This window comes from Anaerostipes sp. 992a, from assembly GCF_001940245.1.
Lineage (GTDB): Bacteria > Bacillota > Clostridia > Lachnospirales > Lachnospiraceae > Fimousia.
In genome coordinates, this window is record NZ_MJIG01000007.1 from 15001 (window position 1) to 72458 (window position 57458).

Here is a 57458-nt window from a genome sequence, read left to right on the forward strand (position 1 = left end):
TGCCGGATTTACATAAATCTTTGATCATCAACTGGATATAAGAAAGAGTTCTTATATGCCGCTGCTGATCAAACAGCAGGAAATAAGACATGTACCTTGAAAACTGCATATAGATATATATTAACGAAGAGATAATATAGGTCAATTGATCATATATTAACAACAAGACATCTAATCAAACAAACCAGGGATCATGTGATCCCAGGATCTTAGAAAAGATCCGCGCAGCCCATTGTTGTGACGCTACACAACGATGAAGGTTAAGATAATAAGAGCGCAGGGTGGATGCCTTGGCACTAAGAGCCGATGAAAGACGTGATAAGCTGCGAAAAGCTGCGGGGAGGAGCAAATATCCCATGATCCGCAGATATCTGAATGGGGAGACCCGGCCAGGAAGACCCTGGTCACTGCATGGTGAATCCATAGCCATGCAGGGGGAACCCGGTGAACTGAAACATCTAAGTAGCCGGAGGAAGAGAAAGAAACATCGATTTCGTAAGTAGCGGCGAGCGAACGCGAAAGAGCCCAAACCGGAATGCGTGCATTCCGGGGTTCGGACTGCATACGGTATTGGCAGAAGATAGGAGAAAGGTTTTGGAAAAGCCTGCCGGAGAGGGTGAGAGCCCCGTATCCGAAATCAGGAGCCAGCCAGCAGGATCCAGAGTACCACGAGACACGTGAAACCTTGTGGGAATGAGCGGGGACCACCCCGTAAGGCTAAATACTACTTAGTGACCGATAGCGCATAGTACTGTGAAGGAAAGGTGAAAAGGACCCCGGGAGGGGAGTGAAAGAGAACCTGAAACCCTGTGTTTACAAGCTGTGGAACTATTTTAAAGTAGGACCGCGTACTTTTTGTAGAACGGTCCGGCGAGTTGCCACTGCTGGCAAGGTTAAGTGCCAGAGGCACGGAGCCGAAGGGAAACCAAGTCTTAATAGGGCGAAAGTCAGCAGGGGCAGACCCGAAACCGGGTGACCTATCCATGTCCAGGTTGAAGCTGCCGTAAGAGGCAGTGGAGGACCGAACCCACATCCGTTGAAAAGGGTGGGGATGAGGTGTGGATAGCGGAGAAATTCCAATCGAACCCGGAGATAGCTGGTTCTCCTCGAAATAGCTTTAGGGCTAGCCTCATGATAGTCTGCTGGAGGTAGAGCACTGAATTGCCTAGGGGGCGTCAAAGCTTACCAAAGCATATCAAACTCCGAATGCCAGACAGATGTTTCATGGGAGTCAGACCATACGAGATAAGTTGGATGGTCAAAAGGGAAAGAGCCCAGACCACCGGCTAAGGTCCCAAAGTGCGTGTTAAGTGGAAAAGGATGTGGGATTTCGAAGACAACTAGGATGTTGGCTCAGAAGCAGCCATTCATTCAAAGAGTGCGTAATAGCTCACTAGTCGAGAGGTCCTGCGCCGAAAATGTCCGGGGCTGAAACACGACACCGAAGCCGTGGAATCACGTAGTGATTGGTAGAGGAGCATTCTTAAACGGTGGAAGCTGTACCGGAAGGAGCAGTGGACGGTTAAGAAGAGAGAATGCCGGAATGAGTAGCGAGAAAGAAGTGAGAATCTTCTTGGCCGAATATCTAAGGTTTCCAGAGTAAAGCTGATCTGCTCTGGGTAAGTCGGGGCCTAAGGCGAGGTCGAAAGACGTAGTCGATGGATAACAGGTTGAGATTCCTGTACCGCATGAAATCAGAACTGTGGGGACACAGACAGGAAGAGGGAGCCGGGAATGGAAAGTCCGGTCCAAGCGAGGTAGGAGTACCGCCGGCAAATCCGCGGTGCGATCCGAAGACGTGACGGGGAGCGAACATAAGTAGCGAAGCCCTTGCCCCTGGCTGTCAAGAAAAGCCGCTATCGTATTTCATGTGCCCGTACCGTAAACCGACACAGGTGGATGAGGAGAGAATCCTAAGGCCGACGGGAGAAGTGTTGTTAAGGAACTCGGCAAAATGGCCCCGTAACTTCGGGAGAAGGGGTGCCTGCGAGAGCAGGCCGCAGAGAATTGGCCCAAGCAACTGTTTAGCAAAAACACAGGTCTATGCAAAACCGCAAGGTGAAGTATATGGGCTGACGCCTGCCCGGTGCTGGAAGGTTAAGGGGAGGGCTTAGAGCAATCGAAGGTCTGAACTTAAGCCCCAGTAAACGGCGGCCGTAACTATAACGGTCCTAAGGTAGCGAAATTCCTTGTCGGGTAAGTTCCGACCCGCACGAAAGGCGTAATGATTTGGGCACTGTCTCAACAACACACCCGGTGAAATTGAAATACCAGTGAAGATGCTGGTTACCCGCGCCAGGACGGAAAGACCCCATGGAGCTTTACTCTAGCTTGATACTGGGATTCGGTACTGCATGTACAGGATAGGTGGGAGACGTGGAATCATGGACGCCAGTCCATGAGGAGTCGCTGTTGGGATACCACCCTTGCAGTATTGGATTTCTAACCAGCAGCCGTGATCCGGCTGGGGGACAATGTCAGGTGGGGAGTTTGACTGGGGCGGTCGCCTCCGAAAGGGTATCGGAGGCGCTCAAAGGTTCCCTCAGAATGGTCGGAAACCATTCGCAGAGTGCAAAGGCAGAAGGGAGCTTGACTGTGACACCGACGGGTGGAGCAGGTACGAAAGTAGGACTTAGTGATCCGGTGGTATAAAGTGGGATTGCCATCGCTCAACGGATAAAAGCTACCCTGGGGATAACAGGCTTATCACTCCCAAGAGTTCACATCGACGGAGTGGTTTGGCACCTCGATGTCGGCTCATCGCATCCTGGAGCTGTAGCAGGTTCCAAGGGTTGGGCTGTTCGCCCATTAAAGCGGTACGCGAGCTGGGTTCAGAACGTCGTGAGACAGTTCGGTCCCTATCCGGCGTGGGCGCAGGAGATTTGAGAGGAGCTGTCCTTAGTACGAGAGGACCGGGATGGACGGACCGCTGGTGTATCTGTTGTCGTGCCAACGGCATAGCAGAGTAGCCAAGTCTGGAAGGGATAAACGCTGAAGGCATCTAAGCGTGAAGCCCCCCTCAAGATGAGATTTCCCATTCTTCGGAAGTAAGACCCCTTGAAGACGACGAGGTAGATAGGGCAGGGGTGGAAGTGCAGCAATGCATGGAGCTGACTGTCACTAATCGGTCGAGGTCTTAACCAGAGAATGGCTGTAGAGATGTTTGAACGTATAAGGAAGAGATGGAAGGTTAAGAAGATATCTGTATGTAGTTTTTAGGGTACATCCTAAAGATAAGGCCAAAAGCAAGATGCTTTTAGTCTTATTCTGTTATATAGAAATATATGGCTCCTTGGTCAAGCGGTTAAGACATCGCCCTTTCACGGCGGTAACACGGGTTCGATTCCCGTAGGAGTCATCATGGCGCCGTAGCCAAGTGGTAAGGCAGAGGTCTGCAACACCTTCATCACCAGTTCAAATCTGGTCGGCGCCTTTTTTGCTTTTTATTTTAAATAACGCGGGATGGAGCAGTCTGGTAGCTCGTCGGGCTCATAACCCGAAGGTCGTTGGTTCAAATCCGGCTCCCGCAACTCGTAGAAGCGTTAGGAATTACAGGTATGTGGTTCTTAGCGTTTTTTTTATTATATTTTCATTGGTAGACTTGATTTGTTGGTTCTGATATAATACTTGATATAAAAAGAAAGGAGCAAAGAGGAATATATGAAAAAGTTTTTAAGTGAATTTAGAGAATTTGCAGTTCGTGGTAATATGCTAGACTTGGCTGTTGGTATGATTATAGGGGGTGCATTTACAACGATTGTAGGTTCCCTTGTTAATGATATCATTAATCCGATTCTTGGATTAGTCATTGGTAAGATTGATTTCTCATCTTTATTTATTACTTTAGATGGAGGGTCTTACAAGACTTTGGCTGCAGCGGAAGCAGCTGGAGCAGCCGTTTTAAAATACGGTGCATTTATTTCCAATATCATTAACTTTGTTATCATGGCCTTTGTAGTATTTTTACTTGTAAAAGCCATTAATAAGCTTCGTTTGCCTAAGGAAGAGGCACCAGCAGAACCTACCACAAAAGTATGTCCATATTGTAAATCTGAAATTGCGATCGAAGCAGTCAGATGTCCTCATTGTACATCAGAATTAGATAAATAATATATGACAGAACATATTTATGGCCAGATGGATCAGTGATTATCATCTGGTCATATTTTTACTGTCAAAGTTTGATTTACGAATGTTTGGTGGAGGATTGTTATAGGCACTTGAAAATAGTTGTAAAAAAGGCTGGAATAGTACGAAAAAAATACTTGTAATTTTTTAAAATCAGTAGTATAATAGAAATTCGTAAGGCCCCTTGGTCAAGTGGTTAAGACATCGCCCTCTCACGGCGGTATCACGGGTTCGAATCCCGTAGGGGTCAGAGAAAAGGAAGGATTTCAGTAATATGAGATTCTTCCTTTTTGCTTTATAAAATACAATATTTATAATAAAAACTTTTCAATGGCCTCTGCACATCCGTCATGGTTATTATCTGCAACGATTACATCACAGATTTCCTTAATATGTGCTTTGCCATTCTCCATAGCAACGGACAACCCAGCTGCCTTTAGAATTTCCAGATCGTTGTCAGAATCACCTACGGCGATGGTTTGCTCAATGGAAAGTCCTAAGTGTTCACAGAGTTTTTGAAGGCCAGTGGCTTTTGATACATTCTGGGGAGAAATCTCCAGAGAAGTTTCTTCCGCATATACCATTGGCAGCGGAAATTTCTTTAGACGTTGGTACAGTCTTTCGCGAATTTTTTCGGATGCAGAGAACAGATTTAATTTTTCCACCCCACATGGATGTGCATTGTAGTGATCAATGATATGATCAACAGTAACGATGCAGCGTTTTAGCATATCTTGATACTGTCCCATATGATAGTGATCCATATGATTGATCTTCTCCTGTTCCGAGATGCTTCTTCCATTGTTATCATAATAGATCATGACATCTTCTTCTTTTACAATATCCATAATCTGTTTTACATATGTTTCAGGGATTTGCTCTACATGTAAGATCTTATCCTCTTTGCAGTCATAGATCAGGGCTCCGCTTTCACATATATAATAGCGAATAGACATAAGATCGGTTTCATTATCCTTTAATTCATCTAGAGAACGTCCAGTGGAAAGGACCACATGCTTTCCTTGTTCGACTGCTTTGTCTATCCACCGTTTCGTCTTTTCAGATATATTTTTTTGATCGGTCAAAAGAGTGCCATCCATATCAAGGGCAATTAATTCATAAGTATTCATTATCAATAATCCTCCATAAATTTATGATTTCTTTCGACATTTGCCGGAACTGTTTCGAATGATTAGCTCTGGTTCATATTCCAGACGCATGATGTAATTATATTTGGAACCACCGGTTTTCTTTTTGGTCATATTTTTTCGATAAATGATGTCTACGGCTTCACGACCTTTTAATTCAGAAGCGTGTTCAATGGTAGTTAAGGAAATCTGAGGCATTGAGGATAAATTGATATTATCGAAGCCACAGACAGAATAGTCCTGCGGGATACGATATCCTCTGTCGGACAGAGCACTCATAATGCCAAATGCGGTCATATCATTATTCCCAATAAAAGCAGTGGATTTGGTGTGATTATCCAAAACCTTTACGGTTAGATCATAGCCATTGCTGAATTCGGATGTATTGGCCGGATAGCCGGAATAAGTAGCAAAATCAGGAGATACTACTTCTACATGTTCTATTGGATATCCGTGTTTGCGAAATGCCTTCTGAATTCCTTCCAAGCGATACATCCGGCCGATTTCTTTTTCGTTGATTGGTGTAGACACATAGGTCACATGGGTGTGGCCAAGGGAAATCAGATGTTCTCCAATCAGATATCCTGGTTTTTTGCTGTCTAATTCTACAGAATCGAAGCTGGAATCGGGAGCCTTATCACCAATGGATACAATCGGGACGATGGAAGAAAGCTTATTGGCCTCCTGAACCATAGCTGGTGGGTATAAGTAGATCACGCCGCAGATGTTTAGATGAGAAAACATCTTCAGATAATGTTCTTCAATAGAAGCATCACGCATGGTAGGTGCTACAAAGGTAGCATATCCATATTCCTGTGCCCGTTCGGCAATGGAATGAATCATCATGGTGTAATAACAGTTGGATAAAATGGGACAAATGACCATAAGAGTATCATTTAGTAATTGATCCTTTAAGATTGGTGCTTTGTGTTTTTTTTCATAGCCAAGTTCTTCCGCTGCTTTTAATACTTTATCACGGGTTTCCTGTGAAAAAGAAACATGAGGTTTATTACTTAGGATCATGGATACAGTCGATTGAGACATACCTATATATTCTGCAATCATTTTTGTAGTTACTCGACGTTTTGCTGCCATTTTTTTATCCTCCTAAATAATAGTTAGCATTTTTTTGAAAAAAATTTTTGATTAATTTTCAAATATTATTTATTAATTTTTCAAAAAATAATTAATAATATTATACAGATTATTAATTCAAAATTCAACTGGTAAAGAGTAAAAATGAGTTAAAATGGAGAAAAAACAATTGATTGGAAAAATAAATTAATAGTTGACAAAAAAGTGGTAGTAACCACTGGTATTAATAATTAAAAATTAATTAATGAAAAGTATTAAAAATGGCTTATTTATGCGGTTTTTGAGGTGTTGACAAATGAAAAAATTTATGGTTATATAGAGTTACCAGAGGATATCAGACAAGAAATTCAGACATAAAAAATAGAACAAAAAGGAGGAGATTTATTACCAGAAGGAACATTTTTGTAATGAAATTCAGAAGTCACTTCCAGCGGCAGTCAGCCTTCGTTTATGGGAAAAACGGGACTGGCAGGTAGTAGAAAGGATGAAATTAGGAAGATGACCGATGGATTGGTTACAATATATTTAGCGATTAGGAGTTTCGTAAATTTGTAGTAAGAAGAAGAGGAGTTTGTTATGACAGATTTAAAGGTAACAGCAAACGAAATTAGAAAAAGCATTATCAGAGCAGTACACAGTGCAAAATCCGGTCATCCAGGTGGATCTTTATCAGCAGCAGATATCTTTACTTATCTTTATTTTGAAGAGATGAATGTAGATCCTGCAGATCCTAAGAATCCAGAAAGAGACCGTTTTGTATTGTCTAAAGGACATGTAGCACCTGCTTATTATTCTACACTGGCAGAAAGAGGATTTTTCCCAAAAGAAGATCTGATCACATTACGTAAGATCGATTCTTACCTTCAGGGACATCCAGATATGAAGAAGATCCCAGGTGTGGATATGTCCAGCGGATCTTTGGGACAGGGCATCTCTACTGCAGTAGGAATGGCACTTGCCGCTAAGCTTCAGGGCAAAGATTACCGTGTATACACATTATTGGGAGATGGCGAGATCCAGGAAGGACAGGTATGGGAAGCAGCTATGATGGCTGGACATAAGAATCTGGATAACCTGGTAGTCATCGTTGACAACAACGGATTACAGATCGATGGAAATATTGCAGATGTATGTTCTCCATATCCAATCCCTGAGAAGTTTGCAGCATTTAACTTTCATGTGATCGAGATTGACGGACATGATTTTGACCAGATCGCAGATGCATTCGCAAAAGCAAAGGAATGTAAAGGAAAACCAACTGCAATCATCGCTAAGACTGTAAAAGGAAAAGGCGTAAGCTTCATGGAAAACCAGGCATCCTGGCATGGAAGCGCTCCGAACGACGAACAGTTTGAAGTTGCAATGAAAGACTTAGAACAGTAGGAGGATCAGAGATGGCAGACGTAAAGAAAATCGCAACCAGAGAAAGTTATGGTAATGCATTAGTAGAATTAGGAAAAGAACATGAGAATCTGGTAGTGCTGGATGCAGACCTTGCAGCAGCAACAAAGACAGGAACCTTTAAGAAGGCATTTCCAGACCGCCACATCGACTGTGGTATCGCAGAAGCCAATATGGTAGGGATCGGTGCAGGACTTGCAGCAGCAGGCATGGTGCCATTCGTAAGCTCCTTTGCCATGTTCGCAGCAGGAAGAGCCTTTGAGCAGGTAAGAAACTCCGTAGGATATCCTCATCTGAACGTAAAGATCGGAGCAACCCATGCAGGTATCTCTGTAGGAGAAGATGGTGCTACTCATCAGTGTAACGAAGACATCGCACTTATGAGGACTATTCCAGGAATGGTAGTCATCAGCCCTGCAGATGATGTAGAAGCAAAAGCGGCAGTCAGAGCTGCTTATGAATATGACGGACCAGTATACTTAAGATTTGGAAGACTGGCAGCACCAGTCATTTTCGATGAAGAAACATACAAATTTGAGATCGGAAAAGGACAGGTAGTAACAGAAGGAACCGATGTGACGATCATCGCAACTGGACTGATGGTAGGAAATTCCATGGAAGCGGCAAAGATGCTTGCAGAAAAAGGGATCAGCGCAAAAGTCATCAACATGGCAACCATCAAGCCATTGGATGAAGAATTAGTCATCGCAGCAGCAAAAGAGACCGGAAAAGTGGTAACCGTAGAAGAACATTCTGTCATCGGTGGACTTGGAAGTGCAGTCTGTGATGTATTAAGTGAAAAATGCCCAACACCAGTACTTAAGGTAGGGGTAAATGACGTATTCGGACATTCTGGACCTGCATTAGACTTGATTGCAGAATTTGGTCTGGATGCAAAAGGAATTGCAGAAAAAGTTGAAAGATTTGTAAAATAGGAGGTATTTGATCGTGTATGATGTAGCGATTATCGGTGCTGGGATCACAGGATGTTCTTTAGCATATGAATTAGGAAAATACAACGTAAAAGCGATTGTAATCGAGAAAGAAAATGATGTATCTGTAGGAACAACAAAAGCAAACAGTGCCATTGTTCATGGTGGATATGACCCTGAAACAGGTACATTAATGGCAAAATACAACGTAGCTGGTAATGAAAGAATCAAAGAATTATGTGGAAAATTAGATGTTCCATATAAACAGATTGGTGCTTTGGTTTGTGCATTCAGCGAAGAAGAAGTAAAACACGTAGAAGCATTAAAAGAAAGAGGAATTGCCAATGGCGTTCCAGGACTTGAAGTTTGGGACCAGGCAAAAGTAAGAGAAGAAGAACCAAACATCTCCGATGAAGTAGTAGCAGCTTTATATTCCCCAACAACCGGAATCGTAAGCCCTTGGGAATTAGCCATTGCTTTAGCTGAAACAGCAGCTACCAATGGAGTAGAATTCATGCTGAATGCAGAAGTAACCAACATCACAAAAGCTGGAGATGTTTATACCGTGGAAACTCCTGCAGGCAATGTAGAAGCAAAATACATCTGCAACGCAGCTGGCGTATATGCAGATAAAGTAAATGAATATGTATGTAAAAAATCATTTACCATCTTACCAAACAAAGGTGAATATTACTTATTAGACAAGAGCCAGGGAAGCTTAGTAAATCATGTTATCTTCCAGTGTCCAAATGAAAAAGGAAAAGGTGTATTAGTTTCTCCTACTGTGCATGGCAACTTGATCGTTGGTCCAGACTCTCAGCCATCTGCTGCAGATGACTTATCAACAACTACAGAGGGATTGAACTTCGTTCGTACAACAGCATTAAAATCTGTTCCAACTATCAACTACAGAGAATCTATCCGTAACTTCGCGGGTGTTCGTGCAAGAACTGCAGTACATGATTTCTTCATTTTCGAAGATAAAGAACAGAAAGGTTTCTTCAATATTTCTGGTATGGCTTCTCCTGGATTAACATCTGCTCCAGCAATCGCCGTAGACCTTGTAAAAATGCTTGGAGAATCTGGATTAGAATTAGTAGAAAAAGAAAATGTAGTAGATACAAGAAAAGTAAATAGATTTAAACATATGAGCCACGAAGAACGTGCAGCATTGATCAAAGAAAATCCATTATACGGTAAAATCATCTGTCGTTGTGAAACGGTAACAGAAGGTGAAATCGTTGATGCATTACATAGACCGATCGTTCCAACTTCTATCGATGGAATTAAGAGAAGATGTAATGCTGGTATGGGACGCTGCCAGGGTGGATTCTGTGGACCAAGAGTACAGGAAATCATTGCAAGAGAACTGAATATGCCTTTAGAAGACGTATATCAGGATCGTGTAGGAACCGTTATTATCACAGGTGAAACCAAAGAAGGAGGGGCTAAATAATGTTATATGATGTAATCGTAGTAGGTGGAGGCCCTGCAGGTTTAGCAGCTGCCATCGAAGCTAAGAAAAATGGTGCAGAGAAAATTTTAGTAATCGAACGTGATGCTGAATTAGGCGGTATTTTAAATCAGTGTATCCATAATGGATTCGGCCTTCATACGTTTAAAGAAGAATTAACAGGTCCTGAATATGCAGACAGATATATTAAGATGCTTCCAGGAACAGGAATTGAAGTAATGTTAAATACTATGGTATTGGATATTACAGAAGATAAAACCGTTCATGCAATGAACAAAGAACAGGGATATATGCAGATTGCCGGCAAATCCATCATTTTAGGTATGGGATGTCGTGAAAGAACAAGAGGTGCGATCGCTGTTCCTGGTGACAGACCAGCAGGTGTCTTCTCTGCAGGTGCTGCACAGAGATATGTAAATATCGAGGGCTACATGGTAGGTAAGAAAGTATTGATCTTAGGTTCTGGTGACATCGGATTGATCATGGCCCGTCGTATGAGCTTAGAGGGTGCAGAAGTTGTTGCCTGTGTAGAATTATGTCCATATTCTAACGGATTAAACCGTAATATCGTACAGTGCTTAAATGACTACAATATTCCATTATACTTATCTCATACCATTACAAACATCAAAGGTAAGGAAAGAGTAGAAGAAGTTACAATCCAGAAAGTAAATGACGATACAAAGCAGCCAATTCCTGGAACAGAAATCAAATTCGACGTTGATACCGTATTATTATCTGTTGGATTAATTCCTGAAAACGAATTATCCAGAGGTGTTGGACTGGAAATGGACCCAAGAACAAGCGGACCTGTTGTATATGAAAACATGGAAACTTCTATTGAAGGTATTTTCGCAAGTGGTAACGTACTTCACGTACATGACTTAGTAGACTTTGTATCTGCAGAAAGTGCAAAAGCTGGTAAGAGTGCTGCAGAATATGTAAAGAATGGGGAACCAAGTGCAGAAGGAACCATCAATGTAAAAGCAGGAAACTGTGCAAATGCCATCGTACCACAGAAGATCCGTCCTGCAAACGTAGACAAATTAGTTGAAGTATTCTTCCGTCCAACTAACGTATTCGGAACTTCAGCAATCAAGGTAATGTCTGGAGACACTGTATTATCTACATTCAAGAGAGAACATATGGTACCAGCCGAAATGGAAAAGATCGTAATTCCAAAAGCATTCCTTGATAAAGTTGAAAACAATGAAATTACAATCTCTATCGAAGCTTAGTTAGAAAGGAAAGGTGAAAACAATGACAGAACTGATTTGTATCGTATGCCCAAAAGGTTGTCATTTAAAAGTTGATGAAGAAAATGGATATAAAGTAACCGGTAATGGCTGCCCTCGTGGAGCTGCTTACGGTGAAAAAGAACTGGTAAATCCAACTCGTACTATTACTTCTACTGTCCGCATTAACGGAAAAACAGCGAGAAGAGTACCAGTTAAGACAAGTGCAGATTTTCCAAAAGGAAAGATCTTTGATGTTATGGCGGAATTAGATAAAGTTGATGCACAGGCTCCAGTAAAAGTTGGCGATGTAATCATCAAAGACGTTTGCGGACTTGGCGTTGATATCGTAGCAGCAAAGGATATTGATTAATTCATAAGGGATTTATCCCACTTAGAACACGTTGGTGTTCAACATAAATGTGCCCACATATATGATGGCCGGGCTATAAGCGGGCCTGGTCATCCTTAAAATTAAAATTGATGAAACATGTATGAAAATTAGGAGGATAATAGCATGAGCGTAATTACATTTATTTGTGCAGGTCAGATGAACTCTGCAATCACATTCCCAGCATTTGAAAATGGACATGAAGTTCGTTTAGTAGGATCTCCATTGGATAGAGATATCATCGATGGATTAAGAAAAGATAACTATCACATCACATTAAAAAGAACCTTACATGATGGGATCAAATATTATCAGATTGAAGAATTAGGAGAAGCTTTAGAAGGAGCAGACTTAATTCTTGGTGGAGTAAGTAGTTTTGGTCTTGACTGGTTCTGCGATGAAATCTTACCAGTGATTCCAGACGGAGTACCTCTGTTAACAGTAACAAAAGGTATGGTAGATTTAGAAGATGGTACTTTAGTTCCTTACCCAACGATCTTTGCTCAAAGACAGCCAGAAGGTAAGAACATCGATTTAAACGCAATTGGTGGACCATGTACAAGCTACGAATTAGCAGACCATGATGACAGCCACGTAGCATTTTGTGGTAAAAACATGGAAACATTAAAGAAATTCAAAGCTGCTTTAGCAACAGATTACTATCACATCAGCTTATCTACCGATGTTGTAGGTGTTGAATGTGCAGTAGCTATGAAAAACGCTTATGCTTTAGGTGTATCCTTAGCAGTAGGTTTAGCTGAAAAACGTGATGGAAAAATTGGAGCTGTTCATTACAACTCCCAGGCAGCTTTATTTGGACAGGGCTTAAAAGAAATGATCAAATTATTAGACTTGATCGGTGGTGGCCCAGAAAACATCATTCACGGTGGCGGAGACCTTTACGTAACCGTATTTGGAGGAAGAACACGTAAGATCGGTACCTTATTAGGACGTGGATTATCTTTTGATCAGGCTATGGAAGAATTAGCTGGTGTAACATTAGAGTCTATCGTAATCGCTACACGTACAGCAAGAGCCGTTCGTAAATTAGCAGAAAGAGGAATCGTATCCATCGACGATTTCCCACTATTAATGCATGTAGATGACATCATCAACAACGGTGCAGAAGTAAACATCCCTTGGGAAAAATTCACAACAATTGTAGAATAAACGCGTAAGCAACGAGAAGATTCATTTTGCAAAGAAAGCCACAAGAGCAGAAATGTTCTTGTGGCTTTTTATTGCAAAAAAAGCGGCGACTGCCGCGAGTACAAAAATACGAAGTATTTTTGTAGGATTCTCGTTGCGAATAAATAGGGCGTGAGTACATTGACGAAGTCAATGGGCACGGATCAAAAAAAGCGGCGACTGCCGCGAGTACAAAAATACGGAGTATTTTTGTAAGATTCTCGTTGCGAATAAATAGGGCGTGAGTTCATTGACGAAGTCAATGGGCACGGATCAAAAAAAGCGGCGACTGCCGCGAGTACAAAAATACGGAGTATTTTTGTAAGATTCTCGTTGCGAATAAATAGGGCGTGAGTTCATTGACGAAGTCAATGGGCACGGATCAAAAAAAGCGGCGACTGCCGCGAGTACAAAAATACGGAGTATTTTTGTAAGATTCTCGTTGCGAATAAATAGGGCGTGAGTACGGATTAGAGAAGAATTTCAGGACAGATTTCACATAATAAATCTGCGGTTGCTTCATCTGTCACTAAAATATTAACGAGATTTCCTCTCAATGCCCCGAGAATGCTATATACTTTATCTTCTCCCACCGCTACTCCGATGCGAGTGTCTATATTTTTTAGTGTTTTCAAAGGAACAGCTACTGTTCTGGCATCCATCTGGGGAACGCATAGATTTCCCTCCTTATCAATGAGATGCGTACAAATATCCCCAACAACCCCCTGAGTGGTCAATTGCTTCACTTCACTTTCTGATAGGTAGCCAACTCTTGCCATGGCACACTGCGTGTCAAATTTTCCCATAGTGATAATGCAGATATTTGCTTTGGAAGCATAAGATAGTACATCCTGCATGGAACGTTCATGATACAGAGTATCTTTTATGTGAAACGAATCAACGATTGCAGGAAATGGCAGTAAATATCCAGTGCTATTCAACTTGTGAGAAAATTCTGTTGAAATTTCAGAAACATATACATTTTTATTTGTGTTGCTTACGCCGCCACAGAGCTGTACGGTTACAATGTTTTTTAATGCTTCCTGAACGGAAAGTGCTTTCGCACATTCATAGATCGTTTCACCCCAGGAATAACCGATGATATCTCCATCGCAGAGAATACTCTCTAAATATAATGCCGTAGCTTCTCCGACGAGTGTAAGCGGTAATTGAGAGTCAGATTTTGGTGCAATGATGACCTTATTCAGGTTAAAAAATTCCCGTATCTGTTTTTCTTTTTTACTCTCTGTATCCACATCATCTTTAATGGTTATTTGCACAATTCCAGTTTCTTTCGCCTCTAACAATAATTTTGATATATAAGGACGAGAAAGGTTCACAATTTTTGCAATTTCATTTTGATTGTAATTTTGTTCATAATATAAACGTGCTACTTGCACTAAGAGAGAACGTTTCTGTCTATCTTTTTTTGTTTTGTTCATAATATACTCCAGTTTAGTTACATTTGATACTATTATATGATATTTATTATGATACCAGGGTCAAAAGGTCATGTTGTTCATGCTTGCATGAAAAAGCATGACTTTGGGACCCGCAAAACATGAGAAAGTAGCCATTTTTCGTAGAAAAATGAGCGGATTTCGAATGTTTTTAGGATTTCGTGAGCGTGAAACGCGGAGAAATCCGTAGGTATCAGGGGGCAAAGACTTTTGACCCTAACATCTTATTATATTACTATGGACAGAAAGTAGCAAATGAAATATAATATAAGTATCAAATGATAATAGTAAATTATCAAATGTTCATAATGGGAGGATTTTTATGAAAGCGATTCAAATGACAGCAATCAAAGAATTAAATTATGTGGAAGTAGCGACACCAGAACCGAAGGAGGATGAGGTTTTATTAGAGATCAAGGCAGTTGGTATCTGTGGATCGGATATCCCTCGTATCTTAAAATCAGGTCCTCATACATTGCCGATCATTCCGGGGCATGAATTTGCAGGGAAAGTGGTAGGGACAGGAAGGAAGGTTAAGAACTGGGAAATAGGGGATAAAGCCAGTGCAGCTCCCATGATTCCTTGTTTTGAATGTGAGTGGTGTAAAAAAGGCATTTATTCTCTTTGTGAAGACTATCAATATTATGGTTCCCGTAACGATGGTGCCTTTGCCCAATATCTTGCGGTGAAAGAAACATGCCTTCTTCCAATTGGTAAAGATACTCCATATGCATGGGGAGCAACCATCGATCCTGCCGCAAATGCGATTCATGCTTATCTAAGAGCAAACGGAAATGGCAATGATACTGTGTGTGTATTTGGCCTTGGTGCCATTGGCCTATTCGCCATCCAGTATGCAAAAGTCCTTGGATGTAAAAAGATCGTGGCCGTAGACATCGACGATGGGAAATTGGAAACAGCGAAAGCTTGTGGGGCTACGATGACAGTAAATTCTTTAAAAGAAGATCCTGTTAAAAAAATTTTAGATGATACGGATCATAGAGGAGTTACGCTTTCCTTGGAAATGTCAGGAGCTCCCATCTGCCAGCATCAGGCAATTTTAAGTACGGGAAGAATGGGAAGGGTTGTTTATCTTGGTATTTCCCATGCACCTCTGCATTTATCCGAAAAGGCAGTGGATCAGATTGAAAGATATCAATTAAGTATTATTGGAAGCTGGAATTCTTTTTCTGCACCATATCCTGGAAAAGAATGGACAGAAGCAGCCAAACGAATGGACGAGAAAAAATTTGATCCAGATCTTCTTATTTCCCATAGATTAGGTTTAGAAGAATGTCCGGATATTTTTCGTCAGATTGATGAAAAAAAGCTTGTATATAATAAAATCATGTTCTTTCCAAATGGAATGAATGAATTAAAATAATGAAAAAGGAGAAATTAATCATGAATAAAACAACCATTGCAAAATATTTGGACGATACGTTATTAAAAGCGGATGCAACACCGGAACAGGTGAGAAGTGTTTGTAAGGAAGCAATGAAATATCAGACAGCCTCTGTCTGTGTCAACACATCTTATGTTTCCTTTGTAGCTGGTGAATTACAAGGATCAAAGGTAAAAACATGCTGTGTGATCGGATTCCCTCTGGGTGCATGTACGACGGAAACAAAAGTGGCTGAAACCATGGATGCAATCGAAAAAGGGGCAGAGGAAGTGGATATGGTCATTCATGTAGGTGCGGCAAAGGCAGGAAACTGGGACTATGTGAAAAAAGATATTTCTCAAGTTGTTTGTGCAGCAAAGAAAAAGGCTTTGGTAAAAGTCATTATCGAAACTTGTCTTTTATCTGATGAGGAAAAAAGAAAAGTATGTATGCTTGCCCAAGAAGCTGGGGCAGATTTTGTAAAAACATCTACAGGATTTTCTACTGGAGGTGCAACAATAGAGGATATTAAACTAATGAGAGAAACGGTCGGTCCGGATATGGGAGTGAAGGCCTCAGGTGGAATCAGAGATTACGAAACAGCCGTAGCAATGATCCAAGCTGGGGCAACCAGAATTGGAACCAGCAGTGCTGCAAAAATTATTGAAGGGTAGGGAGAAAAGGTATCTTTATTGGTAATCCGGAGAGTTCCACTATTGCCCTGATCCTGAAAATAGTGGAACATTCCGGTGTCTGCCTTATGGTGTTGCTTATCTAAAACTTCAATTTCTGGGGAATTTTTACTAAAATATGTAGGTTTGTTGAGAAATCGACGGATTGGGAAGAAAAGAGGCAAATTTATATTTGTTGACTTGTTCTACAAGTGCAATATACTCATCTACTAATTCATCAGGCGGACAAATAATTGGAAACTCCTCGATATGATCCTTATTGAGCTGTCGCTTATCAATTCCACCAACACATACATTTCTAATTAAGTCTCGATATTCATTTGAAACAAGGATTCTAAGAATAAAGCGATTGTTCACACTTGGTTTAAGTCTTATAAAATACACATGCCCATTGACATTGGCTGCATCATCCTCACCCAAATACAGTGCAGCTCTACCAAGTGAACTATTTTCCGTATTAATTCGACCTGTTTTAGTCATTAGGATATCACCATGCTTTAGACTACTTCGTCGCATACTGGCATGTGTTTCTTCATCAATATAGGCAATGTCATTCATTTCCAGTCTATCCTTCCAGACATTCTGACTTCTGAAGAATGTTATACCTTCATCAACATAAACCTCTGAACCACCTTTGGGGGTATTACCACTATTGACTTGAACAACTAACTCTTTAAGTTTTTTTACCGGCCATCTCATAGGATTTGCAACTGGATCTCCAAACATCTCAACAAATCGGGCTTTGATAAGGTCGTCCAATTTTTGTAGTTCGTGCTTCCTTGATTCAATTATATTTTCCGCTAATCCAAGCACCTTTACAATTTCTTTCTGTTCATTCATTGGCGAAAGATTAAACTCTTCTTTTTTATAATCTTTAAAATATATATGTGGAATTGTTGCTCCTGTAAAGTATTTTTCCAAATGCATATGTCGGACTACGTAGCACAAATACTCAGGTAATACATTTTCTTTTGGTAATAGATATTGCATTGTTCCGATTACAGAAGATTTCGCTGGAAGCAGAATTGTGCGCCCAATACCTGCACCATCTTTGACAACTGCAACATACGCCTTCTCTTGATGATAAAAATCAACATTTCCGATATAACCACCTGCCCCGTATATAGGATAATTACCAGTACAATTAATAACATCCGATTGTTTTAAGTTTGATGAATCACGTTCACAAACATCCTCTAATAATACTCTCATCTATTCATTCCTACAAATCCGAATTTGTTCTACTTATGTTTATAAATATCTGTTATAATTTAAATAATTATAATGGAAAGGAAATAATTATGATTACAGGCGATTTAAGGAATAAAGTGGATCGTATTTGGGAAATTTTTTGGACAGGTGGAATTACGAATCCATTGGAAGTAATTGAACAGTTCACATATTTACTTTTTATAAAACAATTAGATGATGTAGAGTCTGCAAAAGAAAATGATGCAATTTTTTTAGGACTTTCATTTGAGGGAATGTTTCCAATAGATAAACAGAATTTACGATGGAGTAAATTCAAGAACTTAGAAGCAGAAGAAATGTATCAGCTGGTTTTAAATGAAGTGTTCCCATTTATAAAGGGACTTCATCAAGATGGCGATTCTGCATATGCCAAATATATGGGAGATGCTATTTTTAAAATTCCAACGGCAGCAATGTTGACAAAAATTGTAGATGGAATTGATCAGTTAGAGTTAGATGTTGCAGATAGTAAAGGAGATCTTTATGAATATTTATTATCAAAGGTAGCAACGGCAGGAAAAAATGGTCAGTTCCGGACGCCTAGACATATCATTAATATGATGGTTGCACTTACAAAGCCAGCTTCCGATGATATTATTATTGATCCTGCCATGGGATCTGCAGGTTTTTTGATTGCGGCACAGGAATATTTAAGAAAAAATGAACCGAAGATGTTTTTTGATGCGAAAGCACAAGAACATTTTCATAATCATATGTTTTATGGATTTGATATGGATCGGACAATGCTCCGGATCGGTGCTATGAATATGTTGCTTCATGGAGTTGATAATCCCAATATTGAATATAGAGATAGTTTATCTGAACAAAATAAAGATTATGAAAAATATACGCTTGTACTTGCGAATCCACCATTTAAAGGAAGTCTAGATTATGAAGCAGTATCAGCAGATTTGTTAAAAGTATGTAAAACAAAGAAAACAGAATTATTGTTTTTAGCGTTATTTCTACGAATTTTAAAACCTGGAGGAAGAGCAGCTGTTATTGTTCCAGATGGTGTATTGTTTGGAAGTAGTAAAGCACATAAGAAGATTCGTCAGGAGATTGTAGAAAAGAATAAGCTGGAAGCAGTTATTTCAATGCCATCGGGTGTGTTTAAACCATATGCAGGAGTTTCAACAGCTATATTAGTTTTTACAAAGACTGGAGCTGGAGGAACAGACAAGGTTTGGTTTTATGACATGAAAGCAGATGGATTGAGTTTGGATGATAAACGTCAGCCAGTGAAAGAAAATGATATTCCGGATATTATTGAGAGATTTAATCATAGAGAAGCAGAAGAAGAAAGAAAACGTACAGAACAAAGCTTTTTTGTGCCATTTGATGAGATTAAAGACAAAGCTTATGATTTGTCGATTAATAAATATAAGGAAATCGAGTATAAACCAATCGAATATGATCCTTCGGATGTTATTCTTGGAAGAATTGAAGAGTTAGAGAAGGAAATCCAGAAGGAATTGGCTGAATTAAAGGAACTGTTGAAAAATGAAAATTCGGATTTGTAGGAATGAATGATGGAAAATAGAACACTTGAATCTCTGTGCAATGTTGTATCAGGAGGAACGCCTTCCAGATCAAAGCCAGAGTTTTGGAATGATGGAAATATTCCATGGATTAAAATAGGAAATATCAAATCTAAGTATGTTTCCGAAGCTGATGAATATATCACGCAGGCGGGATTAGATGGTTCTTCTGCAAAGATGCTTTCAAAGGGAACTATTCTCTATACTATTTTTGCTACTTTGGGAGAAGCCGGCATCTTAACTATCGATGCTTGTACAAATCAAGCTATTGCAGGGATTACGATAAAAGATAAGCGTGTCATTGATACGAATTATCTCTATTATTATTTGAAATCGAAGAAAGAGTATGTCAATAGCCTTGGGCGTGGTGTAGCACAGAACAACATCAATATGTCAATGCTCCGCAAGTTTGAAGTCCCTGTACCAGCTATAGATGATCAGAAGCAAATTGTTGATGTACTGGAGAAAGCCAATTCGATAATCGAGTGCCGCAAGACTGAATTACAAAGGCTTGACGATCTTATCAAAGCCCGATTTGTCGAGATGTTTGGTGATCCGATCTTAAACAACAAGCGCTTGCCCACAATGCTTGGAGAAGGCATTTTTAAGCTTTCAAATGGAAAATTTGTCCCTGAATCAAAGAGATTTGAAACAGGGATTCCAGTTTATGGCGGTAATGGGATTTCGTGGTATACAGACGAAGTTCTTGTAGAAGGAGATACACTTGTTGTTGGCCGTGTAGGCTTTCAAAGTGGAAATGTACATTATGCTGAGGGGCCATTATGGGTAAGTGATAATGCGATGTATATAAGCAATTATAACAAGCAAGATTATGATTTGCTGTTCCTTTGTCATCTCATGGAACATATTGATTTTACTCGACACCAGGATGCGGGAGATTTGAAAAAAATAACCCAAAAACCGCTTATGGCTATGGAGTATATTCACCCATCACTATCACAACAGCAAGAATATACTGCATTCGTCAAACAAGTCAACAAATATAAATCTGTCGTTCAAAAGTCCTTAGATGAAACGCAAACTTTATTTGATGCTTTAATGCAGCAGTATTTTGGATGATAAAAAGATCAAATAATTGGTATAATTTATGAAAAAGGAGATTATGCCGATGAAGGAAGCGATTTATAATATTATCAATGACATGGTGGAATATTTGGATGTTTCTCAGATGAAACGTTTGCATGAAGTACTAATAAAGCGATTAACCGAATCCCAGAAGGAAGAGGTTAAAATTATTGATAATTGCGAATATATGAATATGTTTCTAGCGGCCAAGAAGATAGAAGGGTGCTCTAAAAGAACACTGCAGTTTTATAGAGTGACCATTGAGAAGATGTTGTCTATGGTGGAGATACCTCTTCAAAAGATGACAACAGAAGTATTGAGAAAATACCTTGCTGATTATCAAAATTTGAATAATTGCAGTAAAGTGACCATTGATAATATCAGAAGAAATTTATCCAGCTTTTTTTCATGGTTAGAGGAAGAAGATTATATTTTGAAGAGTCCTATGAGGAGAATTCATAAAATTAAGACAGGAACCATTGTAAAAGAAATTATTTCTGATGAAAGTATGGAGAAATTGAGAGATCATTGTAAAGAGGCTAGAGATTTAGCAATGATTGATTTACTGTTTTCCACGGGGATTCGTGTTGGAGAATTGGTTAATCTGGATATTTCTGATATTAATTTTGAAGCGAGGGAATGTGTCGTTTATGGAAAGGGAGATAAAGAGCGAAAGGTATATTTTGATGCAAGAACAAAGGTGCATCTGCAAAGCTATTTGAAGCAAAGGACGGATCAAAATGCTGCGCTATTTGTTACGTTATCAAAACCGTATAAGAGATTAAAGATTAGTGGTGTTGAAATACGCTTGAGAAAAATGGGAAGGATATTGAATATAGAACGGATTCATCCGCATAAGTTTCGAAGAACGGTAGCTACCAGGGCAATTGATCGTGGAATGCCAATCGAACAGGTTCAGAAGTTGCTAGGGCATTCTCAAATTGATACGACGATGCAGTATGCAATGGTGAATCAGGATAATGTGAAAAATTCGCATAAGAAATATATAGCATCCTGAGTGTGGGAAAAAGGAGGCATAATGAAAATATGCAGTTAAATTTTAAATTTTTAAGAATGAATCAGAAATTTGCATCATTTGCAGATGCAGCAATAGAAGCAGAGAAGGGAATTGCTGTTTCTAATGCAACGTGTGCAATTTTATGCCGCCGTGCATTGGAGCAGGCAGTAAAATGGTTATATTCAATTGAACCATATTTGGAGATTCCATATCAGGATAACTTGGCTAGTCTGATTCATGAAAAGACATTTAAAGATATTTTAGATCCTCATTTATTCCCTTTGATCAGATTTATATGGAAACTTGGGAATAGCGCTGTACATACTTCAAATCAGATAAAAAGAGACCAGGCAGTATTGGCTCTTCGCAATCTTTTTGAATTTTGTAAATGGATTGATTATTGTTATGGAGATGATTACGAAGATCGAAAGTTTGATGAAAGTATTCTTTTAGGTAATCCACATCACAAGAAACGAGAGAAACCGGAAGAATTAAGGAAATTGTATGATGAAATTTCTTCTAAGGATAAACAATTAGAAGAGATGAGAAAAGCCAATGAAGAACTTCAGGCGAAGATGGCGGAAATCAAAGAACATAATATGAAGGAAAGGCACCATGAGGTTGATCAGAAGACAGAAGCAGATACGAGAAAAGAATATATTGACGTTGAATTGCAGCTTGCTGGTTGGAAGATAGGCAGGGATTGTCTGGAAGAAGTACAAGTGTATGGCATGCCGACTTCTTCTGGCATTGGTCGTGCAGATTATGTATTATATGGGAACAATGGAAAGCCGCTTGCAGTTGTCGAAGCCAAAAAGACAGGTGTAGATACTATGGTTGGAGCAACACAGGCAAAACTATATGCAGATTGTCTGCAAAAACAATACCATCAAAGGCCATTAATTTTTATTACCAATGGATTTGAAATTGATTATATTAATGATGCAAGAAATTTTCCAAAAAGGAGGGTATCTGGATTTTTTACAAAGGACGAATTGCAGTTAGAGGTAGACCGAAGAACGGAAATTCGATCTCTGACAGGTGTTCAGATTAATGATGAAATCAGTAATCGTTATTATCAGAAAGAAGCGGTACAAGCAGTATGCGATGCGATTGAGCAAAATCATCGTAAGATGTTATTAGTTATGGCAACTGGATCTGGCAAGACAAGAACAGCAATTTCTATTGTAGATGTACTGATGAAGCATAATTATGTGAAGCATATTTTATTTTTAGCAGACCGTACAGCATTAGTGCGTCAGGCAAAGAATAACTTTAGTAATCTATTGCCTAATCTTACGTTGTGTAACTTGTTGGACCGTAAGGATGATCCGAAGCAGGCGAGAATGATTTTTTCTACATATCCAACGATGATGAATGCTATTGATGACACTAAAAATGAATTTGGAGAAAGGTTATTTACACCGGGACATTTTGATCTTATTATTGTCGATGAAAGTCATAGAAGTATTTATCGAAAGTATCAGGATATTTTTGATTATTTTGATGGAATGATGCTTGGTCTTACTGCAACACCAAAAAATGAAATCGATAGAAATACGTACAATATATTTGAATTAGAGAGTGGAGTTCCTACCTATGCATATGAGTTAGACCAAGCTATTCAGGATGAGTATTTGGTTCCATATGCAACATTAGAGTATAAAACGAAGATCATGGAAGAGGGAATTCATTATCAAGATTTGTCTCAGGAAGAAAAAAACCAATTTGAAAATGATTTTGATGATGATGAAAATATTACAGATTTCATTCCTAATACAGCTATCAACACATGGTTATTCAACAGTGATACTATTGATAAAGTGTTAAAAGAGCTTTTAGAAAATGGGTTAAAAGTAGAAGGTGGAGATAAGCTCGGGAAAACGATTATTTTTGCGAAAAACAGTCTTCATGCCAAGGCGATTGTAGAACGATTTCAAACACTTTATCCAGAGTATGGAGCTCATTTTATAGAGCAGATTGATTATAGCATTAAGTATTCAGATACGTTAATTGATGATTTTTCTACAAAGGATAAAGATCCACAAATTGCCGTATCGGTAGATATGCTTGATACAGGAGTTGATGTTCCGGAAGTGTTAAATCTTGTGTTTTTTAAGAAAGTTCGTTCTTATTCAAAGTTTTGGCAAATGATAGGAAGGGGAACAAGATTGTGTGAGAATCTATTTGGGCCTCAAATACATAAGGAAAAGTTTCTGATTTTTGACTTTTGCAATAATTTTGAATTTTTTCGGGTGTCAAAAGGTGTGGAGAATACGGGACAGCAGGGGTCATTAACGGAAAACATTTATATGGTAAGATGCCGTATTGTGCGTGAGTTACAGGCAACTGAAAACCAGAATGAAGATGGTAGAGAATATCGGAAACAATTGGTAAACGCACTTAGAAAAGAAATCATGGATTTGAATCCAGATAGTTTTCGGGTGAAATTAAATCTTCGTTATGTAGAAAAATATCAGGAATTAAATGCCTGGTCAGTATTGGAAGCACAAAGTATAACTGAATTAAGGAAACACATTGCACCATTGGTAGTACTTAAGGAGAAAGAAGAACTGGCAAAAAGATTCGATTACCTGATTTATTCCATAGAATTGGCAATGTTAGAACAGAAAGATTTCTCCCATTTAATTCAGAATATTCAAAATACAGCAGAGCGTTTAAGTAAAAAATACAATATTCCACAAATAAAAGAGGAAAAATATATCATAGAAAAGGTAATGACAACAGAATTTTGGGAAACAGTTGATCTTATGAGCCTGGAGGTAGTGCGGGAAGCATTAAGAGGATTGATACGATTTTTAGACCCAGTGAAACAGACAGTTTATTATTCAAACTACGAAGATCATATTATGGAAGCAAAAGAAGGAGCACCTTTTTATGCTGCTAATAATCTTCAAAACTATCGTAAAAAAGTAGAATATTATTTGAAAGAGCATGAGAATGTTCTTTCTATATATAAATTGCGGAATAACAAAAAGCTTACAAAAACGGATTTTGAAGAATTGGAACGAATCTTATGGCAAGATCTTGGGAGTAAAGAAGATTATGAAAAAGAATATGGGGATACTCCAATTGGTCATTTGGTAAGAAAAATAGTTGGATTGGATCGGACTGCAGTAAGAAAAGCATTTAGCGAATTTCTATCAGAAGAAAGACTGAATTCTAATCAAATGCATTTTTTGGAATTGCTGATTGATTATATTGAACAAAATGGATATATTGAAGATAATTCTGTTTTGACAAAAGAGCCATTTCGAAGTGTTGGGAGTATCACGAATATCTTTAAAAATGACATTGGAACTGCAAGAAAAATTTTGGATGTATCCGATCAAATTCGGAATAATGCAGATGCTATTATGGCATGATTATAAAAAATAAAAAGCGATTGTTGTAGATTTAAAAATTAAGATAAATGTTAGGGGGTTTTTATGAGTTATAAAACTACAGATGGATTAATGAGGCATCTTCGGAATAACGGGATTGCAATATCTGGAAGTATACAAAAGCGGCAGTTAATTAATACTGGTTATTTTCATGGATATAAGGGATATCGTTTTTTCAAAAATGCCGGAACAAAGCTACCATTTATTGCATATAATGAAGTATATGCGACTATACAGTATGATTCTGCACTAAAAGCCCTTTTATATGGGAAAATGATGTTCATTGAAACGGCTATTAAGAACATTGCTTTGGAAGGAATTTTGGTGAATGCAAATTCAGAAAGTATTCGAGATATGTATGATAAAGTAGTAAGTGGATACCGTAATGCACCTGCTTTCTATACACTAGAGCAAAAAAAGAAATTGCAGCAGAATAAATTGAATTTACAAAAGTCGATTCAAGCGAGTCTTGCAAGTGCATATCGCAAGAATAATCCCAAAATAACTCATTTTTATAATAATGTGGGGAATTCAGATGTCCCTATTTGGGCGTTATTTGAAATAATGACAATGGGAGATTTGGGTTATTTGCTTTCCTGTCTGACCTATGATGTAAGAGACGATATTTCAAAAAGAATTGGCCTTAATCTTGCTTATGACACTAATAGACAATTGCTTTATAAATATATCTATACTTTGAAAGATTTGCGCAATGCTATTGCCCATAATGCAGTTGTCTTTGATACTAGATTTAGAAATATTGATCCTACGTCAGCGATGAAACAATGTTTGAAGAATGAAGTTGGTTTGCCATATGTCAATTTTAAAACAATTGGCGATTATATTATTCTTATATGCTATTATTTGAAAATGCTACATATGCCTAAAACGGAAATTAAAGCATTTATTCGTGAGTTTGAAAAAATTACTGCTAACTATATGATTTCGGTAAATTCTAATGTAGTCAAAATTGTTATTCATCCTGATTTATCTGCACGTATGACGGCTTTAAAAAATTTTATTTAATTCTTGCATATTTCTGTTGAAAACGGTATAATATAAACACTAATTGGGGTATGTATTTGCGGATGCATACTTGAGAGAGTCGGAGAAATTCGGCTCTTTTTATATTAATATTTTTTATAAAAGGAGCGGATGCTCCAGTAGATGAAATATCTACGTTTGCATCCGCTCCTATGTTATCTTTATGATTTAGCTACTTACATTAACTTACGGAATAATTCCAGTACCTGTTCTTTGGTAGCTTCTCTTGGGTTGCCAGGATAGCATGCATCTGCTAACGCGTCTTCTGCCAACTGATCTAAATCTTCTTCTTTGATGCGTTCGTTCTTTTCTGGAATTCCAACATCCTTAGAAAGCTGCTTTACTGCTTCAATAGCTGCGTTGCGATATTCTTCCTGAGTCATATCGTCTACGCCTTCTACACCCATTGCTTTTGCGATCGCTTTGTATTTTTCTCCGGTGTATTCCTTATTAAATTCCATGGAGATTGGAAGCAGCTGAGCACAAGCCATACCATGAGGAGTGTCATAGTATGCACTTAAAGTGTGAGCCATAGCATGGTCAATTCCAAGACCTACGTTAGAGAATCCCATACCTGCAATGTACTGACCAAGAGCCATGCCTTCGCGGCCTTCTTTTGTATTAGCAACAGCGCCACGTAAATTTTCAGCAATGAGACGAATGGCTTCGATATGGAACATATCCGTCATCTCCCATGCGCCTTTGGTTGTGTAACCTTCGATGGCATGTGTAAGAGCGTCCATACCGGTACTAGCAGTTAATCCTTTTGGCATAGAAGCCATCATTTCAGGATCGACAATAGCTACCATTGGCATATCGTGTGGGTCTACACATACGAACTTTCTCTTCTTTTCCACATCAGTAATAACATAGTTGATCGTAACTTCTGCAGCAGTACCTGCAGTTGTAGGAACTGCGATGGTTGGTACACAAGGGTTCTTAGTAGGAGCCATTCCTTCTAAGCTTCTAACATCTGCAAATTCAGGGTTGGTAATGATGATTCCGATTGCCTTGGAAGTATCCATGGAAGAACCGCCACCAATTGCGATAATGTAATCTGCTCCAGATTCTTTAAAAGCTTCTACACCATGCTGTACATTTTCAATGGTAGGATTTGGCTTGATATCAGAATAGATTTCATAAGGAAGTCCCTCCTGATCTAATAAATCCGTTACTTTTGCAGTAACACCGAACTTGATAAGGTCTGGATCGGAAGTAACGAATGCTTTTTTGAATCCGTGCATCTTGATTTCTGTAATGATTTCGTTAATTGCTCCAGGTCCATGATAAGAAGTTCCGTTTAAAGAAATTTTGTTAGCCATGATATCTTCTCCTTTACTTAAAATTTATATGATTGTCTATGTTTGACTTTCTTTTAATAATTAAATTTTACAACACTCTGCACAAAAAGAGAAGTTACATTTTCGTAAATTTGTCACTTATTTATCAAAATTTTAGGCTAAGATGTCCAATTCTTCAAATAATTTTCCAAGCTTTGGAGGCATGGCTTCTATCATCAGCTCGGCTAATTCTTCTGGGGTCTGTGGGGTATTATGTAAGACCCATTTTACCGTCATATAAATGGATGCCTGACAATACATTTCCAGAAGATCTCCATACTCTTTTTCAGGAAAACTTCCTTTTTTACTGGTGATCAGATTTTTATAAAATTCAAATATCATTTTGAAATCATGATCCTTTAAATTGTTTTGCGCATCACTTTTAAAAGCCGCTGCAAAAAATTTCTGTTCCTGGCGGATGTATTCAAACTTATGGACCAAAGAGTCATAAACCCGCTGTCCATATCCCATATGTTCGAAGGATTTGATGAGAAGCTGGTCAAAATACCAGTTGATCAGATCGTATTTATCCAGAAAATTTCGATAGAATGTCTGTCTGGAGACACCGCAGATGTCGGTGATCTGCTTTACGGTAATTGCTTCAACGGGAGTTGTCTGCATACACGTTCCGATGGCCTGTGCCAGACGATATTTAATTTTTTCTCCTTTTTTCGCAGCCATAACTTCACCCCTCCTAATGTCAGAAGCCTTAAAAGGTCAATCGCATCTGGTTCCATGAGACACCCCCATGCCTGGATTTATCACTGATTCCTTCATTAACAAAGCCAAATGTGGCATAGTAATCTACCAAGGCATCTTTACAGGTCAGCACAAGTCCTGTGCGATTCTGTTCTTTTGCATCTTGAATAGCCTGACGAATCAATGCTCCGGCATAGCCATGTCTGCGATAAGATGGAAGAGTGTTGACCCCGAAGATCATCTGCCATTCTCCGTTTTCATTGTGCAGCTGTGCATTTTCATACATGTCATCTGTCAGGTCTGGCTCATTAGTAACAAATCCATCAACAAAGGCGATCAGTTTTTCCTTATCGAACATGAGCCAGAAATGAGTGCCATAATACCGTAATCTCTGTTCGAATTCCTCTTTTGTTGCTGCTTCAGCAGGCGGAAAGCATTCTGCCTCAACTGCAGAAATTGCTTCCAGATCATCCAGCGTAGCTGTTCTAATTAACATTGTTGCTCCTCCCATACATACAAATTCTTTCGATGCTTTATCATACCATAGAAATCTTAGAAGGAAAAGAAATATGTAAATTTATCGAAATTATGTGGAATTGAGCGTAGTTTGTTACAAAAATATATTTATGGACAGCGTATACCCAATCATGCACACACTGTCCTGAAGAAGGCAGTCCTGTAGTGTTTAGTATTTTTACGTGGTAAAGGCACTGGAGGATTATATGTATATTATTTGCCCGACAGTGAGTGGGTGTTGACGGAAATGGAAACCATGGATTATATTCAGCAGTCCGTGGATGAGTTAAAAGAACAAATAGATAGAAACAAAGCAAAAAGGGATTGACGAACAAACTAAATTTTAGTTTGGGTGCAATCCCTTTATTGTTGCATAATGAATGAGAAGGGAACTATTTTTACCTAGGCAACATAGTTGATAAAATCGTTTATATATCCGATCACAACATTGATTTGATTTTTTAATGCCTGGTATTCATCGTGAGTGAGAGAAGTTTCAAAAAAACTTTTTGATTTAATTTCTGCAGGCAGAGAGGCGTTTTTTAAGTGTTCTGCCAATTCGTCCGGCAATGAATAAGAAGATAAAGTCGCAACCAGATCATGGAGCTGTTCCTCTGCAGAATGAATGGTAATCTGGGCTAAACGGTATTTTGTGTCGTTTACCGTTCCCCGGATGATGGTAAGGAATGGAGTGATGGAAGAAAGGTCTTCGTTGCCCCAGCGTTCTGCACTGTCAAGGGTACGAATGGCTTCGTTTAAAGATTCAATGATTTTATTTGCAGTTTCTAATGGCTGAGTTGTTGTTGTCATATAGATTCCTCCTTTTGAAATAATTTCCGATTCAATATTTTGTATAATATTATATTAGCATATTAATTATAAAAAAATGATTATAATTTTGAATAGAACAATTCTTTTTTTCTATAGATTGTTTGGCGCATTTTTATAATTTAGTGAAAGATATCTCGTGCTGGGTTTCTGTAAAGCGTTGATTTAAAAGAAAAGTAAAACGTAAAATAGGAATTGAAGATAGGGGGTCTATACGTTATACTTAAGTGAGAATAACGTTAGGAGAAAGGTATCACATGGAATTAATTAAAGATTTACCAGAGGTGTTTGAAGATTTTGCAGAACAGAGAAAGAATTCATTTTTAGCAGTGAAGAAGATTAAGGAAGCTGGGAAGCCAGTTGTAGGTGTATTTTGTACCTACCTTCCACAAGAACTTCCAGCTGCGATGGGAGCAGCAGTTGTAGGACTTTGTTCCACTTCTGATGAGACCGTAGCAGATGCGGAAAAGGATTTGCCAAGAAACCTGTGTCCACTGATCAAATCCAGTTATGGATTTGCCAAAACCGATAAATGCCCATTTTTCTATTTTTCAGATCTGATCGTAGGAGAAACCACCTGTGATGGCAAGAAAAAGATGTATGAATATTTGGGTGAATTTAAGCCGGTATATGTGATGCAGTTGCCGAATACGCAGAATGAAGATGGATATGAGATGTATCGCAAGGAAATCATTCGGTTCAAGGAGAAGTTAGAAGAGCATTTTCAGGTTGAGATTACGGAGGAATCCATCCGGGAAGCGATTCATCAAAAGAATGAAGAGAGAAAGGCCTTAAAGGGTTTATATCAATTGATGCGGTTAGACCCACTTCCAATGAAAGGAAGTGATCTGTTCCATGTACTTTATGGTTCCACATTCAAATTTGACAAGGAACAGACAATTGCAGAGTTAAAAGCGATCAAACAGAAGGTGGAGAAGGAATATGCAGAGGGTAAATATTTGGAAAAGGCCCCTAGAATTCTGATTACAGGTTCTCCAATTGGAGGAGGGGCATTCAAGGTTGTCAATCTGATTGAGGAGAATGGAGGAGCTGTTGTAGCATTTGAAAACTGTACTGGAGCAAAATCCACAGAAGAGCTGGTGGATGAGGAAGAACCAGATGTATACAAGGCTTTGGCAGAAAGATATTTGAATATCGGATGCTCCTGCATGTCTCCAAATCCAAATCGTTTTGAGCTGTTGGGAAAAATGATTGAAGAGTATAAAGCGGATGCAGTAATTGAGGTTGTATTGACGGCATGTCATACTTATAACGTGGAGACATTTGGTGTGAAGAGGTTTGTAACAGAGCAGCATGGAATCCCATATATGGCAGTGGAGACCGATTATTCTAATGGAGATGTGGGACAGCTGAATACAAGAATTGCTGCATTTTTGGAGATGCTATAGGAGAAAATGATGAAATATAGTATTGGAATTGACTCGGGGTCAACTACCACGAAAGGGATTTTATATGATGGCAATGAAGTCGTAAAGCAAGTGATGATTCCCACTTCAGCCAGACCGCGGCAAAGCATTCATCAGGTGTATGAGGAATTGTATATGGATCAGGTAAAAAGTGTCATTACCACCGGATATGGAAGAAAGCTGCTTCCAGAGGCGGATAAAGCGATTACGGAGATTACCTGCCATGGTATAGGTGCTGCATGGTTAAATCCTGAGATTGATAGTGTAATCGATATTGGTGGACAGGATTGTAAGGCCATTGTTTTAAATGAACAAAAGCAGGTGGCAGATTTTCTTATGAATGATAAATGTGCCGCAGGTACGGGAAGATTTGTAGAGATGATGATGAGACTTTTGGAACAGCCAATGGATCAGCTGGATGCCTTCGTAGAAGGTAAAGAGATGATTCCGATTAACAGCATGTGTACTGTTTTTGCGGAAAGTGAGATCATCAGTCTTTTGGCGGAGGAGAAGGATCCGGGAAGCATTGCTATGGGAGTGCTGCATTCTATCTGTAAGCGAACTGCCTTTTTTGCCCAGAAGCTGAATATAAGTGGAACGGTATTTTTTACCGGAGGGCTGACCAGGAGTAAGGTATTTACACAAATTTTGAGTGAGTATCTGAATCAGCCGGTGGTCACCGATGACCGGGCTCCTTTTGCTGGAGCAATCGGCGCAGCAGTATATGGATATAACAGAGGTGAATGTATATGAGAAAAAAGGAATTGTCATGTATCTTTTCTTTTGAAACAACGACACAGGCCATGGCTATGGAGAATGCCTGTAAGAAGAAACAGATACCAGGAAGAATCATTCCATTGCCCAAGGAGATTTCTGCGGGCTGTGGACTGGCATGGTGGGCACCAGCAAAGGAGAAGGAAAGAATCCTGGCTTTTATGGCATCAGAGCAGCTGGTCTATGAACAATGCGATGAAATCTTGTTTTAATAATAGAAAAGAGTGAAAAAATTGAAATCATTTACCTATAAGATGAGCCTTCGGATTTTCCGGGAGGAAAAGGCATTTGGACCTGGAATTTATGAGCTGCTTCTAAATATTCAGGAGACGGGCTCTCTTCAAAAGGCGGCGGAGAAGATGGATATGGCATATTCAAAGGCCTGGAAGATTTTAAAGGCAAGCGAAGAACAGTGTGGATATCCACTGACCGTTCGTGCAACGGGTGGAAAGGGTGGAGGTGGCTCCACCATATCGCCAGAAGGGGAGAGGCTGATGGAGCGATACGAAGGATTTCGAAATGAATTAGAGGAAGCAGCCAGCGAGGCATTTGTCCGCTGGTTTGCAGATATGGAGTGAGAAGATGGCTGAGGAAATTGTTTTTTGTAAAGGTGGCGGCTGTACCGCCAAGTTAGGACCGGCGGCACTGGGAAGCGTGCTTTCAAAGCTGCCGAAATTTGAAGACCCCAACCTGTTGGTGGGATTTGATCATTCCGATGATGCAGCAGTATATAAGCTGACCGATGAGCTGGCTATGGTTCAGACGCTGGATTTCTTTCCACCCATGGTGGAGGATCCTTATCTGTTTGGCAAGATCGCAGCGGCCAATGCATTAAGCGATATTTATGCTATGGGTGGTGACGTGAAGACGGCACTGAATATTGTATGTTTCCCAGAGAAGATGGATCTTAATATTCTTGGGAAGATCCTTCAGGGAGGCAGTGAGAAGGTAAGAGAAGCCGGAGGGGTTCTTGCTGGAGGGCATTCCATTGCCGATGCGGATGTAAAATATGGATTATCGGTAACTGGAACGATTCATCCGGATAAGATTTTTGAAAATAACGGAGCCCTGCCGGGAGACTGCCTGATCCTTACCAAGCCATTGGGCGTAGGAATTGTCTGTACAGCGGCCAGAGTAGGTGGAGCAACAGAAGGAGCATTAAAGAAAGCTACGGATTCCATGGAAACTCTGAATAAATATGCCTCTGAGATCGTCAGAAAGTACCGGGTACATGGATGTACAGATGTAACAGGATTTGGGCTTCTGGCACATTTACAGGAGATGTTAGATGACAAAGTGTCTGCAGTCATAGAAGCCTCACAGGTCCCTTATATCAAAGAATGTGAGGAGTATGTGGAGGAATTCTACATTACGGCGGCCGGACAGAGGAATCGTAATCATGTGGGTGAGCAGGTGGTGTTTGAGAATTGTTCCTTTGCGATGGAGGAAATCTTGTTTGACCCACAGACATCCGGGGGACTTTTGGTCAGCATGCCTGTGGAAGATGGCAGAAAAGCTGTGGATGAATTAAAAGAATTAGGGCTTCCATGTGGAATCATTGGAAGGATTGTTGAAAGAAAAGAACCATTTATTACCGTGAAAGGATAGAAGAGTATGATAGAAGTAAATGCTATGGGTAAGCAATGCCCATTACCAGTTATTGAAACAAAGAAGACCATTGAGGAGTTAACACAGGATGATACGGTACAGGTACGAGTAGACAATGAAATTGCCGTACAAAATGTAATGAAGATGGCAAAGCATAAAGGATTAGAAGCTTCTTCACAAAAGATCAGCAAGGATGAATTTCTTGTTCAGATCGAAGTGACTGGAATCGGAGAAAAGAAAGCAGTAGAAGAAGGCATTCAGTGTCAGCCAGACCGTAGAGGGAATGGAACAGTAGTGGTATTGTCTTCTGATTGTATGGGAACAGGGGACGAAAGTCTTGGGAAGCAGCTCATGAAGGGATTTGTATTTGCTCTGACCAAGCAGGATCAGTTGCCGGCAAAGGTGATTATGTATAATAGAGGAGCATTTTTATCCAGTGAAAATGAAGATACCATTCAGGATTTAAAGACATTAGAGGCACAGGGGGTGGAGATTCTTACCTGTGGAACCTGCTTAAATCATTATGGGCTTGCGGATAAGCTTGCGGTAGGAAGTGTTACCAACATGTATGAGATTGCAGAATCCATGACAACTGCCACATTGATCGTAAAGCCTTAAGGGGGCAGGAACATGCTTTATTTTGATTATGCTGCCACCAGTTTGCGAAAACCCGATGGAGTTGCCAAGGCGGTGGCAGATGCGATTCTCTCCATGGGAAATGGAGCCAGAGGGACTCATGCGGCATCCTTAGCCTCATCGAGAATGATTTATGAGACAAGGGAGATGTTAGCACGACTATTTGGAGCAAAAGAGGCCTGTCAGATAGCTTTTACGATGAATTCTACCATGGCGTTAAATATTGCCATTAAGGGAATGATCCAGCCAGGGGATCATGTGATCACAACGGCCATGGAGCACAATAGTGTGCTGAGGCCACTCTATGAGCTGGAGAAGCAGGGAGCCGTGCTTACGATTCTTCCCTGTGATGCTTTGGGACGGATCTCTTATAAAGAGATGGAGGAAAGCTTTCGGGAAAATACAAAGGCGGTCGTCTGTACCCATGTGTCCAATGTAACAGGAAATGTGAATGATATTAGAAGAATCGGACAGATGTGCAGGGAACATCAGGCATATTTTATTCTAGATGCTTCTCAGTCTGCAGGGACATTTCCGATTCATATGCAGGAAGATCAGGTGGATGTAATCTGCTTTACTGGACATAAAGGTCTTTTGGGACCTCAGGGAACCGGAGGTTTGTGTGTGAAGAAGGGAGTGGCGATTCGGCCGTTGTTATCTGGGGGAAGCGGAATTCATTCTTTCTCGAAGGAACAGCCAGAACAGATGCCTACCCGATTAGAAGCTGGCACCCTGAATGCTCATGGAATTGCAGGGCTGCATGCTTCCCTTCAATATCTGCAGGAGTATGGCATTGACCGGATCCGTGAGGAAGAGCAAAAGCTGGCATCCTACTTTTATGAGCAGCTAAGGAAGGAAGAATCCATAACCTTTTATGGAGATTTGGATAATCCGGTGCATGGGGCGATTGTGACTTTTAATATTGGTGATTACGATTCTGCCCAGGTAAGCGATGAGCTGGCACAGAGATTTTCTATCTGTACCAGACCAGGAGCTCATTGTGCACCCCTGATGCATGAGACTTTTGGAACAGAAAGGCAGGGAGCAGTCAGGTTCAGCTTTTCCCATTTTCACACAATGGAAGAAGTAAGGACAGCAGTGGAAGCAATCCATACATTGATTCACGAATAAAATCAGAAAATCCTTCCAATACTAAGAAAAGAAAGAAAAAGGGAGGATGAAGGATTTGATCTCAGTATGGGAAGCTGGTATAGACGAGCGGGAACCGCGAAGCTTAAAGAAGGATCAGTCCTGTCAGGTACTCATCTTAGGAGGAAATCTGGCAGGACTTTTTGCTGCTCTTTTTTGCATGGAAAAAGGTTATCAGGTCATCGTGATCGAGGAGGGGGTATTAGAAGAACGAGCGCTGGAAATTTCTTTTTTTGATAAAATCACCAATCTGAAAACATGGTCCTATAGTATCTGGTATCCGTGGCTGACCGCCAAATATGGGTTTAAATGCAGTTTCAAAAGAATGCCAGCTTATTATTACTGTCTTTCTCAAAAGCCTACAGCAAGAATGCCAAAGCAACCGGTTTTTCATCCCATTCGGTGGATGAGGGAGGTATCCCAACAGGTGGATGTTTATGAAGGGGTGGAAATTATAAAAGAAAAGAAAAAGCAACTGGATACCAGTCGTGCAGTGGTTCATTTCGAAATGTTGCTTGATGCCAGAAAGCAGCCGGGAGAGGAAAAGGAGCTTTGGACAGCCATGGAAGGAGTTTCTCTGGATCAGGGTATTTATCTGTGCATGGATGGTACGGCGGATTTTCTCATGTGGAAGGAATGGCTGATCATGAGGGATTCCTATCGATTCTTATTTCCCAAAGGGCAGATGGCTTATCGGTGGGAAATCGATGGAAAACGGAAGGAAGGGATTTATGAAAGTATGGAACGGGCCCGAAGGCTGCTAAAAGAAAGCGGCCTGTAAGCTTATGGGTGGTGTTCTCGTTCGTAGTCGATGAACATGAGTAAGAATGCAAGAAAAAGAAGCATAGAACAGCACAGGATGGCTTTCTCATGTAAAAGATGAATAAAAAAATTTCCAATGACGGCACCGGTGACAAAGCAAAGGATAATTCCATAATATAAGGTGGACTTTCTTAGGAAAGCCGAATCTTTCGTATGGAAGAAATGAAAAAGGTTCTCTGTGCCGGTTCTCATATTTCCAATGCACATAGTTGTGGCAATTCCATTGCCGCGGATCTTTCGAAACGTTTCTACTTGAATGCCACAGGCAAAAGAGGTCAGGACATTGGCCGGCAGGTTCATGGTCAACGGAAAAAAAGCAACTGCGATCAGGATGATACTTTCTATGAGAACGGCCATCTGTCTCCAGTGCAGCATCTCTTTGATTCTGGTACGGATCCATTCTGCCAATACAATGCCAAGGGCAAAGGCAAAAACCGGGAAGAAGTATTGCATGGCCACCGGAAGATTCCCTTCGGATAAATGTACCCCAAACAACAGCATATTGCCGGTCTGTGCATTGGCAAACACATGATCTCTTTGAATGTAAGAATAAGCGTCCATAAAGCCGCCGGATATGGCAAGTAAGATCCCAAGACGGATGGACTCGGACATTTGCTTTGATTGTATCATTTTGGGCCTCCTTTTTCGTCGGTAGTGTTGTTGAAATGATTATAGGACGGTTCTGTGGAAAGGTCAAGGAATTCTAAAACAATCACAATTCTCTCAAATTTCTTTCACAAAATATACAAAGTTTTTCCGTATTCTTAAATAAAGTAAAAAAATACCAGGAAAAGGAGAATTATATGTATGTGATTAAGAATGCGTGGAAGAATGTAATCCGGTCAAAAGGGAGAAATATCCTGATCGGGTTGATCGTATTGGTAGTTTCCATTTCAGCTTGTATCTCTCTGTCTATACGGCAGGCGGCCGAAAGTGCACAGGAGGATGGGCTGGAGAATGTTGAGATTACTGGTCAGATTACTGTGGACCGTCAATCCATGATGCAGTCTATGGGAGAAGCGGGAGCGGATCGTTCCCAAATGAAAGAGAAGATGGCTGATATGGAAGAGTTATCCGTAGAGGATCTGAAGAAATATGCCAAGTCTTCTTCCGTTAAGAACTTTTATTATACCCTGACTACTTCCTTAGATGGTAGTAACATCGAAGAAGTCAGTACCAGCGATACGACCTCTTCTGACAGCGATATGCAAGGACCAGGAGATGAGAGCAGAAAAGGCATGAATCAGGGAGCGTTTTCTCTGGTTGGCTATAGCAGCGAAGATGCCATGACAGATTTTATCAATGGTACTTGCAAGATTACCGATGGAGAGATGTTCGAAGAAGGGACCACGAAGAAGAATTGTATCATCAGCAGCGAGCTTGCTACATACAATTCACTGAAAGTGGGAGATACGATTAAGCTCGTAAATCCAGATGATGATTCTGAGACGCTATCATTAAAGGTAGTGGGAATTTATAGCAACAGCAGTTCCACCGCTGGAGAAAATGGAATCTCCACGCAATTTCAGCCGGGAGCAGATCCGGCAAATCAGATTTATATAAGCTATGCTGCTCTGGCAGATGCGGTAGAGGGAATGGATTCTATCCGAACACAGACCAACGGCACTTATGTGTTTGCCGATCAGGATGCTTATGAGCAGTTTAAAAAGGATGTAGAAGAAATGGGACTGGATAATACCTATACGGTCACCTCTCAGGATATTACAAGCTATGAACAAAGCCTGATTCCATTGCAGAATTTAAGCAAATTTGCTACTTACTTTTTTGTAGTCGTACTGATCATCGGAGCCATTGTACTGGTGGTGATCAATATCTTTAATATTCGGGAACGAAAATATGAGATTGGCGTACTGACTGCCATTGGAATGAAAAAGAGCAAAGTATGCATGCAGTTTGTCGCAGAATTATTTATCGTGACGATTTTTGCCATGGTAATCGGACTGGCGGCAGGAAGTGCAGCATCCGTTCCTGTATCGAATCAGCTGTTGCAATCTCAGATTGAAAGCCAGCAGGAGCAGCTTAGTAATCAGGAAATGAACTTTGGCCGTGGTAATATGGAAAATGGCGGTGGCAATAGACAAAATCAAAACATAACAAAGGGTGGATTTATGGCACAGACCGTAGATTATATGTCCGATATATCTGCAAGCGTCAATATGACAGTCATCATAGAGCTATTCGGAGTGGGAATCCTGCTTACGATGCTATCTAGTATGACGGCGGTGATTTTTGTCATGCGTTATGAACCATTGAAGATTTTAAGCAACCGCAGTTAGTATCAGGCAAGGAGGACGTTATGAATATATTAACACTTCAGGATGTGGCATATTCCTATGAAGGAAGCAAGAAAAAGGTATTTGAGCATTTATCTTATGAATTTGAGGAAGGAAAGATTTATGCGATCGTAGGGCGGTCTGGTGCCGGAAAGACGACATTATTATCCTTGCTTTCCGGGTTGGACAGTCCGACGGAAGGAAGTATTCTTTTTAAAGACAAGGATATCCGCAGGATTGACCGTTATCAGTATCGAAGCAAATACGTGGGCATCATTTTTCAGAGTTTTAATCTGCTTCCTCATTTGACTGCTGTGGAAAATGTGATTCTGTCCATGGATGTATCAGGGATGAAATACAAAAATAAAAAAGAAAAGGCCATGGAGCTGCTCGGAAAAGTAGGATTAAGCGAAGATGAGGCAAGGCGCAGGGTATTAAAATTGTCAGGTGGCCAGCAGCAGAGGGTAGCCATTGCAAGGACTTTATCTTACGAACCGGAAGTCATTCTGGCAGATGAGCCAACGGGAAATCTGGATAAAGAGACAGAAGATGAGATTATGGGCATTTTTCACACGCTTGCACAAGAAGGAAAATGCATCATCATTGTTACACACTCTCAGGAAGTGGCGCAGCAGGCGGATGAAGTGAAAAAGCTGTCTTGCAAATAACCGTCCCGCCGTTTAAAATAGTCCTATAGAAACAAGGAGGACGACAGTATGGATTTGCATGTAGGTGATATTATAAAGATGAAAAAACAGCATCCCTGCGGAACCAATGAGTGGAAGATCCTTCGTACGGGAATCGACTTTCGCTTAGAGTGTATGGGATGTGGCAGACAGGTCATGGTGACACGAAAGCTGGTGGAGAAAAACTTTCGTGGCATGATCAAAAAGGCAGAAGAAAAGTAAGAAAATACTTGCGAAGCGTTGCCAAGTATGATAGAATACGAAATTGTGATAATATATTAATCCTTGCTCTTTCGTAAGGGGAAGGGCCAAAGACCAGAAGGAGGTGCAAGCAACAATGAGTAAATATGAATTAGCATTAGTTGTGAATGCAAAGATCGAAGACGACGCTAGAACAGAAGTAATCGAAAAAATCAAAGCTATGCTTGAAGGATTCGGCGCTACTATTACTAACGTTGATGAATGGGGTAAGAAAAAATTAGCTTACGAAATTCAGAAGATGAAAGAAGGATATTACTACTTCATCCAATTCGACGCATCTACAGAAGTTCCAGCTGAAGCAGAACAGAGACTTCGTATTATGGAACCTGTAATGAGATTCTTATGCGTGAAACAAGATGCATAACGAATAGGAGGAATCCAAATGAATAAAGTCGTGTTAATGGGTCGATTAACAAGAAATCCTGATGTGAGATATTCACAGGGAGAAAGACCTATGGCAGTTGCCAGATATACTCTGGCAGTGAACAGACGATTCAAAAGAGATGGCGAGCCAGATGCAGATTTCATTAATTGTGTGGCATTTGGAAGACAGGGTGAATTTGCGGAAAAATATTTAAAGCAGGGCACTAAGATCGTTATTTCAGGTAGAATTCAGACAGGTAGCTATGTCAATAAAGATGGAAACAGAGTTTATACAACGGATGTTGTCGTAGAGGAACAGGATTTCTGTGAAAGCAAGGCTGCTCAGAGTGAGTACCAGGCTTCTCAGGGAAATAATTCTTTCGGCGGGGGATTTGAACCGGCAGGAAGACCTGCACCAAGCGCAGCAGCAGGAGATGGATTCATGAGCATTCCAGATGGTATTGAAGAAGAGTTACCATTCAGTTAAGATTTTAGGAGGTAATATCATGGCTTATAATAGAGGCGATCGCGACGGAGCTCCAATGAGAAGACGTGGCGGAAGAAGAAGAAAAAAAGTCTGCGTATTTTGTGTAGATAAGAACGCAGTAATCGATTACAAAGACATTAACAAATTAAAAAGATACGTATCTGAAAGAGGTAAAATCTTACCTAGAAGAATCACAGGAAACTGTGCTAAGCATCAGAGAGCTTTAACAGTAGCTATTAAGAGAGCTAGACACTTAAGCATGATGCCTTACGTATCAGAATAAGAGTAAGAGAAATAAGGAAGACCTAAGTTCGAAATGAGCTTAGGTCTTTTTGTTTGCGCGCCATGGGCGCGCTCTAACGGGTGAAAGTCCCGAACACGCCTAGGCAACGAGGAAGTGTATAGCCGAACAGCAAGGGTGTCCATCGTGAGGTGGAATCTGAAGGAAGCTGTAAGCAAACTCTTGGTCCGACGGACAGAAATCACATATAAGGCTCGGAAATACGGATAAGTCTGCAAAAGGAGATGAAGTCCAAAAGTTGCTGGAAGTACGAGTAAATGTGGCGGATAGATGAGAGGAAAGAGCGTGCACCTTAAGCGTGGAGGTCTCACAGAGGTATCATCAGCCTAGTAACAACGAACTGTGAGAAATCAGCCGAGCCCATAGTAGTGAAGAAGTCTCTGTAATGGGGATGGAGTGAAGGGGCGAACAATCAATCAGTTTGAGTATGTCTCGTATTGCAGAAATGACAACATCTGCCGTAACCAATCGGGTAAAAGATGGTCAAATCAAGCGAGACGGAAAGGAAAGAACGCATGGACACAAGTAATCTAATGGAGCAGATATTATCTAGTGATAATCTCAACAGAGCATATCTGCAAGTCGTACGAAACAAAGGTGCAGAGGGAGTGGACGGAATGAAGTACACAGAACTCAAGGAACATCTTGCAAAGAACGGCGAAATCATCAAGGAACAGTTGAGGACAAGAAAATACAAACCTCAACCAGTACGAAGAGTGGAGATACCAAAGCCTGATGGTGGTGTCAGAAACCTAGGAGTACCAACGGTAACAGACAGATTTGTACAACAAGCCATTGCACAGGTACTAACACCAATCTATGAGGAACAATTCCATGACCACAGTTATGGATTCAGACCGAATAGGTGTGCACAACAAGCAATCCTAACAGCACTTGATATGATGAATGATGGTAATGATTGGATTGTAGACATTGACTTGGAAAAGTTCTTTGACACAGTAAATCATGACAAGCTGATGACCTTAATTGGAAGAACAATCAAGGATGGAGATGTCATCTCCATTGTGAGAAAGTATCTTGTCAGTGGAATTATGATTGATGATGAGTATGAAGACTCTGTAATAGGAACACCGCAAGGAGGAAATCTTTCTCCGCTATTAGCGAATATCATGCTCAATGAACTTGACAAAGAAATGGAAAAGCGAGGGCTCAATTTCGCGAGATATGCGGATGACTGTATCATTATGGTTGGGAGTGAAATGTCTGCAAATCGAGTAATGAGAAATATCTCTCGATTCATTGAGGAGAAACTAGGGCTTAAGGTCAACATGACAAAGAGTAAAGTGGATAAACCGCAAGGACTCAAATACCTTGGATTTGGATTCTATTTTGATTCAAGAGCACACCAATACAAGGCGAAGCCACATGCAAAATCAGTTGAGAAATTCAAGAAGAGGATGAAGGAACTCACCTGTCGTAGCTGGGGTGTAAGCAACAGCTACAAAGTGGAGAAACTCAATCAACTTATCAGAGGATGGGTTAACTACTTCAAGATAGGGAGTATGAAACATCTGTGCAGAGAAATGGATAAACATATCCGATTCAGACTTCGTATGTGTATATGGAAACAATGGAAAACACCACAAAACAGGGCAAAGAATTTAATGAAACTAGGCGTGCCCCAATGGGCAGCAAAGCGAACATCCTACGCTAAAGGGTTCGCAAGAGTATGTCGAGGTTCAGATGTATGCCAAGCTATAAGCAATAAGAGACTAACCTCATTCGGATTAGTCTCAATGTTAGATTACTACACCGAAAGGTGTGTTACTTGTTAAGTTGATTGAACCGCCGTGTACCGAACGGTACGCACGGTGGTGTGAGAGGTCGGAATTTCTCAATCAAGAGAAATTCCTCCTACTCGATTATCTCTTTATAAATTTTCTTAAAGTCAATGGTAAGATCTTCATAAATTCCCACCGGTATACAATCGTCAAAGGTATATTCCTCACCGTCTTCAGCGGAAAACTGATACAAGCTGGACATTCAATTTTCACCTATGCTATAGTAAGACCAGAAGAAAAGAAATCAGGAGGAAAAGGATATGGATAAAAAGTATTTTTTCTTTGATATAGATGGTACGTTGACGGACAATGTAACGAAGAGGATTGTGCCGTCTGCAGCAGAAGCAATTCGAAAGCTTCAGGAGGCAGGACATTTTGTATCGGTTGCAACGGGACGGGCTTACTATAAGGCGGAGCCGTTTCGGGCAGCACATGGATTTCCCAACATGGTGTGTAATGGGGGACATGGCATCTTCTACCATGGGAAGCTTCAGGAGAATCGGCCCATTGATTACGAGAAATCATTGGCCATTTATCGACAGGCGTTAGAGCTTGGATATGGAGTATTGGTGGCATTGGATGATTCTGAAAAGGTATATGCCAACAGTTTTTTATTCTACGATCAGGTAGGTATTCGTAAGGAGCCAACGACCTATATTATCGATGAGCACTTTGATCCAGCCAATGAGCCAGAGATCTTTAAGATGTATATTTCCATACCGGCAGAAGAAGAACATCGGCTGACTCTTCGAGATACCGTGGGACATTTGCGTTTTGTACCAGAATATCTGATGTTCCAGCCGGATGCAAAGAAGGAAGGAATTCTGCGCATGCTGGAGTACGCTGGAGGAAATCCGGAAGATGTCATTGTCTTTGGAGACGATTACAATGACCTTTGTATGTTTGATGAGCAGTTTTACTGCGTTGCTATGGGGAATGCCTGTGATGCACTGAAGGAAAAGGCGGATTATATAACAGAAAAGAACGTGGAGGATGGGATTTATAAAGCCTGTGAAAAGCATGGATGGTTTTAAAAAATAGTCCGATATAAGTTGACATCTTTTCAAAAAACGCTATGATATAATCATGAAAAAAATTTTCGTGAAGGGGATTTATAATGGAAAAGCAGCCATCCGCTATGGATACGATCCATATGCTATATGATACGTTTTTTGAACAGGAGAAGAAAATTGCAAATTATATATTAAAGCATCACAAAGAGGTGGTGAATATGACCATCGTGGAGCTTTCCAAAGCTTGTGGCACCAGCGTAGCTACGATTTCCCGTTTTTGTAAGAAATGTGGATTGGAAGGCTTCCATCATTTAAAGATCGGACTTGCCAAGGAGATTGCCAGCAACGATACGGATATTCCGGTATCCAACACTATTTCCAGGGATGATATTGACCAGTCATTGCAAAATATTCTGGCCAATAAGATTGAGGAGCTGAAGCAGACAGTATCCATGCTGGATGCAGACCAGTTAAATCAGGTACTGGATGCCATTAAAAATGCAGATACAGTACAGCTGGTGGCAGCGGGAAATACCATTCCGGTGGCATTGGATGGGGCCTATAAGCTGAATCAAATAGGGATTAAGACGATGGCCGGTACGATTTTGGAGACACAGCTTGCGTTTGCCTTATCATTAAAGAAAGGGGATGTGCTGATTGCTATTTCCAATTCCGGGGAGTCCAGAAGAGTTTATAAAATGGTAAAGGAAGCGAAGAGAAGAGGAGTTATCATCGTGGCCATTACGAATAATCCCAATTCTACCATTGGCAGTGATGCAGATTATTGTCTCCAGACGGCTACAAGGGAAAAATTATTTTTAAATGAATTTTATTTTTCCAGGGTTTCTGCTACTGTTGTGATTGAGATTTTGTATTTGTTTTTAACAGTTGGACAAAAGGAAAGTTATGAGAATGTAAGAACGGTAGAAAATCTTATTGCAGATGAAAAAATTTAATAAGAGTAAGAAGAAAAAGAAGTATTGTAAAAAAGCAATGCTTCTTTTTTTGAACTTATTTTTCATAGAAAAAGCAGGTATACAATATGCAAAATTCAATATGAAAGAAAATTATTTTCGTCAATAGGTAAAATGACGAAAATAACAAGTCGTAGGTGGGTGATTTTTCAATATTTTTGTGTAAAATGCAGAAAAATAATTTTCGTATAAAAACACTTTGACAATAATTATTTACATGAGTATACTATGGGTATGAAAATAATTATCGCGATAGTTGAAAGAATGAGAAAATAATTTACACACTGTTTGTCCCATAGGTATGCGAAAGGAGAAGAGGATGAATATAATTTTAGCAGCACACGGTAAGCTGGCAGGGGAAGTTGCTAATTCTGCCAATATGGTATTTGGACAGATCGATAAGCTTGATACCGTAGCATTTGTTCCAGGAGAAAATGCAGAGAATTTAAAGGCAAAATATCAAGAACTGATCGCTCAATATGATGCAGCAGAAGAAATTTTGTTTGTGGTAGATCTCTTTGGAGGAAGCCCATATAATGCAGCATTTGAGACGGTTATGCAGGAAGACAGAATGGATGTTATTACAGGCTTAAGTCTTCCAATGTTGATTGATATCGTTGGTATCCGAGAGATGCATGAAGGAATCAAAGCCGTTCAAGTTTATGAAAAATTAAATGCTATGGATTATGTAAAATCCGGAAAAACACTTTTTGGGAATGTTCAGGAAGAAGAAGAGGAGGAAGATGAACTATGAAAATTAATTTAGTAAGAATTGATGACCGTTTGATTCATGGACAGGTTGCAACTGTCTGGGCAAAAGAGGCAAATGCAGAAAGAATCATCGTATGCAGTGATGAGGTAGCAAAAGATCAGATTAGAAAAACCTTATTATTACAGGTGGGCCCTCCAGGGGTAAAGGTAAGTGTCGTAGATGTGGCAAAGGCGATTCGTGTATACAACAATCCAAAGTATGCCAATGACACTGTATTTTTCTTATATACCTGTCCACAGGATGTTCTTCGTATGGCAGAAGGTGGTGTGCCAATTAAAAGCGTAAATATTGGAGGTATGGCTTTTAAGACAGGAAAGACACAGATTACAAAAGCGGTTTCTGTGGATGACAGTGACATCGAAGCATTTAAGAAATTACATGAGATGGGGATTGAACTTGAGATCCGTCCGGTTGCAACGGATAAGAAAGTGGATCTGATGAGCAAATTGCCACAATAAGAGAAATAGGAGGATTAAAAAATGGGATTATCAGCAGTACAGATTATATTATTAGTTATTTTTGGATGCGTTGCAGGAATGGGAAGTGTACTGGATTCCTTCCAGACACATCGTCCATTAATCGCATGTACCATCGTAGGTTTGATTTTAGGTGATGTAAAAACAGGAGTCTTATTAGGAGGAACTTTGGAAATGATCGCACTTGGATGGATGAACATCGGTGCAGCTCAGTCTCCAGACTCTGCACTGGCAAGTATCATTTCCACAATTCTTGTAATTGTAGGACAGCAGTCTATTTCAGCCGGAATTGCAATTGCACTTCCAGTGGCAGTGGCAGGGCAGGTATTAACCGTATTTGCTCGTACCGTTACGATCTTCTTCCAGCATGCAGCAGATAAATATGCAGAGGATGCAAATTTTAAGATGATCGACATCTGTCATGTGACAGCATTGGTGGTGCAGGCGTTGCGAGTAGCCATTCCGACCTTTTTAGTAGCAGCAGTCGTAAGTCCGGCTGGAGTACAGGCATTATTAAACAGCATTCCAGAAGTGATCACAGGTGGTCTGACCGTAGCAGGTGGAATGATCGTAGTCGTTGGTTATGCGATGGTTTTAAATATGATGGGAGCAAAATATTTAATGCCATTTTTCTTCCTTGGCTTCACCATTGCAGCATTTACAGAATTTAACCTGGTAGCATTTGGTATTATGGGAGCAGTTTTTGCGATTATCTATGTTCAGTTAAACCCAAAATTTGTAGCAGTCAAAACAGCTCCAGCGGCAGCAGCCGTAGGAAATGACGACTTAGATGATGATTTAGATGATGAATTGGATTAAAAGGGAGGAAGAAAATCATGGGTGAAAAGAGATTAACAAAAGGCGATAGAATTAACATGTTTATCAGAACCAATCTTCAGCAGGCATCCTTTAACTATGAAAGAATGCATGCATTGGGAATGGCATTTGATATGGCTCCAGCTATTAAGCGTTTATACGACAAGAAAGAAGATCAGATAGCAGCATTAAAAAGACATCTGACATTCTTTAACGTAACACCTGCCGCAGTAGGACCAGTACTTGGGGTAACTGCAGCCTTAGAAGAAGCAAAGGCAAATGGTGCAGACATTGATGAAGCAACCATTGGAAGTATCAAGATCGGTTTGATGGGACCATTCTGTGGAGTTGGTGATCCAATCTTCTGGGGCACTTTAAGACCAATTACAGCAGCGATTGGTGCATCCCTTGCACTGACAGGTAATATCCTGGGTCCGATCTTATTCTTCCTGGCATTTAACCTGGTTCGTATGGCAGCACTTTACTTTGGTCTGGAAATCGGTTATAAGAAAGGGCTGGATTTTGTTCATAATCTTGCAGGAAATATGGTTCAGAAGATCACAGAAGGAGCATCTATCCTGGGATTATTCGTAATGGGGGCTTTGGTATCCAAATGGACCACCATTAATGTTCCATTAGTGGTGTCTAAGGTAACAACAAATGGAGAGACAACCATTACAACTGTACAGAATATCTTAGACCAGCTGCTTCCTGGAATTTTAGGATTATTATTAACACTTTTAGTTTCAAAATTATTAAAGAAAAATATCAGTCCGATCAAGATTATCTTCTTATTATTTGCAGTTGGTATTGTTGGATATGGTTTGGGAATTTTAGGCTAATAAAAAAGGCCGGTTTGGAGGAATTATGAAGACAAAAGCAGTAAGACTTTGGGGAGAAATGGACATAAGACTGGATGAGTTTGAGCTTCCGCAGATGAAAGAGGATGAGCTTCTGGCAGAAGTGGTGACAGACAGCTTATGTATGTCAAGCTTTAAGGCAATTTCTCAGGCGGAAAAGCATAAAAAGGTACCAGAAGATATCAGTGAACATCCTATTATATTAGGTCATGAATTTTGCGGAAGGATCTTAGAAGTAGGAGAGCAATGGAAAGACCAGTATCAACCAGGAGATAAATTTGTGATCCAGCCTAATATTGGACATCCAAAAGGATATGCACCGGGCTATTCCTTTCGGTTCATGGGAGGAGATGCAACGAACATTATCTTCTCCCGTGAGGTTATGGAAAATGGTTCTTTATTAAAATATGAAGGAAATTCTTTCTTTGAAGGATCTCTTGTGGAACCATTGTCCTGTGTTGTAGGTGCATTTAATGCCCAATTTCATATGAAGAAGATGCATAGCTATGAGCATGTGATGGGAATCAAGGAAGGAGGAACTACAGCTCTGTTAGGAGCAACCGGCCCAATGGGATTCCTTGCCATTGATTTTGCCATCCATGGTCCTAAGAAACCGTCTCTTCTGGTGGTAACCGGAAGAACTCAATCCAAGATCGATATGGCCAGAAGGTTATATACAGAGGAAGAAGCAAAGAAGAACGGTGTAACCTTGATCTATGTCAATACCAGAGAGGTAGAGGATGTTGCAGAGAAGCTCCGTTCCTATACAGAGAATGATTATGGCTTTGATGATGTATTTATCTTTGCGCCAAATCAGGATATGGTAAATTATGGAGCAAAAATGCTGGCGTACGATGGATGCTTAAACTTCTTCTCAGGACCTGCCGATACCCAGTTCAACGCTAATGTAAATTTCTATGACGTTCATTACAATTCGACTCATTTTATCGGAACCAGTGGAGGAAATACCGATGATATGAAGCAGTCCATTGAATTGATCGAAAAGAAAATTGTAAATGCTGCAAAGATTGCGACTCATATTCTTGGGTTAGATCAGGCAGCGGAGACAACAAAAATTCTACCAGAACTGGGTGGCGGCAAAAAAATCGTTTACACCCATCATAAATTTCCGTTAACAGAGGTTGACAATCCAGAAAAAATATCTGATGATACATGTATGAAAGGATTATTGCCGATCCTTGAAAAGCACGGATATTTATGGAGCAGCGAGGCAGAACAATATTTTCTGGAACATGCTCCGGAAATTTAATGATGGAGGTTTAATATGAAGCGGACATGTGCAAAAAAGGCATTCGAGCTGGTAAAAGATGGAATGATCATCGGGCTTGGAGGAGGCTCAACGGTGGGATTCTTAATTGAAGAGCTGGAAGCTGCAGGAACAAAGATTTGGGCGGTGACACCTTCTCAGGATACGATGGGGCTCTGTATGAAGCATCATATTCCAGTTATGCCATTAGAAATGATCGATCATATAGATATTGCTTTTGATGGCTGTGATGAACTGGATGCAGAGCTGAATGCATTAAAGAGCTGTGGAGGCATTCATGTAAGAGAAAAGATCGTTGCAGCTATGGCAACGGATTATGTTCTGTTGGGAGACGAGAATAAGTATCATGATAAGCTGGAATTTGCATATCCGGTTACGGTTGAAGTCATTCCATCTGCCAGAAGCTATGTGAGAAAACGCCTTGTTGATCTGGGCAGCGTGGTAAAGGAGCGAACGTCTGATCAGAAGATGGGTGTTGTAGTAAGCGATGACGGCAATTATCTGATGGAAGCAGTCTTTGCAAAAGTAGATGATATTCAGAAGCTTTCAGAAACTCTGGATGGGATTCCAGGATTAGTAGGACATAGTTTGTTCTATCATATTGCCTCTAAGGCAATCATTGCAAAAAAAGATAGTGTTGAGCTTGTGAGCAGGAGGTAGATTACATGAAGAAATTAAACTGGGGAATTATTGGAACCGGATGGATTGCCCATGAGATGGGAGCTGCACTTCAGGAAGAAAATGGAGAAATTTATGCAGTCTGTGGTACTAGCAAGGAAAAAGCCGAAAAATTTGCACAGGAATTTGGCGTAGATCAGGCGTATGAAAATACAGAAGAACTTTTTATGGATGAGAAGGTTGACATTATATATATTGCAACCCCTCATAATACGCATTATGAGTTGATGAAAAAGGCGATTGCAGCAGGAAAGCATGTGCTCTGTGAAAAATCCATTACCGTAAACAGCCGCCAGCTGGAAGAGTGCGTAGCGCTTGCAAAGGAAAAGGGCGTTGTTGTCAGTGATGCCATGACCATTTTCCACATGCCACTATATAAGAAGCTAAAGAAGATGATCGCAGATGGTGTCATCGGAGAGGTGAAGATGGTGCAGGTCAACTTTGGAAGCTGTAAGGAATATGATGTGACCAATCGATTCTTTTCCAAAGAGCTTGCAGGAGGAGCACTCCTTGACATTGGTGTATATGCATCTTCCTTTGCCAGATATTTTATGCACAGCAAACCAAATGTTGTGTTGACAACTGCTAATTATTTTGAGACCGGTGTGGATGAAACCAGTGGAATCCTGATGAAGAATCCGGATGGGGAGATGGCAGTAATGGCACTTACCATGAGAGCAAAGCAGCCGAAGAGAGGTGTTGTAGCTGGAGAAAAAGGATTTATTGAGATTTACGATTATCCAAGAGCAGCTAAGGCAACGATTACCTATACTGAGGATGGTCATACGGAAGTCATTGAGGAAGGGCAGACAGAGAAGGCACTTCAGTATGAGGTGCAGGATATGCAGGACTATGTGTGGAACCATGGTGGAGAAGAGAATATCGCAATGGTACAGGATGTTATGGATATCTTAACTTCTGTACGGAGTCAGTGGGGAATGGTTTATCCATTTGAATAGTTTCTTCTTCACTTAATCCATAAAATCCATATTTATCGTATGAGAATTTTTTAAACATAAAAATATATTGTAATGAAGAAAATAAGGCCGTTATCCCAAAACTAAAATTTAGTCAGGATGATGGCTTTGTTTTCTTCTATACATTTTTCTATAATAATGTTATAATAAAGGATAATTAATCTGGCTAAGTCTCATTGGTAAGCGATGACGGGGAGTGGCCAGATTCTTTTAACAGATGGAATACATTAGATAATGGAGTAGGAAATGAATCAATTTGATGTCAAAAAAAGCAGTTTGAATCAATACATGATTATTCCGTTTGTCATGCTTGCAGTAACCTTTGCATTGGATATTCTGATGTTTGTTGTAAGTGTAAAAGCGGGAATGATTCTGGCAGTGGCAGTAGTGGCATTCGCCGTACTCACCCTATTGAATTATTTTGTACTGCGAAAAGAGATTATCCAGGAAGTTATGGAATTTTCAATTGATCATGATGTCATTCAGAAGAAGATTATGAAGGAATTGCCAGTGCCCTATGCGTTGATGGACCAGTCTGGACATATATTCTGGACCAATGAGGCATTTCAGAAGATTGTTGGAAAGGAAGATGGAAAAAAGGGCAGAATTGGAGATATTTTTCCTGACTTTGGAAAAAAGCTTCTGGATAAAGAGGTAGACCGTGCTACAAAATATATTAATGTAGTAGGGAAGGTGGATGAAAGAACCAAGGAACCACCAGTTTATTTTTATCGCGTTGAACTGAGGAGGATGAGAATCCGGGATCAGGAAGAGGAAGCATATCTAAAGGATAGGAGTGAAGAAGAGGTCCGTAAATTCAAAGATGAGAATACAATGATAGCCATGTATTTCTTTGATGAGACGAAGATGAGCAGGTTTAAAGCGGAAGTGGATAATCAGAGACTGGTAGCAGGACTGGTGTATATCGATAATTATGAAGAAGTTCTGGAGTCTGCAGATGAAGTGAAGCATTCCCTTCTGTTGACGCTGGTAGATCGTCGTATCAATAAGCTTTTATCCAATCTGGATGCGATCGTAAAGAGGGTGGAGAAGGATAAGTATATTTTCTTTTTCCAGCAAAAATATCTTCCGAAGCTGAAAGGAACCAAATTTGCTATTTTGGATGATGTTCGTTCCATCAATGTTGGCAATGAGATGGCAATGACGTTGAGTATTGCGTTGGCTGTCAATTGCGACAGCTATGTGGAGGCCTATGAGACGGCCAGTCAGATGATGGATCTGGCATTGGGACGAGGCGGAGATCAGGCCATTATTAAGGATGGAGAGAATGTATCCTATTATGGTGGCAAATCTCAGGTTGTTGAGAAGACGACCAGAGTAAAGGCAAGAGTAAAAGCACATGCGTTGAGAGAAATTATGGAGACGAAGGACACGATCTTCGTTATGGGGCATAAAATTGCAGATATTGATTCCATTGGTGCAGCCATCGGAATTTATCGAATGGCCAAGACGATGCAGAAGGCAGTCCATATCGTTCTGGATCAGGAGAGTATCTCGGTAAGGCAGATGTTGTCCAGGGTCAAGGCAGATAAGGAATATGAGAAGGATATGTTCATCAATAGCGAGCGGGCGTTGAATCTTGCCAACGACAAGGATTCAATGCTGATCGTGGTGGATGTAAACCGTCCGAATTATATGGAATGTGAGGAGCTTTTGAAAAAGCTGCATACAGTGGTAGTCATCGATCATCATCGCCAGATGAAGGATACCATTCGTTCGGCGACTTTATCTTATATTGAGCCATATGCATCTTCTGCATGCGAGCTGGTAGCGGAAATTCTGCAATATGTAGCCAACAAACCAAAGCTGCGTCCGGTAGAAGCCGATGCCATGTACTCTGGCATTCTCATTGATACGAATAACTTTGTCATTCAGACTGGTGTTCGTACCTTTGAGGCGGCGGCTTTTTTAAGAAGAAGTGGTGCGGATGTCACAAGGGTTAGAAAGATCTTCCGTGACAACTTAAAGACCTATCAGATTCGGGCAAAGGCAGTCAGCAATTCAGAATTATTTGAAAAGGAATATGCCATTGGAACACTGAATGGGAATGGGGTTGACAGCCCTACGGTTCTGGGAGCGCAGGTTGCCAATCAGTTGCTTAACATTGAAGGAATTACGGCATCCTTTGTTTTGACCAACGTAGGCGATACTATTTATGTCAGTGCCCGTTCCATTGATGAAGTCAATGTTCAGCTTATTATGGAAAAATTAGGCGGTGGTGGACATATGACCGTAGCCGGAGCCCAGATTAAGAATATGGGTATGGAAGATGCCAAAGAGGTCTTAAAGGGCCTGTTATTAAGAATGAAACAAGAAGGAGAATTATAGAATGAAAGTAATTTTATTACAGGATGTAAAATCCCTTGGAAAAAAAGATGAAATTGTAAATGTCAATGATGGATATGCAAGAAACTTCATCCTGAAGAAAAATTTGGGAATTGAAGCAACAGGAAAGAATCTGAATGACTTGAAATTGAAAAAGGCCAATGAGGAGAAGCTTGCTGCTCAGAGATTGGAAGAAGCAAAAGCTCTAGCTGCAGAGATTGAGGAAAAAGAAGTGATTCTCAAGATGAAGGTTGGAGAAGGCGGAAAGACCTTCGGTTCTATCTCCACAAAGGAAATTGCAGCAGAAACAGAAAAGCAGCTGGGCTATCATCTGGATAAAAAGAAGATGGCAGTAGAGCCGATCAAATCACTGGGTGTTCATAATGTAACATTAAAATTACATCCAGAAGTAACAGCAAAGTTAAAGGTAAAAGTAGTAGAAAAATAAATCACTATGGATGAAGCATTTATCAAAAAGGTACAACCCAATAGTCCAGAGGCAGAGAAATCAGTTATTGGTTCTATGTTGATGGACAGGGATGCCATCATTGAGGTGGCGGATGTACTGGTCAAGGAAGATTTTTATCAGAATACCAATGGCATTTTGTATGAAGCGATGGTGGAACTTTATCGGGAAGGCAAACCGGTAGATTTGATCACACTTCAGAATAAATTAAAGGAAAAGCAGGTACCGGAATCCATACAGAGCCTGGATTATATTCGAGAGCTGGTGGAGGCGGTTCCTACATCTGCCAATGCTAAGCAATATGCCGGAATTGTCAGGGAGAAGTCCATACTTCGTAAATTGATCAAGGTTACAGAGAAGATTACGGCGGACTGTTACCTGGGTAAGGATGAATTCTCTACCATTCTGGAAGAGACGGAAAAGGATGTGTTCCATCTTCTTCAAAATGCCAGTGGAAGAGAAGATTTCGTACCGATCAGGGACGTTGTGTTAAATACACTGGATCAGATTGAAGAAGCATCTAAGAATAAAGGTAAGATTACCGGGATTCCGACAGGATTTACCGATCTGGACTATAAGCTTACCGGTCTGCATCCATCTCAGCTGTTGATCGTAGCAGCCCGTCCGGCCATGGGAAAAACGGCATTTGTATTAAATATTGCACAGCATGTGGCTTTTCGGCAGAATGTACCGGTAGCTATCTTCAGTCTGGAAATGTCCAAGGAACAGCTGGTTACCCGTCTAATGTCCATGGAGGCAATGATCGATTCTCAATTGATCCGTACTGGGGAACTGGAGGATCAGGATTGGGAGAAGTTGATGGAAAGTGCGGCGGTGATCGGACATTCACCATTGATCATTGATGATACTCCAGGGCTTACGATTGCCGAAATTCGTTCCAAGTGCAGGCGTTATAAGCAGGCACAGGGAGTGGGATTGGTCATTATTGACTACCTTCAGTTGATGGCAGGTAATGGGAAGTCAGAATCCAGACAGCAGGAGATTTCTGAAATTTCCCGTTCTTTAAAGGCACTGGCAAGAGAGATTGATGCGCCGATTATTGCATTGTCTCAGTTAAACCGAGCCGTAGACAGCCGTACCGATCATAAGCCGGTGTTGTCTGACCTTCGTGAATCCGGGTCCATCGAGCAGGATGCCGATGTGATCATGTTTATTTATCGTGATGATTATTATAATCCGGATACGGAGAAAAAGAATCTGGCAGAGATCATCGTAGCCAAGCAGAGAAGTGGTTCTACGGGAAGCATTGAGCTGGCCTGGTTGGGACAATACACGAAATTTGCAAATAAAGAAAGATAAAACAGGAAAAGCCTCAATAATTAGATGAGGCTTTTTATTGTGTGCCAAAATCCCCATTGCTATAATAAAAGTAACGATAGAGGCGGGAGGATAGGCCATGGAAAAGAAAAGAATGATTTCCGATGCAGCCAGGGAACTGGATGTTGAGGCTCACGTGCTTCGTTATTGGGAAGAAGAGCTGGAGCTTCCGATTCCAAGAAATGAAATGGGGCATCGTTATTACGGCGATAAAGAGATGAGACTTCTGATGGAAGTAAGAGAACTAAAGGAAAAAGGGGTACATTTAAGGGCAATTAAGGAGATTATTCCGCAGCTTCTTTTGCCAGACAAGGACGAGCTGCAGGAACAGAAGGTGATTCCGTTTCCAGAGGATGCCAATCAGAAAATGGCACAGTTTCAGGAAATTATGGTAAAGATCGTAGGACAGGCATTGAAACATCATGAGGATGCCTTAAGCCGCCAAATGGGACAGAGAGTAGCAGAGCAGGTAGTCAAGGAGATGGATTATCATTTTCGGGAACAGGAACAGTTGGAAAATGAAAGATATCAGAAATTCGATGAAATTGTACGCAGTTATCAAAAAGCCAGGGCAGAGGCAGGTGCTGCTTCTGAGGGAAAGAGAAGAGGAAGATTATTTGGAAGAAAAAAGAGAAGAACTACATAAGAGTTCTTCTCTCAGACTGTAGACAAAGCCCCGGCAAAAGCCGGGCTTTTCTACATTTATGGCCGTTTTTCTGGTATAATAGAAATATCAGAAGGGCGGTGTTTTTTTATGATGACAAAAAATTCAGATAAAAAAAGGGAACAGATGATAATGTTCTGTATGGATGACATGGTTCCCCAAAACCATATGCTGCGTTTAATTGATAAAGCCATTGACTGGACTTTTATATATGATCTTGTTGAAGAAAAATACTGCCCCGATAACGGAAGGCCAAGCATGGACCCTGTCATGCTGATCAAGATCCCCTTCATTCAATATCTTTATGGAATTAAAAGTATGAGGCAGACCATCAAAGAGATAGAAGTAAACGTTGCTTACAGATGGTTTCTCGGATTGGACATGCTGGATCCGGTTCCTCATTTTTCAACTTTTGGGAAAAACTACACGCGTCGTTTTAAAGATACCGATCTTTTTGAACAGATTTTTGCAAAGATATTGGAAGATTGTATGAAATTTAAACTGGTGGACACGGAACATATCTTTGTAGATTCTACTCATGTGAAAGCATGTGCAAACAGTAAAAAAATGCGTAAAAAAATTGCACATGAGCAGGCTCTCTGGTATGAAGAGGAACTGCAGAAAGAAATCACCAGAGATCGTGAAGCACATGGAAAAAAGCCTTTAAAAGAAAAAGATAGAAACGATCCTCCATCCAGCGGCGGAAACGGCGATATGACAAAAGAAGAGGAAATCCCGGAAGGTGTTAAAACACAGAAATGCAGTACCACGGATCCGGAAAGCGGATGGTTCCGTAAAGGTGAGCATAAACATGTTTTTGCTTATGCAGTGGAAACCGCTTGTGACAAACACGGCTGGATTCTTGGATACAGCATCCATCCCGGAAACGAACATGACAGCCGGACATTCAAAACATTATATGATAAGATAAAAATGTATTCACCAGATATGATCATAGCAGACGCTGGTTACCGTACACCAGCGATTGCCTGTGAATTGATGGAAGATGGTATCAAGCCTCTGTTCCCATATAAAAGGCCTATGACAAAGGAAGGTTATTTCCGAAAATATGAGTATGTTTATGATGAGTATTATGACTGCTACATATGCCCGGAAGACCATATATTGTCATATCATACAACAAACAGGGAAGGTTACAGAGAGTACAGGAGCTGCGGAAAAACATGTGCCAGCTGTCCAAATCTTCACAGATGTACGGAAAGTAAAGAACATATAAAAGTGGTCACCCGTCATGTGTGGGAAGGATATATGGAGAAAGCGGAGGATATCCGGCATACACTTGGCAACAAACAGATTTATGAGTTAAGGAAAGAAACAATCGAAAGGATATTTGGAACAGCCAAGGAACAACACGGATTCCGATATACACAAAGCATAGGGAAAGCCCGGATGGAAATGAAGGCGGGGCTTACTTTTGCGTGTATGAATCTGAAAAAGCTAGCCAGGATACTGGCACAAAGAGGACGAAGATTCTCAACTGCCTATACTATTTTGCGAGAAATAAAAGAAAAGTTATTTTTAATAGAAAAGTGGTGCTGGAGATTATCTCCAGCACCAGCTTTGTCTACAGTCTGAGAGAAGAACTACATAAGAGTTCTTCTCTTTTACTGCTATTAATTCTTTGCAGCTAAATATTCATTTAACTTACCAAGTAATTCATCTACGTCCATACCGTGTACAAAAGCTGCTTCTTCTAAAGATTCACCGCGGGCAGATGGACATCCAACGCATCCCATACCAGAAGCCATTAAGATCATTGCAAGATTTTCATCGATTGCAAGAATATCACCAATAATCATATCCTTTGTAATTTGTGCCATAGTAAGAGCACCTCCTTCTTTTACTTGTATTCCTTAGTATAGTACAAGTTTTGGGAGAAAACAAGTCTCCTGATGATAAAAAAATTACTTGCTATAAACGCCTAAGTGTATTATTATAATAATGAGCATGATAAAAATTTATCAGTGTAAATTTATCAATGTAAAATGTAATATTATAAGGAGGAAATAACTATGGCATATGTAATTTCTGATGAATGTATTTCTTGTGGAGCTTGCGAATCTACTTGTCCAGCTGGCGCTATCGCTGAAGGCGATGGAAAATTCGAAATCGATGCAGATACATGTTTAGATTGCGGTTCTTGCGCAGATGGATGTCCAGTAGGAGCAATCAGCGCTGACGAATAATACATAAGAAGTAAAAAAAAGGAGAAAATCCAATGATTTTCTCCTCAGACTGTAGACAAAGTCCCGGCGAAAGCCGGGCTTTTCTATGTTTACGACCGTTTTTCTGATATAATTGAAATATCAGAAAGGCGGTGTTTTTTATGATGACAAAAAATGCAGACAAAAAAAGGGAACAGATGATGATGTTCTGTATGGATGACATGGTTCCTCAAAACCATATGCTGCGTTTGATTGATAAAGCCATCGACTGGACTTTTATCTATGATCTTGTAGAAGAAAAATACTGTTCTGATAATGGAAGACCCAGCATGGATCCTGTTATGCTGATCAAAATTCCTTTTATTCAATACCTTTATGGAATTAAAAGTATGAGACAGACTATCAAGGAGATTGAAGTAAACGTTGCTTACAGATGGTTCCTTGGATTAGACATGATGGATCCGGTACCACATTTTTCAACCTTTGGAAAAAACTATACACGCCGTTTTAAGGACACAGATCTTTTTGAGCAGATCTTTGCAAAAATATTGGAAGACTGCATGAAATTTAAACTGGTGGACACCGATCAGATCTTTGTGGATTCCACTCATGTGAAAGCATGTGCAAACAGCAAAAAAATGCGAAAAAGAGTTGCACAGGAACAGGCCCTTTGGTATGAAGAGAAACTACAGAAGGAAATATCCAGGGATCGTGAAGCGCATGGGAAAAAGCCTTTGAA

The 57458-nt window shown here is 40.3% G+C and carries 56 protein-coding genes, 4 tRNA genes and 2 rRNA genes (1 of these 62 running past the window's edge); 51 read left to right on the forward strand and 11 right to left on the reverse strand.

The genetic code is table 11. The features are described from left to right. The 7 genes from rrf to BHF69_RS13335 form a co-directional block, all read left to right on the forward strand. Nucleotides 1-8 (forward strand): 5S ribosomal RNA (gene rrf, locus BHF69_RS13305); it begins 110 nt to the left of the window's first position. A gap of 250 nt (nt 9-258) precedes the next feature. Further along, a 23S ribosomal RNA gene (locus BHF69_RS13310) occupies nt 259-3144 on the forward strand. 142 nt (nt 3145-3286) lie between these two features. Continuing rightward, nucleotides 3287-3358: transfer RNA gene (locus BHF69_RS13315), tRNA-Glu, on the forward strand. Between the two features lie 4 nt (nt 3359-3362). Next, nucleotides 3363-3433 (forward strand) — tRNA-Cys (locus BHF69_RS13320). 23 nt (nt 3434-3456) lie between these two features. Further along, nucleotides 3457-3530, forward strand: a tRNA-Met gene (locus BHF69_RS13325). 130 nt (nt 3531-3660) lie between these two features. Then, nucleotides 3661-4110 carry a large conductance mechanosensitive channel protein MscL gene (gene mscL, locus BHF69_RS13330; protein ID WP_075672428.1) on the forward strand — a complete coding sequence of 150 codons (450 nt, stop codon included), beginning with the start codon at nt 3661-3663 and terminating at the stop codon, nt 4108-4110. 196 nt (nt 4111-4306) lie between these two features. Beyond that, nucleotides 4307-4378 (forward strand) — tRNA-Glu (locus BHF69_RS13335). A gap of 61 nt (nt 4379-4439) precedes the next feature. On the opposite strand, the gene BHF69_RS13340 is transcribed toward BHF69_RS13335, so the two are convergent. Then, entirely contained in the window at nt 4440-5258 is an 819-nt protein-coding gene (locus BHF69_RS13340; RefSeq protein ID WP_075672430.1) for a Cof-type HAD-IIB family hydrolase, read from the reverse strand. A 21-nt stretch (nt 5259-5279) separates the two neighbouring features. Next, nucleotides 5280-6371 carry a LacI family DNA-binding transcriptional regulator gene (locus tag BHF69_RS13345; protein WP_075672431.1) on the reverse strand — a complete coding sequence of 364 codons (1092 nt, stop codon included), beginning with the start codon at nt 6369-6371 and terminating at the stop codon, nt 5280-5282. A gap of 576 nt (nt 6372-6947) precedes the next feature. Between BHF69_RS13345 and BHF69_RS13350 the strand changes: the two genes are divergently transcribed. The 6 genes from BHF69_RS13350 (at nt 6948) to BHF69_RS13375 (ending at nt 12974) form a co-directional block, all read left to right on the forward strand. Continuing rightward, nucleotides 6948-7754 carry a transketolase gene (locus BHF69_RS13350; RefSeq protein ID WP_075672432.1) on the forward strand — a complete coding sequence of 269 codons (807 nt, stop codon included), beginning with the start codon at nt 6948-6950 and terminating at the stop codon, nt 7752-7754. An 11-nt stretch (nt 7755-7765) separates the two neighbouring features. After that, entirely contained in the window at nt 7766-8707 is a 942-nt protein-coding gene (locus BHF69_RS13355) for a transketolase family protein (protein WP_075672433.1), read from the forward strand. Between the two features lie 13 nt (nt 8708-8720). Beyond that, nucleotides 8721-10160 carry an NAD(P)/FAD-dependent oxidoreductase gene (locus BHF69_RS13360; RefSeq protein WP_075672434.1) on the forward strand — a complete coding sequence of 480 codons (1440 nt, stop codon included), beginning with the start codon at nt 8721-8723 and terminating at the stop codon, nt 10158-10160. Next, nucleotides 10160-11416 (forward strand): NAD(P)/FAD-dependent oxidoreductase, encoded by a 1257-nt coding sequence (locus BHF69_RS13365; RefSeq protein ID WP_075672435.1) that lies wholly within the window; start codon nt 10160-10162, stop codon nt 11414-11416. Before BHF69_RS13360 ends, BHF69_RS13365 begins: the two co-directional genes overlap by 1 nt. 22 nt (nt 11417-11438) lie before the next feature. Beyond that, nucleotides 11439-11786: a DUF1667 domain-containing protein gene (locus BHF69_RS13370; RefSeq protein ID WP_075672436.1), complete on the forward strand. Its 348-nt coding sequence runs from the start codon at nt 11439-11441 to the stop codon at nt 11784-11786. Between the two features lie 144 nt (nt 11787-11930). After that, nucleotides 11931-12974: a glycerol-3-phosphate dehydrogenase gene (locus tag BHF69_RS13375; RefSeq protein ID WP_075672437.1), complete on the forward strand. Its 1044-nt coding sequence runs from the start codon at nt 11931-11933 to the stop codon at nt 12972-12974. Between the two features lie 488 nt (nt 12975-13462). Here BHF69_RS13375 and BHF69_RS13380 read toward each other — a convergent pair whose 3' ends face one another. Beyond that, nucleotides 13463-14434, reverse strand: coding sequence for a sugar-binding transcriptional regulator (locus tag BHF69_RS13380; protein WP_075672438.1), 972 nt, complete (start codon nt 14432-14434; stop codon nt 13463-13465). 340 nt (nt 14435-14774) lie between these two features. Here BHF69_RS13380 and BHF69_RS13385 point away from each other — a divergent pair, with 340 nt between their 5' ends. After that, nucleotides 14775-15836, forward strand: a complete 1062-nt coding sequence (locus tag BHF69_RS13385) for a galactitol-1-phosphate 5-dehydrogenase (protein ID WP_075672440.1) — start codon at nt 14775-14777, stop codon at nt 15834-15836. 20 nt (nt 15837-15856) lie between these two features. Beyond that, a complete protein-coding gene (gene deoC, locus BHF69_RS13390; RefSeq protein WP_075672442.1) occupies nt 15857-16510 on the forward strand; it encodes a deoxyribose-phosphate aldolase in 654 nt (217 codons plus the stop codon). Between the two features lie 129 nt (nt 16511-16639). Here deoC and BHF69_RS13395 read toward each other — a convergent pair whose 3' ends face one another. Next, complete coding sequence (locus tag BHF69_RS13395) at nt 16640-17740, reverse strand: restriction endonuclease subunit S (RefSeq protein WP_075672444.1); 1101 nt, start codon at nt 17738-17740, stop codon at nt 16640-16642. Nucleotides 17741-17829: 89 nt separating this feature from the next. Between BHF69_RS13395 and BHF69_RS13400 the strand changes: the two genes are divergently transcribed. The 5 genes from BHF69_RS13400 (at nt 17830) to BHF69_RS13420 (ending at nt 25854) form a co-directional block, all read left to right on the forward strand. Further along, on the forward strand, nt 17830-19302 hold the full coding sequence (locus BHF69_RS13400; RefSeq protein WP_075672446.1) for a type I restriction-modification system subunit M: 1473 nt from the start codon (nt 17830-17832) through the stop codon (nt 19300-19302). A gap of 9 nt (nt 19303-19311) precedes the next feature. Continuing rightward, nucleotides 19312-20400, forward strand: coding sequence for a restriction endonuclease subunit S (locus BHF69_RS13405; RefSeq protein WP_075672447.1), 1089 nt, complete (start codon nt 19312-19314; stop codon nt 20398-20400). Between the two features lie 49 nt (nt 20401-20449). Beyond that, nucleotides 20450-21424, forward strand: a complete 975-nt coding sequence (gene xerA, locus BHF69_RS13410; RefSeq protein ID WP_075672449.1) for a site-specific tyrosine recombinase/integron integrase — start codon at nt 20450-20452, stop codon at nt 21422-21424. 29 nt (nt 21425-21453) lie between these two features. Beyond that, entirely contained in the window at nt 21454-24810 is a 3357-nt protein-coding gene (locus tag BHF69_RS13415; RefSeq protein WP_075672450.1) for a DEAD/DEAH box helicase family protein, read from the forward strand. Nucleotides 24811-24873: 63 nt separating this feature from the next. Next, complete coding sequence (locus BHF69_RS13420; protein ID WP_075672452.1) at nt 24874-25854, forward strand: Abi family protein; 981 nt, start codon at nt 24874-24876, stop codon at nt 25852-25854. A gap of 194 nt (nt 25855-26048) precedes the next feature. Here the strand turns inward: BHF69_RS13420 and fucO are convergent, their stop codons facing one another. The 4 genes from fucO to BHF69_RS13440 form a co-directional block, all read right to left on the reverse strand. Continuing rightward, a complete protein-coding gene (fucO, locus tag BHF69_RS13425) occupies nt 26049-27194 on the reverse strand; it encodes a lactaldehyde reductase (RefSeq protein ID WP_075672454.1) in 1146 nt (381 codons plus the stop codon). A gap of 132 nt (nt 27195-27326) precedes the next feature. Then, the gene (locus tag BHF69_RS13430; protein WP_075672456.1) at nt 27327-27893 is read right to left on the reverse strand and encodes a TetR/AcrR family transcriptional regulator C-terminal domain-containing protein; all 567 of its coding nucleotides are present in this window, start codon (nt 27891-27893) and stop codon (nt 27327-27329) included. A gap of 28 nt (nt 27894-27921) precedes the next feature. Next, complete coding sequence (locus BHF69_RS13435; protein ID WP_075672458.1) at nt 27922-28407, reverse strand: GNAT family N-acetyltransferase; 486 nt, start codon at nt 28405-28407, stop codon at nt 27922-27924. Nucleotides 28408-28829: 422 nt separating this feature from the next. Beyond that, a complete protein-coding gene (locus tag BHF69_RS13440; RefSeq protein ID WP_075672460.1) occupies nt 28830-29237 on the reverse strand; it encodes a hypothetical protein in 408 nt (135 codons plus the stop codon). 275 nt (nt 29238-29512) lie between these two features. Here BHF69_RS13440 and BHF69_RS13445 point away from each other — a divergent pair, with 275 nt between their 5' ends. From BHF69_RS13445 to BHF69_RS13480, 8 genes are read left to right on the forward strand one after another with little or no spacing between them, the layout of a single operon-like run. Then, nucleotides 29513-30664 carry a double-cubane-cluster-containing anaerobic reductase gene (locus tag BHF69_RS13445; RefSeq protein WP_075672462.1) on the forward strand — a complete coding sequence of 384 codons (1152 nt, stop codon included), beginning with the start codon at nt 29513-29515 and terminating at the stop codon, nt 30662-30664. A 9-nt stretch (nt 30665-30673) separates the two neighbouring features. Beyond that, nucleotides 30674-31435: an acyl-CoA dehydratase activase gene (locus tag BHF69_RS13450; RefSeq protein ID WP_330393146.1), complete on the forward strand. Its 762-nt coding sequence runs from the start codon at nt 30674-30676 to the stop codon at nt 31433-31435. Next, nucleotides 31432-31668, forward strand: a complete 237-nt coding sequence (locus BHF69_RS13455; protein ID WP_075672466.1) for a DUF3343 domain-containing protein — start codon at nt 31432-31434, stop codon at nt 31666-31668. The genes BHF69_RS13450 and BHF69_RS13455 overlap by 4 nt, the downstream gene beginning before the upstream one ends. 12 nt (nt 31669-31680) lie before the next feature. Beyond that, a complete protein-coding gene (locus tag BHF69_RS13460; protein ID WP_442855880.1) occupies nt 31681-32034 on the forward strand; it encodes a winged helix-turn-helix domain-containing protein in 354 nt (117 codons plus the stop codon). A 4-nt stretch (nt 32035-32038) separates the two neighbouring features. Beyond that, entirely contained in the window at nt 32039-33064 is a 1026-nt protein-coding gene (gene selD / locus BHF69_RS13465; RefSeq protein ID WP_075672468.1) for a selenide, water dikinase SelD, read from the forward strand. Between the two features lie 6 nt (nt 33065-33070). Then, nucleotides 33071-33682: a sulfurtransferase-like selenium metabolism protein YedF gene (gene yedF, locus BHF69_RS13470; protein WP_075672470.1), complete on the forward strand. Its 612-nt coding sequence runs from the start codon at nt 33071-33073 to the stop codon at nt 33680-33682. 12 nt (nt 33683-33694) lie between these two features. Continuing rightward, the gene (locus BHF69_RS13475) at nt 33695-34831 is read left to right on the forward strand and encodes an aminotransferase class V-fold PLP-dependent enzyme (RefSeq protein WP_075672472.1); all 1137 of its coding nucleotides are present in this window, start codon (nt 33695-33697) and stop codon (nt 34829-34831) included. A 46-nt stretch (nt 34832-34877) separates the two neighbouring features. After that, nucleotides 34878-35630, forward strand: coding sequence for a hypothetical protein (locus BHF69_RS13480; protein WP_075672474.1), 753 nt, complete (start codon nt 34878-34880; stop codon nt 35628-35630). A gap of 2 nt (nt 35631-35632) precedes the next feature. On the opposite strand, the gene BHF69_RS13485 is transcribed toward BHF69_RS13480, so the two are convergent. Beyond that, on the reverse strand, nt 35633-36301 hold the full coding sequence (locus tag BHF69_RS13485) for a YoaK family protein (protein ID WP_075672476.1): 669 nt from the start codon (nt 36299-36301) through the stop codon (nt 35633-35635). 173 nt (nt 36302-36474) lie between these two features. On the opposite strand from BHF69_RS13485, the gene BHF69_RS13490 reads away from it, so the two are divergent. From BHF69_RS13490 to ltrA, 7 genes are all read left to right on the forward strand, one after another. After that, entirely contained in the window at nt 36475-37968 is a 1494-nt protein-coding gene (locus BHF69_RS13490) for an ABC transporter permease (RefSeq protein ID WP_075672478.1), read from the forward strand. Between the two features lie 20 nt (nt 37969-37988). After that, on the forward strand, nt 37989-38633 hold the full coding sequence (locus BHF69_RS13495) for an ABC transporter ATP-binding protein (protein ID WP_075672480.1): 645 nt from the start codon (nt 37989-37991) through the stop codon (nt 38631-38633). Between the two features lie 48 nt (nt 38634-38681). After that, a complete protein-coding gene (locus BHF69_RS13500) occupies nt 38682-38873 on the forward strand; it encodes a DUF951 domain-containing protein (RefSeq protein ID WP_075672482.1) in 192 nt (63 codons plus the stop codon). 115 nt (nt 38874-38988) lie between these two features. Then, the gene (rpsF, locus tag BHF69_RS13505; protein WP_075672484.1) at nt 38989-39276 is read left to right on the forward strand and encodes a 30S ribosomal protein S6; all 288 of its coding nucleotides are present in this window, start codon (nt 38989-38991) and stop codon (nt 39274-39276) included. A gap of 18 nt (nt 39277-39294) precedes the next feature. Further along, nucleotides 39295-39762, forward strand: a complete 468-nt coding sequence (locus tag BHF69_RS13510) for a single-stranded DNA-binding protein (protein WP_075672486.1) — start codon at nt 39295-39297, stop codon at nt 39760-39762. A gap of 19 nt (nt 39763-39781) precedes the next feature. Then, a complete protein-coding gene (rpsR, locus tag BHF69_RS13515; protein ID WP_075672488.1) occupies nt 39782-40045 on the forward strand; it encodes a 30S ribosomal protein S18 in 264 nt (87 codons plus the stop codon). Between the two features lie 533 nt (nt 40046-40578). After that, nucleotides 40579-41859, forward strand: coding sequence for a group II intron reverse transcriptase/maturase (gene ltrA, locus BHF69_RS13520; RefSeq protein WP_158022527.1), 1281 nt, complete (start codon nt 40579-40581; stop codon nt 41857-41859). 79 nt (nt 41860-41938) lie between these two features. On the opposite strand, the gene BHF69_RS14610 is transcribed toward ltrA, so the two are convergent. Further along, nucleotides 41939-42067 carry a hypothetical protein gene (locus BHF69_RS14610; protein WP_278277083.1) on the reverse strand — a complete coding sequence of 43 codons (129 nt, stop codon included), beginning with the start codon at nt 42065-42067 and terminating at the stop codon, nt 41939-41941. Between the two features lie 58 nt (nt 42068-42125). Between BHF69_RS14610 and BHF69_RS13525 the strand changes: the two genes are divergently transcribed. The 14 genes from BHF69_RS13525 to BHF69_RS13590 all read left to right on the forward strand — a co-directional run bounded on the left by BHF69_RS13525 (nt 42126) and on the right by BHF69_RS13590 (nt 56129). Continuing rightward, a complete protein-coding gene (locus BHF69_RS13525) occupies nt 42126-42899 on the forward strand; it encodes an HAD-IIB family hydrolase (RefSeq protein WP_075672490.1) in 774 nt (257 codons plus the stop codon). An 83-nt stretch (nt 42900-42982) separates the two neighbouring features. Continuing rightward, nucleotides 42983-43834, forward strand: coding sequence for a MurR/RpiR family transcriptional regulator (locus BHF69_RS13530; RefSeq protein ID WP_075672492.1), 852 nt, complete (start codon nt 42983-42985; stop codon nt 43832-43834). A gap of 337 nt (nt 43835-44171) precedes the next feature. Beyond that, nucleotides 44172-44606, forward strand: a complete 435-nt coding sequence (locus tag BHF69_RS13535) for a PTS sugar transporter subunit IIA (RefSeq protein WP_075672494.1) — start codon at nt 44172-44174, stop codon at nt 44604-44606. Next, complete coding sequence (locus BHF69_RS13540) at nt 44603-45082, forward strand: mannose/fructose/sorbose PTS transporter subunit IIB (RefSeq protein ID WP_075672496.1); 480 nt, start codon at nt 44603-44605, stop codon at nt 45080-45082. The genes BHF69_RS13535 and BHF69_RS13540 overlap by 4 nt, the downstream gene beginning before the upstream one ends. A 21-nt stretch (nt 45083-45103) precedes the next feature. Next, entirely contained in the window at nt 45104-45919 is an 816-nt protein-coding gene (locus BHF69_RS13545; protein ID WP_075672498.1) for a PTS mannose/fructose/sorbose transporter subunit IIC, read from the forward strand. 17 nt (nt 45920-45936) lie between these two features. Continuing rightward, nucleotides 45937-46758 carry a PTS system mannose/fructose/sorbose family transporter subunit IID gene (locus BHF69_RS13550; protein WP_075672500.1) on the forward strand — a complete coding sequence of 274 codons (822 nt, stop codon included), beginning with the start codon at nt 45937-45939 and terminating at the stop codon, nt 46756-46758. 25 nt (nt 46759-46783) lie between these two features. Continuing rightward, nucleotides 46784-48046, forward strand: a complete 1263-nt coding sequence (locus BHF69_RS13555; protein ID WP_075672502.1) for a zinc-binding dehydrogenase — start codon at nt 46784-46786, stop codon at nt 48044-48046. 15 nt (nt 48047-48061) lie between these two features. Then, on the forward strand, nt 48062-48724 hold the full coding sequence (rpiA, locus tag BHF69_RS13560; RefSeq protein ID WP_075672504.1) for a ribose 5-phosphate isomerase A: 663 nt from the start codon (nt 48062-48064) through the stop codon (nt 48722-48724). A gap of 5 nt (nt 48725-48729) precedes the next feature. Further along, nucleotides 48730-49701, forward strand: coding sequence for a Gfo/Idh/MocA family protein (locus BHF69_RS13565; protein WP_075672506.1), 972 nt, complete (start codon nt 48730-48732; stop codon nt 49699-49701). Nucleotides 49702-49965: 264 nt separating this feature from the next. Next, nucleotides 49966-52068 (forward strand): DHH family phosphoesterase, encoded by a 2103-nt coding sequence (locus BHF69_RS13570; protein ID WP_075672508.1) that lies wholly within the window; start codon nt 49966-49968, stop codon nt 52066-52068. Nucleotide 52069: 1 nt separating this feature from the next. Next, complete coding sequence (gene rplI / locus BHF69_RS13575) at nt 52070-52513, forward strand: 50S ribosomal protein L9 (RefSeq protein WP_075672510.1); 444 nt, start codon at nt 52070-52072, stop codon at nt 52511-52513. 6 nt (nt 52514-52519) lie between these two features. Continuing rightward, on the forward strand, nt 52520-53851 hold the full coding sequence (gene dnaB, locus BHF69_RS13580) for a replicative DNA helicase (RefSeq protein ID WP_075672512.1): 1332 nt from the start codon (nt 52520-52522) through the stop codon (nt 53849-53851). A gap of 97 nt (nt 53852-53948) precedes the next feature. After that, nucleotides 53949-54515 (forward strand): helix-turn-helix domain-containing protein, encoded by a 567-nt coding sequence (locus tag BHF69_RS13585; RefSeq protein WP_075672514.1) that lies wholly within the window; start codon nt 53949-53951, stop codon nt 54513-54515. A 108-nt stretch (nt 54516-54623) separates the two neighbouring features. Next, complete coding sequence (locus BHF69_RS13590) at nt 54624-56129, forward strand: IS1182 family transposase (RefSeq protein ID WP_075669441.1); 1506 nt, start codon at nt 54624-54626, stop codon at nt 56127-56129. 38 nt (nt 56130-56167) lie between these two features. On the opposite strand, the gene BHF69_RS13595 is transcribed toward BHF69_RS13590, so the two are convergent. Beyond that, a complete protein-coding gene (locus BHF69_RS13595) occupies nt 56168-56374 on the reverse strand; it encodes a DUF1858 domain-containing protein (protein ID WP_075672516.1) in 207 nt (68 codons plus the stop codon). Between the two features lie 192 nt (nt 56375-56566). Between BHF69_RS13595 and BHF69_RS13600 the strand changes: the two genes are divergently transcribed. After that, nucleotides 56567-56740, forward strand: coding sequence for a DUF362 domain-containing protein (locus BHF69_RS13600; protein ID WP_075672518.1), 174 nt, complete (start codon nt 56567-56569; stop codon nt 56738-56740). Between the two features lie 140 nt (nt 56741-56880). Beyond that, nucleotides 56881-57458 (forward strand): transposase (locus tag BHF69_RS13605; RefSeq protein WP_143249565.1); only part of this gene is annotated, 578 nt, incomplete at its 3' end.

Excerpts from the sequence above, each read along its gene's own strand:
- mscL (WP_075672428.1), top strand. The coding sequence starts at position 3,661 with ATGAAAAAGTTTTTAAGTGAATTTAGAGAATTTGCAGTTCGTGGTAAT.
- BHF69_RS13340 (WP_075672430.1), bottom strand. The coding sequence starts at position 5,258 with ATGAATACTTATGAATTAATTGCCCTTGATATGGATGGCACTCTTTTG.
- BHF69_RS13345 (WP_075672431.1), bottom strand. The coding sequence starts at position 6,371 with ATGGCAGCAAAACGTCGAGTAACTACAAAAATGATTGCAGAATATATA.
- BHF69_RS13350 (WP_075672432.1), top strand. The coding sequence starts at position 6,948 with ATGACAGATTTAAAGGTAACAGCAAACGAAATTAGAAAAAGCATTATC.
- BHF69_RS13355 (WP_075672433.1), top strand. The coding sequence starts at position 7,766 with ATGGCAGACGTAAAGAAAATCGCAACCAGAGAAAGTTATGGTAATGCA.
- BHF69_RS13365 (WP_075672435.1), top strand. The coding sequence starts at position 10,160 with ATGTTATATGATGTAATCGTAGTAGGTGGAGGCCCTGCAGGTTTAGCA.
- BHF69_RS13370 (WP_075672436.1), top strand. The coding sequence starts at position 11,439 with ATGACAGAACTGATTTGTATCGTATGCCCAAAAGGTTGTCATTTAAAA.
- BHF69_RS13375 (WP_075672437.1), top strand. The coding sequence starts at position 11,931 with ATGAGCGTAATTACATTTATTTGTGCAGGTCAGATGAACTCTGCAATC.
- BHF69_RS13380 (WP_075672438.1), bottom strand. The coding sequence starts at position 14,434 with ATGAACAAAACAAAAAAAGATAGACAGAAACGTTCTCTCTTAGTGCAA.
- BHF69_RS13385 (WP_075672440.1), top strand. The coding sequence starts at position 14,775 with ATGAAAGCGATTCAAATGACAGCAATCAAAGAATTAAATTATGTGGAA.
- deoC (WP_075672442.1), top strand. The coding sequence starts at position 15,857 with ATGAATAAAACAACCATTGCAAAATATTTGGACGATACGTTATTAAAA.
- BHF69_RS13395 (WP_075672444.1), bottom strand. The coding sequence starts at position 17,740 with ATGAGAGTATTATTAGAGGATGTTTGTGAACGTGATTCATCAAACTTA.
- BHF69_RS13400 (WP_075672446.1), top strand. The coding sequence starts at position 17,830 with ATGATTACAGGCGATTTAAGGAATAAAGTGGATCGTATTTGGGAAATT.
- BHF69_RS13405 (WP_075672447.1), top strand. The coding sequence starts at position 19,312 with ATGGAAAATAGAACACTTGAATCTCTGTGCAATGTTGTATCAGGAGGA.
- xerA (WP_075672449.1), top strand. The coding sequence starts at position 20,450 with ATGAAGGAAGCGATTTATAATATTATCAATGACATGGTGGAATATTTG.
- BHF69_RS13415 (WP_075672450.1), top strand. The coding sequence starts at position 21,454 with ATGCAGTTAAATTTTAAATTTTTAAGAATGAATCAGAAATTTGCATCA.
- BHF69_RS13420 (WP_075672452.1), top strand. The coding sequence starts at position 24,874 with ATGAGTTATAAAACTACAGATGGATTAATGAGGCATCTTCGGAATAAC.
- fucO (WP_075672454.1), bottom strand. The coding sequence starts at position 27,194 with ATGGCTAACAAAATTTCTTTAAACGGAACTTCTTATCATGGACCTGGA.
- BHF69_RS13430 (WP_075672456.1), bottom strand. The coding sequence starts at position 27,893 with ATGGCTGCGAAAAAAGGAGAAAAAATTAAATATCGTCTGGCACAGGCC.
- BHF69_RS13435 (WP_075672458.1), bottom strand. The coding sequence starts at position 28,407 with ATGTTAATTAGAACAGCTACGCTGGATGATCTGGAAGCAATTTCTGCA.
- BHF69_RS13440 (WP_075672460.1), bottom strand. The coding sequence starts at position 29,237 with ATGACAACAACAACTCAGCCATTAGAAACTGCAAATAAAATCATTGAA.
- BHF69_RS13445 (WP_075672462.1), top strand. The coding sequence starts at position 29,513 with ATGGAATTAATTAAAGATTTACCAGAGGTGTTTGAAGATTTTGCAGAA.
- BHF69_RS13450 (WP_330393146.1), top strand. The coding sequence starts at position 30,674 with ATGAAATATAGTATTGGAATTGACTCGGGGTCAACTACCACGAAAGGG.
- BHF69_RS13455 (WP_075672466.1), top strand. The coding sequence starts at position 31,432 with ATGAGAAAAAAGGAATTGTCATGTATCTTTTCTTTTGAAACAACGACA.
- selD (WP_075672468.1), top strand. The coding sequence starts at position 32,039 with ATGGCTGAGGAAATTGTTTTTTGTAAAGGTGGCGGCTGTACCGCCAAG.
- yedF (WP_075672470.1), top strand. The coding sequence starts at position 33,071 with ATGATAGAAGTAAATGCTATGGGTAAGCAATGCCCATTACCAGTTATT.
- BHF69_RS13475 (WP_075672472.1), top strand. The coding sequence starts at position 33,695 with ATGCTTTATTTTGATTATGCTGCCACCAGTTTGCGAAAACCCGATGGA.
- BHF69_RS13480 (WP_075672474.1), top strand. The coding sequence starts at position 34,878 with ATGAAGGATTTGATCTCAGTATGGGAAGCTGGTATAGACGAGCGGGAA.
- BHF69_RS13485 (WP_075672476.1), bottom strand. The coding sequence starts at position 36,301 with ATGATACAATCAAAGCAAATGTCCGAGTCCATCCGTCTTGGGATCTTA.
- BHF69_RS13490 (WP_075672478.1), top strand. The coding sequence starts at position 36,475 with ATGTATGTGATTAAGAATGCGTGGAAGAATGTAATCCGGTCAAAAGGG.
- BHF69_RS13495 (WP_075672480.1), top strand. The coding sequence starts at position 37,989 with ATGAATATATTAACACTTCAGGATGTGGCATATTCCTATGAAGGAAGC.
- BHF69_RS13500 (WP_075672482.1), top strand. The coding sequence starts at position 38,682 with ATGGATTTGCATGTAGGTGATATTATAAAGATGAAAAAACAGCATCCC.
- rpsF (WP_075672484.1), top strand. The coding sequence starts at position 38,989 with ATGAGTAAATATGAATTAGCATTAGTTGTGAATGCAAAGATCGAAGAC.
- BHF69_RS13510 (WP_075672486.1), top strand. The coding sequence starts at position 39,295 with ATGAATAAAGTCGTGTTAATGGGTCGATTAACAAGAAATCCTGATGTG.
- rpsR (WP_075672488.1), top strand. The coding sequence starts at position 39,782 with ATGGCTTATAATAGAGGCGATCGCGACGGAGCTCCAATGAGAAGACGT.
- ltrA (WP_158022527.1), top strand. The coding sequence starts at position 40,579 with ATGGACACAAGTAATCTAATGGAGCAGATATTATCTAGTGATAATCTC.
- BHF69_RS14610 (WP_278277083.1), bottom strand. The coding sequence starts at position 42,067 with ATGTCCAGCTTGTATCAGTTTTCCGCTGAAGACGGTGAGGAATATACC.
- BHF69_RS13525 (WP_075672490.1), top strand. The coding sequence starts at position 42,126 with ATGGATAAAAAGTATTTTTTCTTTGATATAGATGGTACGTTGACGGAC.
- BHF69_RS13530 (WP_075672492.1), top strand. The coding sequence starts at position 42,983 with ATGGAAAAGCAGCCATCCGCTATGGATACGATCCATATGCTATATGAT.
- BHF69_RS13535 (WP_075672494.1), top strand. The coding sequence starts at position 44,172 with ATGAATATAATTTTAGCAGCACACGGTAAGCTGGCAGGGGAAGTTGCT.
- BHF69_RS13540 (WP_075672496.1), top strand. The coding sequence starts at position 44,603 with ATGAAAATTAATTTAGTAAGAATTGATGACCGTTTGATTCATGGACAG.
- BHF69_RS13545 (WP_075672498.1), top strand. The coding sequence starts at position 45,104 with ATGGGATTATCAGCAGTACAGATTATATTATTAGTTATTTTTGGATGC.
- BHF69_RS13550 (WP_075672500.1), top strand. The coding sequence starts at position 45,937 with ATGGGTGAAAAGAGATTAACAAAAGGCGATAGAATTAACATGTTTATC.
- BHF69_RS13555 (WP_075672502.1), top strand. The coding sequence starts at position 46,784 with ATGAAGACAAAAGCAGTAAGACTTTGGGGAGAAATGGACATAAGACTG.
- rpiA (WP_075672504.1), top strand. The coding sequence starts at position 48,062 with ATGAAGCGGACATGTGCAAAAAAGGCATTCGAGCTGGTAAAAGATGGA.
- BHF69_RS13565 (WP_075672506.1), top strand. The coding sequence starts at position 48,730 with ATGAAGAAATTAAACTGGGGAATTATTGGAACCGGATGGATTGCCCAT.
- BHF69_RS13570 (WP_075672508.1), top strand. The coding sequence starts at position 49,966 with ATGAATCAATTTGATGTCAAAAAAAGCAGTTTGAATCAATACATGATT.
- rplI (WP_075672510.1), top strand. The coding sequence starts at position 52,070 with ATGAAAGTAATTTTATTACAGGATGTAAAATCCCTTGGAAAAAAAGAT.
- dnaB (WP_075672512.1), top strand. The coding sequence starts at position 52,520 with ATGGATGAAGCATTTATCAAAAAGGTACAACCCAATAGTCCAGAGGCA.
- BHF69_RS13585 (WP_075672514.1), top strand. The coding sequence starts at position 53,949 with ATGGAAAAGAAAAGAATGATTTCCGATGCAGCCAGGGAACTGGATGTT.
- BHF69_RS13590 (WP_075669441.1), top strand. The coding sequence starts at position 54,624 with ATGATGACAAAAAATTCAGATAAAAAAAGGGAACAGATGATAATGTTC.
- BHF69_RS13595 (WP_075672516.1), bottom strand. The coding sequence starts at position 56,374 with ATGGCACAAATTACAAAGGATATGATTATTGGTGATATTCTTGCAATC.
- BHF69_RS13600 (WP_075672518.1), top strand. The coding sequence starts at position 56,567 with ATGGCATATGTAATTTCTGATGAATGTATTTCTTGTGGAGCTTGCGAA.